The sequence below is a fragment of the Barnesiella propionica genome (genome assembly GCF_025567045.1).
In the GTDB taxonomy this organism is placed as follows: domain Bacteria; phylum Bacteroidota; class Bacteroidia; order Bacteroidales; family Barnesiellaceae; genus Barnesiella_B; species Barnesiella_B propionica.
Genome location: NZ_JAOQJK010000004.1, coordinates 288,357 through 346,027 on the forward strand (window position 1 = coordinate 288,357; position 57,671 = coordinate 346,027).

At 40.6% G+C, this 57,671-nt stretch carries 51 protein-coding genes (2 of these 51 cut by a window edge); 21 read left to right on the plus strand and 30 right to left on the minus strand.

Annotated features, from left to right (window positions below; all coding sequences use genetic code 11):
* Nucleotides 1–1,205, minus strand: partial view of a DUF3078 domain-containing protein gene (locus OCV73_RS07625; RefSeq protein ID WP_147550952.1) — the 5' portion only. 208 nt of this gene lie to the left of the window's left edge; 1,205 of the gene's 1,413 nt are visible here — the first part of the coding sequence; its start codon is at nt 1,203–1,205; its stop codon lies beyond the left edge, outside the window.
* Nucleotides 1,206–1,449: 244 nt separating this feature from the next.
* Here OCV73_RS07625 and OCV73_RS07630 point away from each other — a divergent pair, with 244 nt between their 5' ends.
* From OCV73_RS07630 to OCV73_RS07640, 3 genes are all read left to right on the plus strand, one after another.
* The gene (locus OCV73_RS07630) at nt 1,450–3,060 is read left to right on the plus strand and encodes a CTP synthase (RefSeq protein ID WP_147550954.1); all 1,611 of its coding nucleotides are present in this window, start codon (nt 1,450–1,452) and stop codon (nt 3,058–3,060) included.
* Between the two features lie 37 nt (nt 3,061–3,097).
* On the plus strand, nt 3,098–4,999 hold the full coding sequence (gene yidC / locus OCV73_RS07635; RefSeq protein ID WP_147550956.1) for a membrane protein insertase YidC: 1,902 nt from the start codon (nt 3,098–3,100) through the stop codon (nt 4,997–4,999).
* A 280-nt stretch (nt 5,000–5,279) separates the two neighbouring features.
* A complete protein-coding gene (locus OCV73_RS07640; RefSeq protein ID WP_147550958.1) occupies nt 5,280–5,579 on the plus strand; it encodes a leucine-rich repeat protein in 300 nt (99 codons plus the stop codon).
* A gap of 384 nt (nt 5,580–5,963) precedes the next feature.
* Here the strand turns inward: OCV73_RS07640 and OCV73_RS07645 are convergent, their stop codons facing one another.
* From OCV73_RS07645 to OCV73_RS07660, 4 genes are all read right to left on the minus strand, one after another.
* The gene (locus tag OCV73_RS07645) at nt 5,964–6,209 is read right to left on the minus strand and encodes an RNA recognition motif domain-containing protein (RefSeq protein ID WP_147550960.1); all 246 of its coding nucleotides are present in this window, start codon (nt 6,207–6,209) and stop codon (nt 5,964–5,966) included.
* A 277-nt stretch (nt 6,210–6,486) separates the two neighbouring features.
* On the minus strand, nt 6,487–7,668 hold the full coding sequence (locus tag OCV73_RS07650; protein ID WP_147550962.1) for a D-alanine--D-alanine ligase family protein: 1,182 nt from the start codon (nt 7,666–7,668) through the stop codon (nt 6,487–6,489).
* 26 nt (nt 7,669–7,694) lie between these two features.
* The gene (locus OCV73_RS07655; protein WP_147550965.1) at nt 7,695–9,257 is read right to left on the minus strand and encodes a Mur ligase family protein; all 1,563 of its coding nucleotides are present in this window, start codon (nt 9,255–9,257) and stop codon (nt 7,695–7,697) included.
* A gap of 3 nt (nt 9,258–9,260) precedes the next feature.
* Nucleotides 9,261–10,037, minus strand: a complete 777-nt coding sequence (locus OCV73_RS07660) for an alpha/beta fold hydrolase (RefSeq protein ID WP_147550967.1) — start codon at nt 10,035–10,037, stop codon at nt 9,261–9,263.
* Between the two features lie 232 nt (nt 10,038–10,269).
* Between OCV73_RS07660 and ligA the strand changes: the two genes are divergently transcribed.
* From ligA to dapA, 3 genes are read left to right on the plus strand one after another with little or no spacing between them, the layout of a single operon-like run.
* A complete protein-coding gene (gene ligA, locus OCV73_RS07665; RefSeq protein WP_147551074.1) occupies nt 10,270–12,288 on the plus strand; it encodes an NAD-dependent DNA ligase LigA in 2,019 nt (672 codons plus the stop codon).
* 14 nt (nt 12,289–12,302) lie between these two features.
* Complete coding sequence (locus tag OCV73_RS07670; protein ID WP_147550969.1) at nt 12,303–12,845, plus strand: hypothetical protein; 543 nt, start codon at nt 12,303–12,305, stop codon at nt 12,843–12,845.
* Nucleotides 12,846–12,878: 33 nt separating this feature from the next.
* Complete coding sequence (gene dapA / locus OCV73_RS07675; RefSeq protein WP_147550971.1) at nt 12,879–13,772, plus strand: 4-hydroxy-tetrahydrodipicolinate synthase; 894 nt, start codon at nt 12,879–12,881, stop codon at nt 13,770–13,772.
* Nucleotides 13,773–13,833: 61 nt separating this feature from the next.
* Here the strand turns inward: dapA and queF are convergent, their stop codons facing one another.
* The 3 genes from queF to OCV73_RS07690 form a co-directional block, all read right to left on the minus strand.
* Nucleotides 13,834–14,280 carry a preQ(1) synthase gene (gene queF / locus OCV73_RS07680; RefSeq protein WP_147550973.1) on the minus strand — a complete coding sequence of 149 codons (447 nt, stop codon included), beginning with the start codon at nt 14,278–14,280 and terminating at the stop codon, nt 13,834–13,836.
* Between the two features lie 21 nt (nt 14,281–14,301).
* Entirely contained in the window at nt 14,302–14,982 is a 681-nt protein-coding gene (locus tag OCV73_RS07685; protein WP_147550975.1) for a queuosine precursor transporter, read from the minus strand.
* A 140-nt stretch (nt 14,983–15,122) separates the two neighbouring features.
* Nucleotides 15,123–16,391 (minus strand): hemolysin family protein, encoded by a 1,269-nt coding sequence (locus OCV73_RS07690; RefSeq protein WP_147550977.1) that lies wholly within the window; start codon nt 16,389–16,391, stop codon nt 15,123–15,125.
* Nucleotides 16,392–16,677: 286 nt separating this feature from the next.
* Here OCV73_RS07690 and OCV73_RS07695 point away from each other — a divergent pair, with 286 nt between their 5' ends.
* From OCV73_RS07695 to OCV73_RS07715, 5 genes are all read left to right on the plus strand, one after another.
* Nucleotides 16,678–17,100: a cupin domain-containing protein gene (locus OCV73_RS07695; RefSeq protein ID WP_147550979.1), complete on the plus strand. Its 423-nt coding sequence runs from the start codon at nt 16,678–16,680 to the stop codon at nt 17,098–17,100.
* A gap of 325 nt (nt 17,101–17,425) precedes the next feature.
* Nucleotides 17,426–17,698, plus strand: coding sequence for an HU family DNA-binding protein (locus tag OCV73_RS07700; RefSeq protein WP_147550981.1), 273 nt, complete (start codon nt 17,426–17,428; stop codon nt 17,696–17,698).
* Between the two features lie 373 nt (nt 17,699–18,071).
* Nucleotides 18,072–19,643, plus strand: coding sequence for an Rne/Rng family ribonuclease (locus OCV73_RS07705; RefSeq protein ID WP_147550983.1), 1,572 nt, complete (start codon nt 18,072–18,074; stop codon nt 19,641–19,643).
* A gap of 108 nt (nt 19,644–19,751) precedes the next feature.
* Nucleotides 19,752–20,315, plus strand: coding sequence for a Crp/Fnr family transcriptional regulator (locus OCV73_RS07710; protein WP_147550985.1), 564 nt, complete (start codon nt 19,752–19,754; stop codon nt 20,313–20,315).
* Nucleotides 20,316–20,388: 73 nt separating this feature from the next.
* Nucleotides 20,389–20,721, plus strand: coding sequence for a DMT family transporter (locus tag OCV73_RS07715; RefSeq protein ID WP_147550987.1), 333 nt, complete (start codon nt 20,389–20,391; stop codon nt 20,719–20,721).
* Between the two features lie 13 nt (nt 20,722–20,734).
* On the opposite strand, the gene OCV73_RS07720 is transcribed toward OCV73_RS07715, so the two are convergent.
* Genes OCV73_RS07720 through aroC form a run of 3 tightly spaced genes read right to left on the minus strand, consistent with a single transcriptional unit; the run spans nt 20,735 to nt 24,113 of the window.
* Nucleotides 20,735–21,667, minus strand: a complete 933-nt coding sequence (locus OCV73_RS07720) for a TIGR01212 family radical SAM protein (RefSeq protein ID WP_147550989.1) — start codon at nt 21,665–21,667, stop codon at nt 20,735–20,737.
* Complete coding sequence (locus OCV73_RS07725; RefSeq protein ID WP_147550991.1) at nt 21,664–23,028, minus strand: dipeptidase; 1,365 nt, start codon at nt 23,026–23,028, stop codon at nt 21,664–21,666. Before OCV73_RS07725 ends, OCV73_RS07720 begins: the two co-directional genes overlap by 4 nt.
* An 11-nt stretch (nt 23,029–23,039) precedes the next feature.
* Nucleotides 23,040–24,113 (minus strand): chorismate synthase, encoded by a 1,074-nt coding sequence (aroC, locus tag OCV73_RS07730; RefSeq protein ID WP_147550993.1) that lies wholly within the window; start codon nt 24,111–24,113, stop codon nt 23,040–23,042.
* 278 nt (nt 24,114–24,391) lie between these two features.
* On the opposite strand from aroC, the gene OCV73_RS07735 reads away from it, so the two are divergent.
* On the plus strand, nt 24,392–25,081 hold the full coding sequence (locus tag OCV73_RS07735; RefSeq protein ID WP_147550995.1) for an OmpA family protein: 690 nt from the start codon (nt 24,392–24,394) through the stop codon (nt 25,079–25,081).
* A 61-nt stretch (nt 25,082–25,142) separates the two neighbouring features.
* Here OCV73_RS07735 and OCV73_RS07740 read toward each other — a convergent pair whose 3' ends face one another.
* Entirely contained in the window at nt 25,143–25,697 is a 555-nt protein-coding gene (locus tag OCV73_RS07740) for a DJ-1 family glyoxalase III (RefSeq protein ID WP_147550997.1), read from the minus strand.
* Between the two features lie 189 nt (nt 25,698–25,886).
* On the opposite strand from OCV73_RS07740, the gene OCV73_RS07745 reads away from it, so the two are divergent.
* On the plus strand, nt 25,887–30,149 hold the full coding sequence (locus tag OCV73_RS07745) for an AAA family ATPase (protein WP_147550999.1): 4,263 nt from the start codon (nt 25,887–25,889) through the stop codon (nt 30,147–30,149).
* A gap of 88 nt (nt 30,150–30,237) precedes the next feature.
* Here the strand turns inward: OCV73_RS07745 and OCV73_RS07750 are convergent, their stop codons facing one another.
* The 4 genes from OCV73_RS07750 to typA form a co-directional block, all read right to left on the minus strand.
* Entirely contained in the window at nt 30,238–30,654 is a 417-nt protein-coding gene (locus OCV73_RS07750; protein WP_147551001.1) for a DUF5024 domain-containing protein, read from the minus strand.
* 19 nt (nt 30,655–30,673) lie between these two features.
* The gene (locus OCV73_RS07755) at nt 30,674–31,237 is read right to left on the minus strand and encodes a hypothetical protein (protein ID WP_147551003.1); all 564 of its coding nucleotides are present in this window, start codon (nt 31,235–31,237) and stop codon (nt 30,674–30,676) included.
* A complete protein-coding gene (locus OCV73_RS07760) occupies nt 31,230–31,745 on the minus strand; it encodes an RNA polymerase sigma factor (RefSeq protein WP_147551005.1) in 516 nt (171 codons plus the stop codon). Before OCV73_RS07760 ends, OCV73_RS07755 begins: the two co-directional genes overlap by 8 nt.
* Before the next feature lie 136 nt (nt 31,746–31,881).
* Entirely contained in the window at nt 31,882–33,678 is a 1,797-nt protein-coding gene (typA, locus tag OCV73_RS07765) for a translational GTPase TypA (RefSeq protein ID WP_147551007.1), read from the minus strand.
* Between the two features lie 481 nt (nt 33,679–34,159).
* Between typA and rpsO the strand changes: the two genes are divergently transcribed.
* Nucleotides 34,160–34,435 carry a 30S ribosomal protein S15 gene (gene rpsO / locus OCV73_RS07770; RefSeq protein WP_147551009.1) on the plus strand — a complete coding sequence of 92 codons (276 nt, stop codon included), beginning with the start codon at nt 34,160–34,162 and terminating at the stop codon, nt 34,433–34,435.
* A gap of 218 nt (nt 34,436–34,653) precedes the next feature.
* On the opposite strand, the gene OCV73_RS07775 is transcribed toward rpsO, so the two are convergent.
* Nucleotides 34,654–37,689 carry a glycerophosphodiester phosphodiesterase family protein gene (locus OCV73_RS07775; protein ID WP_147551011.1) on the minus strand — a complete coding sequence of 1,012 codons (3,036 nt, stop codon included), beginning with the start codon at nt 37,687–37,689 and terminating at the stop codon, nt 34,654–34,656.
* A gap of 181 nt (nt 37,690–37,870) precedes the next feature.
* On the minus strand, nt 37,871–38,941 hold the full coding sequence (locus OCV73_RS07780) for a DUF2027 domain-containing protein (protein ID WP_147551013.1): 1,071 nt from the start codon (nt 38,939–38,941) through the stop codon (nt 37,871–37,873).
* Nucleotides 38,942–39,056: 115 nt separating this feature from the next.
* Between OCV73_RS07780 and OCV73_RS07785 the strand changes: the two genes are divergently transcribed.
* The 3 genes from OCV73_RS07785 to OCV73_RS07795 all read left to right on the plus strand — a co-directional run bounded on the left by OCV73_RS07785 (nt 39,057) and on the right by OCV73_RS07795 (nt 43,637).
* Entirely contained in the window at nt 39,057–40,277 is a 1,221-nt protein-coding gene (locus OCV73_RS07785) for an S-adenosylmethionine:tRNA ribosyltransferase-isomerase (protein WP_394802953.1), read from the plus strand.
* Nucleotides 40,278–40,365: 88 nt separating this feature from the next.
* On the plus strand, nt 40,366–42,333 hold the full coding sequence (gene porE, locus OCV73_RS07790; protein WP_147551017.1) for a PorE family type IX secretion system protein: 1,968 nt from the start codon (nt 40,366–40,368) through the stop codon (nt 42,331–42,333).
* A gap of 110 nt (nt 42,334–42,443) precedes the next feature.
* Nucleotides 42,444–43,637, plus strand: coding sequence for a pyridoxal phosphate-dependent aminotransferase (locus tag OCV73_RS07795; RefSeq protein WP_147551019.1), 1,194 nt, complete (start codon nt 42,444–42,446; stop codon nt 43,635–43,637).
* A gap of 75 nt (nt 43,638–43,712) precedes the next feature.
* On the opposite strand, the gene OCV73_RS07800 is transcribed toward OCV73_RS07795, so the two are convergent.
* Nucleotides 43,713–44,477, minus strand: coding sequence for an EFR1 family ferrodoxin (locus OCV73_RS07800; protein WP_147551021.1), 765 nt, complete (start codon nt 44,475–44,477; stop codon nt 43,713–43,715).
* Between the two features lie 183 nt (nt 44,478–44,660).
* Between OCV73_RS07800 and araJ the strand changes: the two genes are divergently transcribed.
* The gene (gene araJ, locus OCV73_RS07805; protein WP_147551023.1) at nt 44,661–45,815 is read left to right on the plus strand and encodes an MFS transporter AraJ; all 1,155 of its coding nucleotides are present in this window, start codon (nt 44,661–44,663) and stop codon (nt 45,813–45,815) included.
* A 71-nt stretch (nt 45,816–45,886) separates the two neighbouring features.
* On the opposite strand, the gene OCV73_RS07810 is transcribed toward araJ, so the two are convergent.
* The 11 genes from OCV73_RS07810 to OCV73_RS07860 form a co-directional block, all read right to left on the minus strand.
* Entirely contained in the window at nt 45,887–46,468 is a 582-nt protein-coding gene (locus tag OCV73_RS07810) for a PepSY-associated TM helix domain-containing protein (RefSeq protein ID WP_147551025.1), read from the minus strand.
* Nucleotides 46,469–46,471: 3 nt separating this feature from the next.
* The gene (locus OCV73_RS07815) at nt 46,472–47,062 is read right to left on the minus strand and encodes an OB-fold nucleic acid binding domain-containing protein (RefSeq protein WP_147551027.1); all 591 of its coding nucleotides are present in this window, start codon (nt 47,060–47,062) and stop codon (nt 46,472–46,474) included.
* A 72-nt stretch (nt 47,063–47,134) separates the two neighbouring features.
* On the minus strand, nt 47,135–48,349 hold the full coding sequence (locus OCV73_RS07820; protein ID WP_147551029.1) for a DUF4857 domain-containing protein: 1,215 nt from the start codon (nt 48,347–48,349) through the stop codon (nt 47,135–47,137).
* A 24-nt stretch (nt 48,350–48,373) separates the two neighbouring features.
* The gene (locus tag OCV73_RS07825) at nt 48,374–49,045 is read right to left on the minus strand and encodes a hypothetical protein (RefSeq protein ID WP_147551031.1); all 672 of its coding nucleotides are present in this window, start codon (nt 49,043–49,045) and stop codon (nt 48,374–48,376) included.
* A gap of 18 nt (nt 49,046–49,063) precedes the next feature.
* Nucleotides 49,064–49,948: an ABC transporter ATP-binding protein gene (locus OCV73_RS07830; protein WP_147551033.1), complete on the minus strand. Its 885-nt coding sequence runs from the start codon at nt 49,946–49,948 to the stop codon at nt 49,064–49,066.
* Nucleotides 49,949–49,972: 24 nt separating this feature from the next.
* Nucleotides 49,973–51,505, minus strand: coding sequence for a DUF6850 family outer membrane beta-barrel protein (locus tag OCV73_RS07835; protein WP_147551035.1), 1,533 nt, complete (start codon nt 51,503–51,505; stop codon nt 49,973–49,975).
* A 13-nt stretch (nt 51,506–51,518) separates the two neighbouring features.
* A complete protein-coding gene (locus OCV73_RS07840) occupies nt 51,519–52,718 on the minus strand; it encodes a DUF4876 domain-containing protein (protein ID WP_147551037.1) in 1,200 nt (399 codons plus the stop codon).
* A gap of 18 nt (nt 52,719–52,736) precedes the next feature.
* Complete coding sequence (locus OCV73_RS07845; RefSeq protein ID WP_147551039.1) at nt 52,737–55,502, minus strand: TonB-dependent receptor; 2,766 nt, start codon at nt 55,500–55,502, stop codon at nt 52,737–52,739.
* A gap of 200 nt (nt 55,503–55,702) precedes the next feature.
* Nucleotides 55,703–56,194 (minus strand): thioredoxin, encoded by a 492-nt coding sequence (gene trxA / locus OCV73_RS07850; RefSeq protein ID WP_262512914.1) that lies wholly within the window; start codon nt 56,192–56,194, stop codon nt 55,703–55,705.
* A complete protein-coding gene (locus tag OCV73_RS07855) occupies nt 56,191–56,400 on the minus strand; it encodes a DUF6132 family protein (protein WP_147551041.1) in 210 nt (69 codons plus the stop codon). The genes trxA and OCV73_RS07855 overlap by 4 nt, the downstream gene beginning before the upstream one ends.
* Complete coding sequence (locus OCV73_RS07860; protein WP_147551043.1) at nt 56,397–56,765, minus strand: MarR family winged helix-turn-helix transcriptional regulator; 369 nt, start codon at nt 56,763–56,765, stop codon at nt 56,397–56,399. Before OCV73_RS07860 ends, OCV73_RS07855 begins: the two co-directional genes overlap by 4 nt.
* Before the next feature lie 227 nt (nt 56,766–56,992).
* Here OCV73_RS07860 and OCV73_RS07865 point away from each other — a divergent pair, with 227 nt between their 5' ends.
* The 3 genes in view from OCV73_RS07865 to OCV73_RS07875 are tightly spaced (at most 26 nt apart) and all read left to right on the plus strand, a layout consistent with a single transcriptional unit that may run on beyond the window.
* Nucleotides 56,993–57,274: a hypothetical protein gene (locus tag OCV73_RS07865; RefSeq protein WP_147551045.1), complete on the plus strand. Its 282-nt coding sequence runs from the start codon at nt 56,993–56,995 to the stop codon at nt 57,272–57,274.
* 26 nt (nt 57,275–57,300) lie between these two features.
* Nucleotides 57,301–57,645 (plus strand): hypothetical protein, encoded by a 345-nt coding sequence (locus tag OCV73_RS07870; protein ID WP_147551047.1) that lies wholly within the window; start codon nt 57,301–57,303, stop codon nt 57,643–57,645.
* 4 nt (nt 57,646–57,649) lie between these two features.
* Nucleotides 57,650–57,671 carry the 5' portion of a hypothetical protein gene (locus OCV73_RS07875; RefSeq protein WP_147551049.1) on the plus strand. The gene runs 671 nt beyond the window's last position, so the window shows 22 of its 693 coding nt (coding positions 1–22); the start codon lies at nt 57,650–57,652; its stop codon lies beyond the right edge, outside the window.

A 57,671-nucleotide genomic window follows, 5' to 3' on the forward strand; every position in this document is an offset into this window, starting at 1 on the left:
ATATTATAGGTGAATGCCCAGCTTAGTTTTGCTTCCATAGAAGAACCGTACTGGTTTATAGCGTGTGCTCCGTTCTTAAATCCTATTCGTTCCAGTTCGGCCGGAACGATTTTGGTATGTTTTTTGACGAAAAGCAGGTTATACGAAAAAGGTGACAGCGATACCGAAGTTTCCAGCTTTTTCGATTCGTCTTTATGCTGGTAGGTCATACCTACACCCATGTTAAACTCGCTGGGTGAGAATGGTTCGGTTATCCGTTCATCTGTATTCACTTTGAAATTGTTGAATATTTGAGTTTTGTAATAAAGAGACGTTGTATAATACCATTTATTGAATGCTTTAACACCAAATGTGGAATTGATTTGGAACAGATCTTCATTAATACGTATGGAGCGGCTGTCTTCGTCCGGTGCATTATTGATGTTGAGACGCCATTGTACACTGTTCTCAAATAATAATTTTTTACTCAGATCATTCAAGTTGATCGAGTATTGCTGGTCACTTACGAGGTTCAGGTTACTGTTTCCTCCTTTGTACCAGTTCTCCGAGACGTAGACTTGGGAGAATTGTACGGATGATTGGAAATGATGAATCCACCGGGGAATCTTCAATTTTACCTTACCTACATCGCTTTTAACTTCGAGCGGTTTTTCTGTGATTTGGAGAATATTTTTTGTGGGAGATACTTCTATGATGTATTGTTTTGGAACTTCAGGAAGCATATCCACATTGTATTTTATCTTTTCGGGTTCATCTATTATCATTTTATAAACAGCCATATCTCCCCAGTAACTCGAACGGTTGATGCGGTCCAGCCACATAGTATCGTTTTTTAATACATAAGGGCTGAGACCTTTTGGCTTTTTTACTGTCAGCTTTTCCGGATAAAATTCGCGCATCCCTTTAAATATAATAGGCATGAATATGGGATTGACAGGCATATGAGGTCTGAGTTCCCGGGCATGGCGTGCGCTATCCGCCATTTCAAGCATGTCGATTATCTTTTCGATCCGGTTTGAATAGCCAGTGGTATCGGTTTCGATTAATGATAATAAAGCAGCATTTTCTTTGATCTCCGGAAAATCGTGGGCAGGTTGGGATATTGAATCGGCAGGAATGGTGTTTGTAATGTGATTATCCTGTGCGTTGATAGTAGGAAATATAAATGCTAACAAAATAATTATCAGAGTAGAATGTAATTTCATATTATATGTTTTGTGAGTTTATGCAAAGATAAAAAAATAAATACATAAAAAAGATGCAAAGGACAATGTAATGTTCGAACGTAAAAGTAAATCGGTGATATACGGATTGTTTTATGTCGGTTTCGGCAAGTGTTATTATTGGTAATTTAATTATTCTTAATTCTGCATTATGGATTATTTTTCCTAATTTTGCAACTTGTAAAAATATTGTACACACAAAAAGTAAATAAAAAACATATCTTTCATCGTGGATACTAAGTATATTTTTGTTACGGGAGGAGTGGTTTCCTCTTTGGGTAAAGGGATAATTGCTGCTTCACTTGCCCGTTTGTTACAGGCGAGAGGTTATAAGGTTACCAACCAGAAGTTCGATCCTTATATCAATATAGACCCGGGCACCCTGAATCCTTACGAACATGGCGAATGTTATGTTACTGTGGACGGTCATGAGGCCGATCTCGATCTGGGGCATTATGAACGTTTTACCAATACACCGACTACCCGTGCCAATAATATTACGACAGGACGTATTTATCAAAATGTGATTGACAAAGAGCGCAGAGGTGATTATTTGGGTAAAACAGTTCAAATTATTCCTCATATCACCGATGAAATAAAACGTAATGTAAAGCTTCTCGGTTCTAAGAATGAATTTGATTTTGTAATAACCGAAATTGGAGGAACGGTCGGTGATATAGAGTCGCTTCCTTTTATCGAAAGTGTGCGTCAGCTCCGCTGGGAAATGGGTAAAAATTGTGTTTGCATCCATCTTACTTATGTGCCTTATATCGCTGCGGCAAAAGAGTTGAAAACAAAACCTACCCAGCATTCTGTAAAACAGTTACAAGAAGTGGGTATACAGCCAGATATATTGGTATTGCGTACCGAACATGAGATATCATCCGAGGTACGTAAGAAAGTCGCATTATTCTGTAATGTGAACCCGTCCGCTGTTATTCAGTCGATAGACGTTCCTTCGATATATGAAGTACCTATTAAAATGCATCAGCAAAAGCTTGACGAGATCGTTCTGGCCAAAACGGGTATGCCTATTGAAGGAGAACCGAATCTTGCCCCTTGGGAAAAGTTCCTGCATCGTATGAAGAGTGCGACTAAGACCGTTAGTATCGGTTTGGTAGGTAAATATGTAGAACTTCCCGATGCATATAAATCTATCAATGAATCTCTTTTTCAGGCTGCTACATATAATGATTATAAACTGGACCTGCAATATATACATTCCGAAAAGCTCAATGAGTCTAATTCCGATAAACTGTTAGGAAAACTTGACGGTATACTTATTGCTCCGGGGTTTGGCCAACGGGGTATTGAAGGAAAATTTGTTGCGTTGAAGTATGCGCGGGAACACGATATTCCCACATTTGGAGTTTGTTTGGGAATGCAGTGCATGGTTATAGAATATGCCCGCGATGTTTTGGGATATGCCGATGCCAATTCTACCGAAATGGATGTAACTACCAAACATAATGTTATTGACTTGATGGAAAGCCAGAAAAGTATTTCCAATATGGGAGGAACAATGCGTTTAGGAGCCTATGATTGTATCTTATCTCCCGATTCGATTCCCGCAAAAGCTTATGGAACTACACATATACGTGAACGCCATCGTCACCGTTTCGAGTTTAACAGCGACTATCGCCAGGAATTTGAAGACGCCGGCATGAAATGTGTGGGAGAAAATCCCGATACCCATTTGGTAGAAGTCGTGGAAGTTCCGTCTTTACGCTGGTATGTAGGCGTGCAGTATCATCCGGAATATAATAGTACCGTTTTAAATCCGAATCCTTTATTCGTAGATTTTGTCCGGGCCGCTATTGAATATAAAAATAAGTAATGTAAAAATATAAACAAGACGACTATTATTAAGAAGTATGGATAAAAACACGATTCTTGGTTTTGTCTTAATGGGTATTATTGTTGTCGCATTCACGTGGTTGGCACAACCTACCCCGGAACAGCTCGAAGCGCAAAAACGCTATACCGATTCTATTGCGACAGTAGATAGTATCCGTCTGGCACAAGACCAGATTATCAAACAAAATGAACAGGTGGAGCAAATGCTCATTACCGATACGATTGCTGTCGCTACCGATTCGGTACGTAATGTAATTCTTGATCAGACGTACGGAGAATTCTCTCAAAATGCTATTGGAGAAGAAAAATTTATTACGCTTTCTAACGAATTACTTACTCTTAAGTTCTCTAATAAAGGAGGTAAATTATATGAAGCCGTTCTTAATAATTATGAAGCTTATGATTCTACGAAAGTGACTTTGTTCACCGCTCAGGAGAATAATTACGGTTTTATGTTTAAGACGAATGCCCGGGTAATTGATTCCAAATCGCTTTATTTCGAACCTATTGCTACCGACAGTACAGTGACTATGCGTCTGGCATTCAAGAACGGAAGTATTTTTGATGTCCGGTATACGTTACCGAAAAACAGCTATATGCTGAAAATGGATATCGTACAAAACGGCATGGATAAAATATTACCTTCGAGCGTAGTATATCTGGACTTTTATTGGGATCAGACGATGCGCCGACAGGAAAAAGGACGTATGTTCGAGGAACGTAACAGTGCATTGTATTATAAATTTTACGGGGATGATGTGGAAAACCTGAGCCAGGGAAGTGACGATAATGAAAGAGTGACTACCAGCCTTAAATGGATAGGTTTTAAAAATCAGTTTTTCTCTTCGGTTTTCATTGCAGATGAACGTTTCAATGAAGGCTCGTTTACTTCGCAGATGATGAAAGATGATTTTTATTTAAAGAAATTCCATGCAGAAACGACATTTAATTATGATCCTTCTTCTGCCAATCCCGCTGGTTTTTCTTTCTTCCTCGGACCAAACTCCTATCCGTTATTGAAATCTTATGACAAAGGACGTTCTGGGGATGAGGAACTGGACCTCGATCAATTGGTTCCGTTGGGTTATCAGTTCTTTCGTTGGATAAATACCTGGATTATCATACCTATTTTTACTTTATTGGGTAAGTTCTTCTCCAATTACGGGATAATAATCCTGATAATGACAATATTTATTAAATTGGTGCTTTTCCCGTTCACATACAAGTCTTATATGTCAACGGCAAAAATGCAGGTTTTGAAACCTCAGATTGAGGAAATAAATGCGAAATATCCCAAAAAAGAAGAAGCTCTGGAACGGCAGCGCGCAACGATGGATCTATATAGTAAGGCAGGTGTAAATCCCATGGGCGGATGTATCCCTATGCTGTTGCAGATGCCTATTTTATTGGCTATGTTCGCCTTTTTCCCTTCTTCGATAGAGTTGCGTGGAGAATCATTCCTTTGGGCCCATGATTTGTCAAGCTATGATTCTATTTTTAGCTGGGACACATATATTCCTATTATAACTCCGTATTTCGGTAATCATATCAGCCTTTTCTGTTTGTTGATGACGGTCACCAATTTGTTATATACCAAGTTGAATATGGAGAGTCAGGCAGGTTCACAACAGATGCCCGGAATGAAGGTAATGATGTATATGATGCCGTTGATGTTTTTGGTATTCTTTAATAATTATGCTTCGGGTCTCAGTTACTACTATTTTGTTTCCACTTTGATAACCATCTTACAGACTTATGCATTCAAAAAATTTATCAATAAAGATAAAGTGTTGGCTAAGTTGAAAGAAAATCAGAAAAAGCCCCGTAAGAAAAGTGGCTTTATGGCACGCCTTGAAGAAGCGCAGCGTCAGCAACAAGCTGCTTTAAGAGAGCAACAAAAAAAGAATAAACGCCGCTAACTAAAGATATTTTTAAAATATAAAAAGGAGCTGTTTAACAATTAAAGGTTATTCAGTTCCTTTTTTATTAATGCAGATATGTATTTATTTAGTTGTAAATAAATAATTATTTGTTTTCAGATATCTTGAGATATTGTCTCAGGATATATTATGCAAGCCCTTTTGGGGTTAAATCGTATATATAAAATGTGTACCGGATTGGAATCGGCCGATATTTTAGGAGGGACTATCGGATATGCGGCATTTGAAGAATGTGAGAGTATAAAATCAGTGATGATAGGTGACATCCATAGGAGAATTTGCTTTTGCAGATTGCAGTAATTTAAAATCGGTAACAATAGGAGCTGGTGTCGAAACGATTGGGAACAGTGCTTTCCAGAATTGTCCGTTGACCGAATTTCATTGTAGAATGGAAATTCCCCTTGATATAAATGAATCAGTTTTTACTTTAGATGAAGAGTATTATAGTTTGGAAAACAAGTCACCTATCCGCACAATATCAAATACATGTATCCTGTATGTCCCCACAGGGTGTGCCGACGCCTACAGGAGTGCCCCTGTATGGGGGGCAAAAATATAGTAGAAGAAAACGATGCCGGTATTAAAATGCTGATAAAGTATATATTAAAATTACGGCTGATAATGGAAAAATATTTGTTTCAGGGGTAAATGGTGATACTGTAATTTCTGTTTATGATTTGAATGGCAGGCGGATTTACTGTGGAGTGGATAATATAATAGAAATCCTGTTTAAGGGATTATATATTGTATACGTAGAAGGAAATCCATATAAAGTCTTATTATAATAAAAATTAGCAACACCCTTTGAAAGGCAGAAAAAGATAAGTACGAAATAGGTTGAAAAGCCGTAACAAGGCTCATATTCTTTTAGATACAAAAAGCTGTTATCTTATGATAACAGCTTTTTTCTCTATTGTCTGAGTAATAAGATTTTTCTTCTTACTTAGGCTCTGGGGCGAGCTTCTTTGATCACCAAAGTGCGACCGGCGAATTCTTTACCGGCTAATTCATCAATGGCGCGTTTAGCAGCTTCGTCATCAGGCATTTCGGCAAATGCGAATCCTTTCGAGCGACCGGTTTCACGATCAGTGATAATTTTTACTGATTCAACAGCACCGAATGCTTCTAAAGCATCGTGAAGCTCATTTTCTTTAACCCCATAGCTGAGGTTACCAATGTAAATGTTCATAAGAAAAAAGTAAGTTAGTAAAACAATTTGTGAAAACAAATAGGTTTCCTATGAACTTAGAGAGAGGAAAATTTCTCCCGAATGCTCGGGATAGAAGTGCATCTTTTGTATAAGTGCAGTATAAACCTATATGTAAGCGTTGCAAATAAACGCATAAAATTTGGATATGCAACAATTTTTTTCTTGTTTTTTTATCTATAGGTTTAAAAAAAAGAAGGAGAGGACTTAAGTCTCTCTCCTGTAATTCTCTATGTATATTGTTTATGAGGTCCTGGAGTTATTTTATACCAGTTTTTCCTCCTTTTATTCCTTTTCCCATATTAAATATATTCTGGTCGTAACTTACTGTTTTGAGTGCCGATTCCCGTTTCCGTTTTAGAGCAAGGTTTACCAGCTTGTCCATGAGTTCGTCAAATCTTATTCCGCTGGCTTCCCACAGATAAAATGAAAGAGAACCGGGTATTGTATTTATTTCATTTACGTATATTGTGTTGGTGTTCCGGTCTACGATAAAATCTATTCTGGATACTCCGTGACATGATAGTACCCGGAATGTTTCACCTGCAAGGAACTGAATACGTTGCGTATCTTCGGCACTGAGGTCGGCAGGTATTCTTTTTTGTGAAGCCTGCATTCCTTTAGAAGATTTAGTTCCTCCCATATATTTATCTTCATAAGAAAGAATGTCTCCGCTTTTTATAGGTTCTTCGCATACCGAGGAAATATAATCGTCACAATCCCCAAGTACCGAGCAATTGATCTCTTTTAAGTCTTCCACCATATCCTCTACGATAATTCGGGTGGAATATTTTTCGGCTGTCTCTATTTTCTCTATCAGTTCTTCCCGGTTGTCTGCATGTGAAATCCCGACGCTTGAACCAAGATTTGCCGGTTTTACGATAACAGGATAACCTATTTTTTTCTCTATCTCACGGATTAACATATCCCTTTGAGTAAACCATTGTTTGTCGGTGAACCATACATAGTCAACGATCGGGATACTACATTTTTCCATAATCATTTTCATCGTAATCTTGTCCATACCATTCGCCGAAGAGAGAGTATTGCAGCCGGCATAAGGTATGCCTATGGTTTCCAGTACGCCTTCAAAAATGCCGTCCTCTCCGTTAGAACCATGTAATACGGGAATGACGACATCTAAAGTTGTCAGTATTCCGTTTCCGAATAAAGTTTTCCGTTTTTTATATATATTGTAATCTCCGAATGCAGGTATCATATATACCTCTTCGCACATTTTTTGCAGAGCATTCATATCCTTATAGTTCTTCACATCGAGCAACGCCGATCCGCTAAACCATTTTCCTTGTTTGGTAATGTATATGGGCGTGATGTCGTATTTGTCCTTGTTGAATGCGTTTATGGCTTGTAAGGCCGATATGACGGATATTTCATGTTCTGTGGAACGTCCGCCGAAAAAAACGCCGATTCTAGTCTTCATTTCGTATCTTTTGTTTTATTGAGGTTTTATTTAAATGTATCGGGGAGATCGTTTTCGTATAAAACTACGTCCCCTCTTTCAGCTATTTGTTGCAAATGTGATTGGGCGTCGTTGAATGTGTGCGCCAAAAATATTTTATTTTCTTGCATACCGGCTTCTTGCATACCGGCCAGTATCGCTCCCTGATTATAGGTCCCGACGATTATAGCATAATCGCAGGATTCTGCTATTTGTTTACCGAACCGGTGATTATAGAATTCTTGTTTTTCTCCTAATTCTATCATTCCCGGCGTAATGATGATTCGTTTGCCGGTCGTTATTCGTTTCAATACATCCAGGGCCATCTTAGAACCGTCGGGGTTGGAGTTGAATGCATCGTCGATAATAGATATACCTCCGGGCGTACGTTTCATATTCAATCTGTGCTCAACTTGTTCTATACGGCTGACACCGTATTTTATGGCATTTTCAGGAACATCCAGATAACGGGCAGTAATAACGGCTGCCATTAAATTCGATATATTACAATCTCCTATGAGTTTTGTGGACAAATTCAGTCGTTCTCCTCCTCCCACTATCGTAAAATGAGTTTCGTCAGTACCATATTCGATATTTTCCACATAGTAATCCGTTTCTTTGTCGTTGAGAGAGTATCGTTTTATTTGTACGTTCTTGACCGGGCGGTTCGCAATATGTTCGAAATCGTTATTGATAATCCCCAACCCGTGAGCCGGTAAAGAGTCTATCAATTCAAATTTTGTCCGTTGCACGTTCTGTATGTTTTTGAACGATTCCAGATGTTGTTCTCCTACAGCAGTCACTATCCCTATCGAAGGCTGTACCAAATCGCATATTTCTTTGATATCCCCGATCTGTTTTGCTCCCATCTCTACAATAAAAACATTGTGGAAAGGTTTTAATTGTTCCCTTATAGTCCTTATAACCCCTAATGTCGTATTATAACTGCCGGGGGTCATAAGTACATTGAATTGTTCCGCCAATATCCTGTATAAATAATGTTTGGTACTGGTCTTTCCGTAGCTCCCGGTTATTCCTATGATCATCAGACCGGGCATTTCCTGTAAGATACGTTTGGCGTCGTTATAATAACGTCGGTTAATCGCTTTTTCCATCGGAGCTGTGACAATAGTTGCAAGGATTATAATAGCATAAGAAATAACTATCATGAGCATCAGGCAATTGAGGCTCATATATAAGTTGAATGTTGATATATATACAATTGTCGGCAGGGTATAAGCAAGGATAAGCGATGTAATATATAGCCTGGTGGCACGTTTGGTAAATACCAGAGGTTTTTTATACTTCTTCCTGTATTCCGTGTATATACGGATAAGAGCGTACAAGATCACTACCGATACCATTACCCAATGGGTGAAAGGTGTATTTAGTAAAAATAATACGAGGATGTCGACCAAACGTCGTTCCGTATTGAACGAATTTAATACCCATTTCCAATAACGTTCTATGCGGTAGGAATTTTGTTGCAACATTTGCAATTCGTACTTTAACGCAAAAGCACAATAAATAGCCAGCAGTACAATGGCGGGAATTAAAAGGAATTGTTCCATGTTTTATTTTTTAATTCGGTCTTTCTCCAAAAAGTTATTAAGAATGATATTAAAATCGCGAGGAGCATCTAAAAAACTATAATGTCCGGCGTTATCGAAAATCACCAGACCTGCATCCGGAATAAGCTTTTCCATGAGCTTGGCGTCTTTTAGGGGTGTTGCCGTATCGTTTTTTCCCCACATAAGCAGAACCGGGCATTTGATAGAAGACAACACCGGAGTGAGATCTTCATTTACTATTTTAGTAAATATATTGCGCATCATACCAGATAAGGCATTATAATCGGATGAACCTGCCTTACGCCGGTACATCTCTATTTTTTCTTCTGCTTTCTTTTTTCCGATGAGGAACGGTAACAGGTGTTTGTATGTTTTAAACGAATAAATTTTGATATAATATTTAAGAGGCCGTTTAGGTTTAATTCCTGCCGCATCTACCAGGATCGCTTTACGTACCCGCTTCCTCGAAGAATATAATATCGTAACGCGTCCTCCGAAAGAATGGCCTAATAAGATAGGATCGGTTATGTTTTGATAATCAATAAACTCTTCCAATAATCGTGTATATTCTTCAATGCCCCATATCTCTTTCGGTATACTGCTGCCTCCGAAACCTGGAAAATCTATATTATATACTTTAAAGTAGGGGGCAAGACTCGTTTCTATGGATTGCAGTGTGTTCATATTACAACCCCATCCATGCAGGAGAATGACCGGCTGTCCTTCACCTGTTACCCGGTATTGTAAATCTACATTGTGAATATGGATTTTTTCAATCATTTCCTCATCTTATAATCAACTTACAAACTTACATAAAAATCATGAAATATAGACCTGTCCGGTGAAAATTAAGATAAAAGAAAAATTATGAGTACCGGGATATGTTTTCATTAACTTTTAATCTGAGTCTTTAATCTTTTTCACGCATTAAAATGTATAAGTCTCGTTATGATTTAAGGATGAAAAATGTATCTTTGCATTATTACTATTATAGATTAGGTGATGCATGTTTATGGATGATGCGAAAGAAAAAATAGATCGGCTTCGTAAGTTGCTCAATGAGCATAATTATAATTATTATGTATTAAATGCACCTGTGATAAGCGATCGTGAATTTGATGAAATGATGCGCGAGTTACAGGAGCTGGAAGAAAAGTATCCGGAATACACCGATCCTGATTCTCCTACCCAGCGGGTGGGAAATGATATAAACAGAGCATTTACTCAGGTAGAGCATCGTTATCCTATGCTATCATTGAGCAATACCTATTCAATGGACGAAGTGGAAGCTTTCTATGAAAGGGCAGATTCCGGACTTATGGGAGAGCCGTTTGATATGGTGGGAGAACTTAAATATGACGGAACCTCCATTTCATTGACTTATGAGAACGGACGACTTGTCAGGGCTGTTACAAGAGGGGATGGCGTGAAAGGGGATGATGTAACCGAAAATATACGTACAATCAAAAGTATCCCTTTGCAGTTAAGAGGGAATGACTATCCCCAGAACTTTGAGATTAGAGGAGAGATCCTTATGCCGTGGACCGTATTCGAGGCATTGAACGAGGAGAGGGAGAGGCAGGAAGAGCCTTTGTTTGCCAATCCCAGAAATGCCGCTGCCGGTACGCTGAAATCCCAGAACTCTGCTGTTGTCGCTTCCCGTTCTCTGGATGCTTATTTTTATTATCTGCTGGGTGAAAATCTTCCTTGTGACGACCATTATGAAAATTTGCAGCGAGCTAAATCCTGGGGATTTAAAATATCGGATGCCATGCGTAAACTCAAATCCATACAAGAAGTGGAAGAGTTTATCGGCTACTGGGATAAAAACCGAAAGAACCTTCCGGTCGCAACAGATGGAATAGTATTTAAGGTTTCGTCATTACGCCAGCAGCGGAATCTGGGCTATACGGCGAAATCGCCCCGGTGGGCTATTGCGTATAAATTTCAGGCGGAGCAGGCTGTGACACGCTTAAATTTTGTTTCTTATCAGGTAGGACGTACAGGTACGGTAACTCCGGTGGCCAATCTTGATCCGGTACAGTTATCCGGCACGGTCGTAAAAAGAGCCTCGTTGCATAACGATGATATCATTCAGTCTTTGGACCTGCATATCGGAGATATGGTATATGTGGAAAAAGGGGGAGAGATCATTCCTAAAATAACGGGGGTGGATATGGCCGCCCGCGAAAGTAACATATTATTGGGAGAAAAAGTAAAGTTCATAAAAAACTGTCCTGAATGCGGAACTTTATTGTGTCGGTTGGAGGGCGAAGCTGCTTGGTTCTGTCCTAATGAACGGGGATGCCCTCCGCAGATCAAAGGACGCATCGAGCATTACATCAGCCGCAGAGCTATGAATATTGACGGTTTAGGTCCCGAAACTATCAATCTTTTTTATTCTTTAGGGTTGGTTCGTGACGTTTCCGATCTTTATACTTTAAAAATGGACCAGATTTCTTCGCTGGAACGGCTGGGGGATAAATCGGCACAGAATATCATTACAGCCATAGAACGATCGCGTGATGTACCTTTCGAACGATTCTTATTCGCTCTCGGTATACGTTATGTAGGAGAGACGGTAGCAAAGAAACTGGCTTTGGCTTTTCATTCCCTGGAAGCTCTCATGAATGCTTCTCTGGAAGAGCTGGTGCAAGTGGATGAAATAGGCGAGCGCATAGGGCGGAGCATTATTTCATATTTCTCCGATACAGAGAACAGGGCGCTGGTGGAGCGTTTAAAAGCTTTCGGAGTACAAACTTCTGTTTCGGAAGAAAGATTATCGGGACGTTCGGATAAACTGTCAGGAAAAATTATCGTTATAAGCGGTACTTTCAGTCACCATTCGAGAGATGAATATAAAGCACTTATTGAGCAGAACGGAGGGAAAAATTCCGGTTCCATATCCGGCAAAACTACTTATGTACTGGCGGGAGAAAATATGGGGCCTGCTAAATTGGAAAAGGCCCGGAAGCTTGGGATTGAAATCCTGTCGGAAGATGATTTTCTTAAAATGATAGGAAAGTATTAAATATATAAGTTGTTATGTGGGAAAGTTTGGCTAAACGTAAAATCAGAAAAGAATGGAACCGGATGGTTCCGTGTGGTCATCGGTTTGTGTCTTATGATGAGGCTTCCAGCCTGCTTGTGCTGGTTCATGGAAATGCGACAGCCGAACTTATGCCGCTATTGAATGAATTGTACGAGGATGGTAAGCGAATCACCCTTGTAGTGTATCATCCCCGGCCTGATTTTGTGACCGGTCATTTGCCTGTAATGCGTTCTTTGATGATGACTTCAAAGGAATTGAACAGGTTGCGTAATTGTCCGGCTCCTGCTTTTTTGAAAAAATTTGAAGAAATAGATACCTCTCCAGTCCTTTTGGACCTTACGGTCAGTATCGTATGTCCTCTTTTATATCTTGTTATAAATTCTTCGGCATGTTGCAAGATGGGATTAAGGAAACCGGATTATATTGAGCCCTATGATTTTATGATTCAGGAGAATAAAAACATCACATCGTTAGAACTTTTTCAGAATTTACTTTTTTATTGGAGGAAAATTGGCGTCAAAAATAATAATTTATAACTTTGTAAACCTATAGTTAGGCAAAAAAGATTTATGGCACGAATAAATTTAAGCGGTATGGGGGTCGCCTTGATCACTCCTTTTAGAAGTGATGAATCGGTGGATTTTTCGGCCTTATCACGGCTTATTGAATATCAGATACAGAACGGAACCGACTATTTTGTAGTGTTGGGCACTACGGCCGAAACACCTACGCTTAGCGAAGAGGAGAAGACGGCAATAAAGTCTTTTGTGGTTGAACGCGTGAACGGACGTGTTCCTCTCGTTTTGGGTTTAGGGGGCAATAATACAAGAGGAATAGTAAGTCATCTTGAACATGATGATTTTACCGGTATCGATGCGATCTTGTCTGTAGTCCCTTATTACAATAAGCCTTCTCAGGAGGGGATGTATCAGCATTATAAAGCTATTGCAGGAAGTACTCGCCTGCCGGTCATATTGTATAATGTGCCGGGACGTACGGGGGTGAATATGACGGCTGAAACTACCTTGAGGCTCGCACGCGATTTCGACAATATCATTGCCATAAAAGAAGCATCGGGCAATATTACCCAGATGGATGAGATTATAAAGAATAAACCGTCCGATTTTGATGTGATTTCCGGCGACGACGGAATAACTTTTCCTTTGATAACTTTAGGGGCTGTAGGTGTTATTTCGGTGATAGGAAATGCTTTCCCTAAAGAATTCAGCAAAATGGTACGTTTGGCATTGAATGGTGATTTTGCCAATTCACTGCTTATTCATCATAAATTTACCGAGTTATTCAGCCTTTTGTTCGTGGACGGTAACCCTGCCGGAGTGAAATGTTTGCTGAATGCTATGGGGTATATTGAGAATCAGCTTCGTTTGCCTTTGGTTCCTACCCGAATTACTACGTATGAAAAGATCAGAACTGTTCTGCAGAGTTTACATTATATCCCTTGATGAGCTTGATATAAAAAGAACGTAGGCGGGGAGTCATTCATTGCTCGTTCCGCCTGTCTTATTAATGACGGTTGATCAATCTTTGTTTTGCCATTTCGGCAAAAGGAGTATCTGGTCGTCCGTAGTTGCAGTATGGATAAATACTGATTCCTCCTCTTGGAGTGAAAAATCCTGTGACCTCGATATATTTCGGATCCATGAGTTTGATAAGGTCTTTCATAATAAGATTTACGCAGTCCTCATGAAAGCCGCCATGGTTACGAAAGCTGAACAAATATAATTTAAGACTTTTACTTTCCACCATCCGTATGCCAGGTATATAATCTATTTGTATGGTTGCGAAATCAGGCTGACCGGTAATAGGACATAGGCTGGTAAATTCGGGACAATTGAAGCGTACCCAGTAATCCATTTCGGGATGTTTATTGGTGAAGGTCTCCAATACTTCCGGGGCGTAATCTTGTTTATACTCTGTTTTCTTTCCCAGCAGTGACAATTCTTTTTCCATTTTTTTATTTTGAGTTATTAATCAGACGTCTTTTATTTTTAATATGTTGTAAGAAATTCGGTTGTCATATACATCGCTCTTGTCGATACGTTTTACATAACGTACAATCCGTATGGTAACAGGCAGGATAATGATTTCGTAAACGGTTTTCAGGCAGGCTTGTGTAACGATAAGAATAAGCAGGTCGTTTATTGGAATTACTCCGGCGAATGCTACCGGAAAGAAAATCATGGAATCTGCGCTTTCTCCGATTATGGTGGAGACTATTGCCCTCAGGGAAAATCTTTTTCCTTTGCTGGCGACTTTCATTTTACTCATAACCCAGGCGTTTAGGAAAGAGCCCGCCAGAAATGCAATGAAACTGGCAAAAAGAATACGGGGGGTAGAACCGAAAATGGTACGGAATGCATCCTGGTGTTCCCAGAAACCCGCCGGAGGGAGGATAATCGCCAGTTGAATGAAAATGACGGCGAGCAGGTTCATTAAGAATCCGGTCCATATAATAAAACGAGCTTTGCGGAATCCCCATACTTCGGCAATGCAGTCGTTAATAATATAAGAAACAGGGAAAACAATGAGGCCGGCGGTAGCCGTAATGCTGCCTAACTGAATCATTTTTACTTCCAGTATATTGGAAATAATTAGGCAAACACAGAAAAGAACGCCCATCATTACGAAGGGCAGGCTGAAGGTTTGTTTCATGTCGTCTTGTTTTTTACGTGGTACTCAAGCACACGGAAAGTTGCTGTGAAAGCAACTTTCGGGTTAAACAATTATATTATTTCACATGGCAAAGATACGACTATTTTGCTGATTTGCAACTGTGTTCTTGAGGAAGAGCCTCAAACCGTTTTTTTGCTTACCAAAACCTTGTCAATTCTGGCTCCGTCCATATCAACGATTTCGAAGGTAAAATCTTTCCAGATAAGTTTTTCTCCTGCATGGGGAATATGTTCCAGAATATCCAGAATTAAACCGCTTAGCGTGTTGTATTCATATTCGGGGTAACAGTCGGTTATATCGAAATGATCGAGAAAGTCATAAAAAGGATACTGGCCGTCTATGAGACATGAGCCGTCTTCCCTTATGACTATGTCCGACTCGTCTCCTGCCGGTAGCATTCCCATAAGGGCATCCATTATATTTCCTAATGTCACGATACCTTCTATTCCTCCGAATTCGTTGGTAACGAGCCCGTAACGAAAGTTTCCCGTACGTAAACGTTCCATAGCGGCATATACGCTCATGTTTTCGGGAAGGAAATGAGGCGGAGTGATTATTGTGCGGATATTGAAATTTTTATCATCCAGTTTCCCGAATAATTCTTTTAAAGAAACCACTCCTATCAGATGGTCCAGGCTTTCCCCGTCACAGACGGGATATACGGCGTGAAGTTCCTGGATAATCTTTTCTTTAATGGTTGCGTTATCCTCACGTATATTTAATCTTATCAATTCGCTGCGATGTGTCATAACCGACGATATATCCCTGTCGCCCAAGTTAAATACGCGTTCTACAATGTCTTGTTCTACTTCCTGCACCGCACCCCCTTCTGTTCCTTCCCGTACGATGGCTTTAATTTCGTCTTCCGTAACCGGTTCTTTCTTATCCGCAATTCCCAGCAAGCGTGATACGAGAGATGTGCTCCGGCTTAACAGCCAGACAAATGGAGCAGCGATATGCGATATCCAGGTCATGGGACGGGAAACCAATAGGGCAACCGATTCCGATGCCACCATTCCTATTCGTTTAGGAACCAGTTCTCCGATAATGAGGGTAAGATATGTCACGATTATAACGATGATCGTTTTGGAGGCCGTAAGGGCATAAGGTTCCAATAAGGGTATTTCTTTTAAAACGGCGGCAAGGTCGCCCGCCAATGATTCACCGGAATACAAACCCGTTAGAATACCGATAAGAGTGATTCCTATTTGCACGGTAGAGAGGAAACGGTCAGGTTCCTGAGATAGTTTCAATGCAGAGCGGGCTGCTTTGTTTCCTTTTCGTGCACTATTTTCGAGTTTGACTTTTCGCGCCGAAACTAACGCAATTTCGGACATAGAGAGTAGTCCGTTGCATAAAATGAGAAGAACAATAATTAGAATTTCCATAAATTCCGGTTATCCATTGATATAAAAACGAAAATACGATAAATAATGCAAATTGACCTCATCATATCTTATAATTTAACATGGTTTCAGTAAAAGTTTGTGATTCGGCAGGGATGAAAAAATGATTTGGTTCCGTCTAAAAAAAGAATATTTGAAATATATGTTGAAGAACAGAAAAAAATATATTCATAATTTTTTGAGTTCTTCATCTATTTTTTTTATTTTTGAACAAGTGAAGAATGTTTGTGTTGCTCAATTATCTGTGGAGTTATAAAATGTGACGTTTATGAAAGTGAATGCTATGAAGAACAATTTTTTGATTCCCATACTTTGTATCGTTGCGGCTATGGCTTGTGCGGGATGCCGGAGTGTGGAAGATCCCGGTTTTTCAGTATATTATAATAAGGATATAATGAATAATCCAGCCAAAGCGGAACTTTGGCTGGTACAATATATACAAGGTAACCTGACAGAATGTAAAAGCCGTGTCGACTTATATGAGTGGAATGGAGAGGAATATTATTACGTTTATCATGAATCTGGTGAAAATAGTTTTTCATATCCTACCGCTATTTACCGGAAAGACGGTAGTATTTATGTTTATGCCGGAGATTCTTTAACAGTAGAATCCGGAGATGAGGCTACCTGTTTCATGAGGGAGGCGGTGAAAAAGGCCACTTTATTTGAGAATAAACCTTGTGAAAGGTAAAGGCTTGAAAAAGCCATATTTTTTTAATATTAGGTGTGACGGCGGATAATATAAGATTGTTCGCCGTTTTTTATTATTGTTTTACTAACTTTGAATATATATAAAAAAACGGTTTTGCCTGTTCCGAGGCTGTTAATTAAATAGACCGAAGTTGTGGCGGAATGAAAAAAAAGTACGATATTTGCATGCCTTTTCTGGAAGACTCCCTGAAAAAACCTTTTTCTCAAAAATATCGGAATTAGTTTTTTTAGAAGAAGAAAAAGCTATATATTTGCAAACCAAAAATATAACACAATAAATATTATAAACGTAAATAATTACAAAAATGACTAAGGCAGACATTGTAAATGAGATCTCAAAAAGTACGGGTGTGGAAAAAGCTATTATCCTGCAGACAGTTGAGAAATTCATGGAAACAGTTAAAGACTCTTTGGGTAAAGGTGAAAATGTTTACTTGAGAGGTTTTGGAAGCTTTATCGTGAAGAAAAGAGCTCAGAAAACAGCAAGAAACATTTCTAAAAACACGACAATCATTATACCCGAACATAATATTCCGGCATTTAAGCCTGCCAAAACTTTCATGGGAGAGGTTAAATAAGAAACATCATTACTAATTATTAAAGTATAAAAAGCTATGCCAAGCGGAAAAAAAAGAAAAGGACACAAAATGTCCACGCACAAGCGTAAAAAAAGACTGAGGAAAAACAGACATAAGAAGAAATAATTGTTTGTCTTCTCAAAATGACAGAGACCTAAAGAACAAACTTAATAATTCTGTTTTTTATTAAGTTTGTTCTTTCTGCTTTATGACAAAAGAAATATATCCGGTTTGGAGTAAAAAAGAATATTTTACCGAAACTTTGTGTGTTTCTGATAGTTGTATAAGCAGTAACCTGACCGGTAAGTGCCGGGTAATATAAATTCCCGACATTCTATCTATAAAAAAATAAAAGTAACCTAAAAAACGAAAGATGTCCAGCGAACTTGTAGTTGACGTACAAGCCAAGGAGGTATCGATAGCACTACTTGAAGATAAACGATTGGTCGAGCTTCAGAAAGAAGCCCGGAATATATCGTTTGCCGTAGGCGATATTTATTTGGGGCGTATAAAGAAGCTAATGCCGGGACTAAATGCTGCATTCGTAGATGTGGGTTACGAAAAGGATGCATTCCTTCATTATTTAGATTTAGGTTCGCAGTTCAATTCCTGTGAAAAATTTATCCGCCAGTCTCTTTCGGACCGCAAACGGGTTTTGTCCATTTCAAAATTTAAATTACTTCCAGAAATAGAGAAAGAAGGAACCGTTAGCGATACTCTCAAAGTGGGCCAGGAAGTACTGGTGCAGATTGCTAAAGAGCCAATTTCATCAAAGGGTCCCCGGCTGACGGCCGAGATATCTTTTGCAGGGCGTTTTCTGGTACTGATACCTTTCTCTGATAAGGTGTCGATCTCGCAAAAGATAAAATCCAATGAGGAAAAGGCGCGTCTCAAGCAATTAATACAGAGCATAAAACCCAAGAATTTCGGCGTTATAGTACGTACCGTTGCAGAAAATAAGAGGGTTGCAGAACTGAACAACGAATTAAAAACATTGGTGAAATGCTGGGAAGATGCATTGGTAAAGTTACAAAAGGCTACTACGCCCTCTCTTATATATGAGGAAACGGGACGTACGGTAGGGGTACTACGGGATATTTTCAGCCCATCTTTCGAAAATATTCATGTAAACGATCCGGATGTATATCAGCAGATATATAATTATGTGAGCCTTATAGCACCCGAACGTAAAGAAATAGTGAAACTATATTCGGGAGGATTACCTATCTTCGACAATTTTGCCATAACTAAACAGATTAAGTCTTCGTTCGGTAAGACTGTTTCTTTTAAAAGCGGGGCCTACCTGATCATTGAACATACCGAAGCGCTTCACGTAATAGATGTAAATAGCGGGAATCGTTCTAAGGCGTCGAATAATCAGGAGGCGAATGCACTCGATGTCAATATGTATGCTGCAGAGGAAATTGCCAGGCAATTACGGTTGCGCGATATGGGCGGTATCATAGTTATTGATTACATAGACATGCAGGAGGCAGAGAATAGACAGAAACTTTACGACCGTATGAGGGAATTGATGGCAAATGACCGTGCCAAACACAACATCTTGCCTTTAAGTAAGTTCGGGCTTATGCAGATTACTCGTCAGAGAGTGCGTCCGGCATTGGATATTATGACGTCCGAAAAATGCCCAACTTGTTACGGTAAAGGTATTATTCCCCCATCTTTATTGTTTACCGACAGACTGGAAGACAAGATTGCGTACCTGATCTTTAAACTGAAGATTAAAAATTTTACTTTACACGTACATCCTTTTATTGCAGCTTATGTCAATAAGGGATTTTTTTCCCTTAAATGGCGGTGGAAATGTAAATATTCATTTCGCTTCAAATTGATACCGGATCAGTCTTTAGCTTTTCTCGAATATAAGTTTTTTGATTCTGAGAAAAATGAGATCGATCTGAAGGAAGAAATTGAGATAAAATAATTTTATCTTGCTATGATTTAAATAAGGCGCTTCTAAAAGCGCCTTATTTAGCTTTTGTACTTCGATTATTTATTGTAGTATTCTGTTTTGCCTCTAATAAATTACAATATGGATTTTACCGGTAGAATAAAAGATGTATATCATTTGCCCGAAGACGGGATACAACTTTTATGGGAAAACGTAGAAGTTGTTTCTTTTCGGAAAAAAGAAGTGGTTGTAGAAGAGGGAGGTCGCGATGATTTTATTTATTTTGTAAGTAGCGGCTCTGTACGGGGATATGTTTGTCGGGAAGGCAAAGAGAGGACATTCATGTTTGCCTTTGAAGGTGATGTGGCGGGTACTGTATTCGGTATGACCGGACGGGCGACTGCCCGGATGAATATTGAGACTATGGAAGATACCACTCTTTTAAAAATATCACGGAAAATATTAGAAGAAATTTTTTCGTCATCGGTCGAAATGGCAAATTGGGGACGCAGGCTGATGGAAAAAAGCCTGCTCGAATACGAGCATTATTTCATTGATTATTTTTGGGCCAATAAAAGTATTCAGTATAGAATGATAATGAAAGAATATCCCGAATTATTACAGCGTGTTTCATTGAAAGAACTGGCATCGTACCTGAATGTGACACCTCAAACTTTAAGCCGTATCCGTGCCGGCCTTAGATGATTTATTATCATAAGACAACTTTATATTCATATACTGATTTTAATTTTGTACCGGAAAATTAAAATCAGTATTTATGAAACCATTTATATTTTTATTTATCGCTATTATCTTTGAGACGGTAGCAACATCTGCGTTAAAAGCCAGTGAGCAGTTTACACGGATATTTCCGAGCGCATTGACCATCATAGGGTATTTAGTCGCTTTTTATTGCCTGAGTATTACCTTGAAGACTATTCCGGTAGGGATTGCTTATGCTATTTGGTCGGGAGTCGGAATCATATTGATCTCTCTGGTTGGAATTTTCTTTTTTAAGCAGGCGCTGGATTTGCCTTCTATTATCGGTCTCGTGTTGATTGTTCTGGGTGTGTTGATTATAAATGTATTTTCCAAATTACTTCCGCATTAATACAGATAGATCGTTAAAGTTTTTCGGGTGTATAGTATTTTCCCTGATAGGTGTCTCTTTCCTGCATCCGGTGCAATAAACGTGCTGTAAATTCGTAGTTTTTCAGTCCCCATTGGGGGGCAATGAGTAGCTCTTTGGGTGATTGGGATACAAAGCGTTCTATTACAATTCCCGGATTAAGGCGTTCGGCGAAATCAATGGCCAGATCGATATATTCGTCGATTTCGTATAAATGGAATTTTTCAGGTGTCTCCATATATTGTCTGGCCATGTGGGTATGCCGGATTAGTTGTAATTGATGCAGCTTGAGGGTGGTGAGAGGAAGACAGGAAATTTTTTCTGCATGACTCAAGATCGTATTGCGGTCTTCTCCCGGTAATCCCAGTATCAGATGGGCTCCCGTTAATATACCTGCAGCGGCAGTTTTGCAGATAGTCTCCTTAGCCGTTTCAAAGTCATGTCCCCGGTTGATATATTGTAATGTGGAATTATATGTGCTTTCTACCCCGTATTCAATCAATACGAATGTTTTTTGTGCCAGTCGGGTAAGGTAATCCAGCAGTTTATCGGGCATACAATCGGGACGGGTACCTATTATAAGACCTACAACTCCGGGAATAGCAAGAGCCTCCTCGTATTTTTCCGTCAATTCGGTTAATTTACCGTATGTATTCGTATAGGACTGAAAATATGCCAGATATTTCATTTCGGGATATTTTCGGCTGAAAAACTCGATACCTTCGGAAATTTGCCGGGAAATACTTTTGTTTGTTTGGCAGTATTCAGGGCTGAAGGTCTGGTTATTGCAATAAGTGCATCCTCCTGTCCCAACAGTACCGTCACGGTTGGGACAAGTGAATCCGGCATTTACCGATATCTTTTGTACTTTAAAATCGAATCGGGATTTTAGAAAATCTCCCAATTCAAAATATCGTTTCCGGTTCATTCTTTATCTCCATAACGATTATAGAATTCAACGACGGCTACAATACCGTTCTCGAACATCTGAACGGGGAAGTTCTCGTTCGGGGAGTGAGTTGCATCCGATTCCAGTCCGAATCCCATTAATATGGATTTTATTCCCAGCACTTTTTCAAAAGAAGCGATGATAGGTATACTACCTCCACGTCTTACAGCCAAAGGCTGTTTCCCGAAAGCCAGTGCATATCCGGCTTCGGCGGCTTTGTATGCAGGTAAATCAATAGGACATACATAACTTTCCCCTCCATGCATGGGTGTGATTTTTACCTTTACACTGCGGGGAGCTGTTTTTTTGATATAATCTATGAAGAGCCGGGAAATTTTGTCATGGTTTTGATGAGGAACCAGGCGGCAAGAGACTTTTGCATAGGCTTTAGAGGGTAGTACTGTTTTAGACCCTTCTCCCGTATATCCGCCCCAGATCCCGCAGATATCGAATGTAGGCCGGATCGCTGTATGTTCCAGAGTAGAGTAACCTTTTTCACCTGCCAGCTCTTCTACATCTAACGCTTTTTTATATTTGTTTTCGTCATAAGGTACGGCAGTCAGCATGGCACGTTCTTTTGCAGATACTTCTTCCACCTCGTCGTAGAATCCAGGAACTGTGATCCGCCCGTCATTATCGAGTATTTCTCCCAGCATTTTGCATAAGACGTTTATGGGGTTAGCCACAGCTCCGCCGAAAATACCCGAATGCAGGTCCCTGTTGGGACCGGTAACTTCTATTTCCCAGTAAGCCAGTCCGCGAAGACCCGTGGTAATGGACGGAGTATCCGGCCCGACCATACTGGTATCTGAAACCAGGATGACATCCGCTTTCAGCAACTCCTTATGTTTCTCGCAGAATTCTTCAATGCCGGGAGAACCTATTTCTTCTCCGCCTTCGAAAAGGAATTTCACATTGCATTTTAATAAGTTATGCTTTAATGCTATTTCGAAGGCTTTCACCTGTATGAAGGATTGTCCTTTATCATCGTCGGCACCGCGTCCCCATAAATGTCCGTCGCGTATAACTGGTTCGAACGGATCGCTTTTCCATAAATCCAGAGGTTCTATGGGCATGACGTCATAATGACCATATACCAGTACGGTCGGTGCATCAGGACTAATCGTTTTTTGTGCGAATACGACCGGATTAGCGGTAGTAGGCATAATTTCGGCGTTATCTGCTCCTGCAGCCAACAGCAATTCTTTCCATCGTTCGGCACAGGCTACCATATCTTGTTTGTGCCCGGGTAATGCACTGATAGAAGGTATGCGTATTAAAGAAAACAGTTCTTCCTTAAACCGTTCGTTATTGTCTTTTATATATTGTCTGGTATTCATTGCAGTTTGGTTTAAATATGTTTGGTTTTGTTTAATAAGTAATGGTCGAGAATAACCATGGCAGCCATAGCTTCTACAATGGGTACGGCTCTGGGAAGTACGCACGGATCGTGCCGTCCTTTTGCTTTAAGAACCATGGGATTACCGTTTACATCTACAGTGTCTATGTCACGGAGGATTGTTGCAACCGGTTTGAAAGCTACTTTGAAGTAGATGTCTTCTCCGTTCGAAATGCCTCCCTGTATACCTCCGGAGTGGTTGGTTCGGGTCGATATTTTCCCTTTCCGGTTCATAAATACGTCGTTCATTTGTGAGCCCCGGTATTGTACTCCATCGAATCCCATCCCATATTCAAATCCTTTAACGGCATTAATGCTTAGCATCGCACTACCCAGATCCGCATGCAGTTTATTGAATACAGGATCTCCCAATCCTGCGGGAACATTCCGGATTACCCCTGTTATGACACCGCCTACCGTATCTCCTTCACCTTTGATATATGAAATATATTCTACCATTTTTTTTGCGATTTCCGTATCGGGGCAGCGTACCGGATTTTGTTCGGCTATATTCAAATCATAGTGTGTATAATCTTCCGGTAGTTTTATTTCGCCGACCTGTGAGGTATAAGCTCTTACATCTACTCCTATTTGTAATAGCGCCAGTTTTGCAAACGCTCCGGCGACACACCGGGCTATCGTTTCCCTGGCCGAGGATCGTCCTCCTCCTCTGTGATCCCGGAAAGCATATTTTTGACGATATGTAAAGTCGGCATGAGAGGGGCGAAAGCAATCTTTCATATTATTGTAATCTGCAGATATCTGGTTTTCGTTATATACGACAAAACCTATAGGGGTTCCGGTCGTTACACCTTCGAATGTACCGGATAATATCTCTACACGGTCGCCCTCTCTGCGTTGTGTCACTATTGGGGATTGTCCCGGCTTGCGACGGTCCAGTTCCGATTGTATAAAATCCATATCTACCGGAATTCCGGCAGGCATGCCGTCAATGACTCCGCCTATTCCTTTACCATGAGATTCACCGAACGAGGTGAGTCTGAATAATGTCCCGAATGTATTCATACGTTCCGATTATCATTAAATTTATTGAAGTCTAAAGATACATTTTTTCTTGTAAAAGCGGTAATTTAATAGCATACTTTTTAGATTTTCCGGTATATATACCGATGTTGAGACCATTTTTTCTTTCTTTAATTGCAAAAGAACTATTGCTTTATAAACCGGGAATATAAAGACGAATCATGTTTATAATAAATTAAGTAAAATGTTTATATTTGCACGTATTTATGTGGATACGACGAGAAGTTATGATTTGTGGATTAATTTAAGAACAAGAAAAGATGAAAAAAATGAAATTTGTTTCTGTTTTACTGGCTATGTGTTTAGTGTTTGGCAGTTGCAATATGTCAAATACAGGTAAAGGTGCTTTGATAGGCGGTGGTAGCGGTGCTGCTGTAGGAGCCGGTTTGGGAGCTATTTTCGGGAAAGGTAAAGGTGCTGCTATAGGAGCTGCTGTGGGAGCTGCTGTAGGTACTACGGCAGGTGTTCTTATCGGTAAGAAGATGGATAAAGCCCGTGCCGAAGCTGCGGCATTGGAAGGTGCCAAAGCGGAGGACGTTACTGATGCCAACGGATTACAGGCTGTAAAAGTGACATTCGACAGCGGTATTTTATTTGCATTTAATTCCAGTACATTGAGCCAGACGTCGAAGAACTCCCTGAGAGATTTTTCTAAAATACTTATAAAGAATCCGACGATGGATGTGGCTATTTACGGTCATACCGACAACATTGGTACAGAAGCTGCTAATATGAAAGTTTCTACAGCCCGGGCTAATGCTGTGGAATCTTATCTGATGAGTTGCGGCGTCCCCGTTTCACAGATAAAGATTACGGAGGGCAAAGGTTATAGTGAGCCTGTTGCCAGTAATGAGACGAAAGCCGGACAGGCGCAGAACCGGCGCGTAGAGGTTTATCTTTATGCTAGCGAAGCTATGATTAAAGAAGCCGAAGCAGGTACGCTAAAGTAATATTTCTTTCATTTTAAAAAGGAGCTTTTATGATGAAGCTCCTTTTTTATATAGGTAATTTTTATTTCATCAACATGCCTGAAGCTACTTCCGCTGCTTTGGCCGCGTTTATTCCTTTCTCAACAATGGCTAAAGCAAATAACATGGCAGAAGCCGGTCCGTTTCCTGTTATTATATTCTCGTCTGTTTCTACGCGGTTCCCGGTAACTTCGGCCCCGGTGAGCATATCCTCGAAACCGGGATAACATGTCGCTTTCCGGCCTTTTAGTATACCTATTTTTCCTAATACGGAAGGCGCTGCGCAAATAGCAGCTATGTGCCCTTTTTCTTCTGCTTGTTTTTGCAACAGATCAAGTAAAGGTTTACATTCTCCCAAATGTTTGGTCCCGGGCATTCCTCCGGGAAGGATCAGCCAGTCACGTAACGAAAAGTCGTTGTTTTCCATAATTTCGTCAGCTTCTACGGTTATGCCGTGCGCTCCTTTCACTTCTTTGTGTTTTGTAACGGATATGGTCTTTATATCCATATTTGCGCGACGCATGACGTCAACGATGGTTAGGGCTTCGACTTCTTCGAAACCTTCGGCCAAAAATAAGAATGAAACTTTTTTATCCATATATATCGTTTTTATGCAGAACAAATATAATCAAATTCTCCAGAAAAGAAAAAATATGATTATGGAATACTACAGGAAAATAACAGTCTGTTCATGTTTTCGTTTTTGAGAAGATTCAATTATTTATTATAAAATAAGTTTTGCCACTATATTTTTTATATTTTTGTGTAATACCAAGAAACACTATATATGCTATTTTTTAATGCTAAAGAAAAACAAACGCTGATAGAAGTTCCCAAGAAAGAGATTCAATCGGTTTTACAATATTATATCGACCGTAAGCAGTGGATTACGGAAGTTATCCTTCTCGAAGAAACATTTCTGGTTTTGTTGCAATCGGGTGGAGAAATAGAAGAACAGCGTGTATTGCTCTCGGAACATATCGTAGAGGATTATGTTTTAAAATTAACCTCCCTGGTTTATTATGGCACTGGTTACTTGCAGGTGCATACCCGAACTTCTATTCTGGATAGAGTGGATATAAGGGCTTTTTCTAAGAATGACGATAGTTTGACGGAGAGTCTGAACAATTGGATCGTACCGTTGTACATAGGAGGGACACCGGGAGAGATAGTTTGTTGTAACGGAATTTTCACCGATTATACAGTATATACCCGTACAGAACAGATTAGGGACTTGTCTGTATTACAGGGAGAATGGAAAGGTCCGGAGCTTGTAACAGGTGTCATTCCTTATGAAGATGGATGGCTCGTATGTTTATCCCGCATCAGAGAATACGATTTTGCGAATGATGATACTTTCTTGCAGCTTATTATCAGTAAAGATACCTATGATGAAAGTGATTTCGAAACATTTACCCGTACAACCGGATTATGGCTGACATTTCTTTCATATGTAAATGGAGAATTGCTTATGGGCTTTTCCGTTTCCGAGAAGAAATGGCTGGCGGCTCCGCCCGAGGATATGAATGAGATATATGAAATGTTCAAGGAAAGTATAGGTTCTGTTATGCTTAAGGAAGGCAAAGAAGAGAAAGATGAAGAACCGGAAGAAGTTCTGGATGATGAAGAGTTTGAAAAGTTATTGGATGAATTTTGTGAAAAGGAATTAAATGCAGAAAACACAGAGAATGATTATGAACTTGATATCGATCTGGGTGTGAAATATACGCCATATATTAATTTGTTCATAGATGATTCTTCTGAGATAATTCCGGTAGCTGGTTCACGCAAAGCCTTTGTGAAAGGAGAGGGCTATAAATTCATTCACATTACCTTTTCATTCTGTCCGAAAAAAAGCTGTAAAAAAAGAGTCCGGGTCGTTATATATAATGATATGGATGAGTTTGTTGCCAGTTATGATACCGGAGTTTTTCGTTTTGACGGGAATCCAGCCGGAGATGAGATTAGTATAACTGTGCCTTGTCCTGAAAAGGTCGGTAAATACAGACTATGTGTGTGGGTAGACGACGAGAAGGCTAATTCGAAAACTTTCTTTTTATGGGGAATACCTGCCGGATATGCGAATTGTATAGAGGTAAAAGAAGTATCTGTTACACGTCAGTCCGGAGGCGGGGAGAATCTGGTCGCGTTAGACAAAAAATCTGACTGTAATCTATATATATGTTTGGAGGCGGAGAGCCGTTTATTAGGGAGTTGGATACCTGATTTTATATTTGTATTGAAAGATGATAAAGAACATCTTCTGGATTCTGATATTGTATCGGTTGATGTTTGGGGAGGAGAATCCCGACTTATGGTAAAAGCCTGTGTGAGACAATCTTGTAAGATTCGCTCCCTGAAAAATTATTCGCTGGAAATATATTTGATGGACGAAAGAGTGGCCCGTATTCCGCTGCAGGCTTCCGATAAAGATATCGCTGGAGAATTGGATATCCGGAAGGTGCTGGAACCATGTTCTTTGTATAATAGTGAAAAGGCGGAAGAACAATTGTTCGCGCCTTGGGAAAGGCTGAAGGAAATGCACGGAATGGAGTTGCTGAAGGAAGATACTTTGAATAATATAAAGTACCTCAGGTATAATCGTTTCAGGAAACGTTCGAATGAAGAATGTTTGCCGTTGCCATTACATTCTGTTTTTGTAGGGAACAAAGGAACGGGAAAATCGAGTGCTGCACGTTTGCTGGGGAAATTATACCATGAATTGGGGCTGCTGAGTACGGGGCAATTTCATTGTTGTAATGCCCGGGAACTTCAGGAGATACCGTTCAACTATCAGGATAAGACGGGAGAAGCCATCAATAATGCTTCAGGAGGTGTTTTATATATCGAAAATGCGGAATTGTTATGTGTACGTGCTGACAATCGGGATACTTCGCCTTTGGGGATAGAAACTCTTTCCGTAAGATTGAGGGATAAAGATGATGTATTGGTTATCCTTTCCGGTAATTACGGCCCGGTGATGGAAATGCTGAATGCATATGAAACTGCCGGGTCTGTGTTTAGGCATGTATACAGATTTGAAGATCTGGATGCTAATGTGCTGACGGATATTGCCCGTAAGTATCTTGCTTCTCATCTATATGGTATTACGCCGGAAGCAGAAAATATCCTGTATAATCATTTATGCCAGCGCTATTCTTTAAGAGGTCCGGGCTTTAATAACGGTCACTATATCGGGAATTTGTTCGAATCGGAAATACTGCCCCGGTTGGCCCGGAGAATAGTCGATGAAAATAAATGTGACGATGAAAAAGCGCGGAATATTATAGAAGCCTGCGATATACCGTGTGTTGAAATTAAAAATCCGGAAAGAATGTTTGAAAAATTATCCGGGTTGATAGGATTAAAAAAAATAAAGGAAAGTGTAAGAGATCATCTGAATCAGGTGAGAATGAATAAGATGCGTGCCGACAGGGGTTTATTCAATCGCATGCCGGCATTGCATATGGTATTTACGGGTAATCCCGGAACAGGAAAAACCACCGTAGCCAAATTGATAGGCGAGATATATCATGCAATGGGGGTGTTATCTTCGGGGCATGTCGTACAGGTAGACAGGAGCAAACTGGTAGGGCAATATATAGGAGATACTGAGGCCAATACCCGCCAGGCTCTGGAGAGGGCTAAAGGCGGAGTCTTGTTTATAGATGAGGCCTATAGCTTATCTGTGTCGGGCAATGATAAGAAAGATTTCGGAAACCGGGTTATAGAGACTTTACTGACGACCCTGGATCAGGAGAATTGCGATATGATAGCCATTCTTGCAGGATATCCTAAAGAGATGGAGCTGATGATTGCTTCGAATCCCGGACTTAAATCGCGTTTTCCCAATGTCTTTTATTTTGAGGATTATGATCCGGATGAATTAATGCAAATAGCCGATTATGTGCTGAAAAAAGAACAATACGTTTTTTCTTCTGCCGCCAGGGGAAAATTTCAAGAATTGGTGTATAACGAATATCGGGAGAAAGATGAACATTTTGGTAATGCCAGGTATGTAACCCGTCTTATAACGACGTATGTACTCAAAAATATGAGCCGTCGTTTGGCGTCGGTATCTTCGGACGAACTTACCGATGAAATGCTGAGGACTATAGAAGAGGCAGATATACCGGATGCAATAGAGAAAGAAAAAACCAGAAGTTATCATTTTGATGAGAAATTGTTGTCCGAATCGTTACAACGTCTGGATAAAATGGTGGGACTTGAAAAGGTCAAGTCTGCTATACATTCTTATGTAAAAGTTTCCAGAATGTTGAATGACGGTAATAAAGCGTTTGTGGGAAGTCGGGTTCTTACGTGGAGTTTCGCAGGTAATACGGGAACCGGTAAAAGCACTGTTGCTGCAATACTTTCCCAGATATTGAAAGGTATGGACGTACTGGAAAAGGGACATATTGTGGAAGTTCATTTAGAAGAGCTGTGTAATTTGCCGACCTACCAGATTACGGAAATGCTCCGGAAAGATTTAAAGCTGGCAAAAGGCGGATTATTGTTTATAGACGGAGACGCTCCATTGCTTAAAGACACCAAGATGACATTGGACAACGAGCAGTTACGTTTGCTGATACTTCGCCTGGCGAAAGAACAGTCGGGCAATATAGCCGTAGTCATTGCCGAAACGGAATCGTTGAGGCAGAAACTGGTGCAGACTCTGGCGGATAGCGGGGTAACCGGTTTTGACCATACTTTTATATTTGATGATTATAGCGAAAAAGAGTTGGTAGAGATACTTATGCAGGCATTGAGAGAGAGGGCATTGGAACCGGATGAAGCAGCTTTTGAAATTTTGAGCAGATATATCCGGGGTATCTGTGAGAGCCGGGAATTAGGCTATGCGAATGCCCGTATTATGAAACTTCTGGCACGTACGATAGTCCAGCGTACCCGTCTTCGCCTGTGTGACTCTCAGCGTATGGAAGGAAATATGCTTATAATCCGGGAAGATGTAGAGTGTTTTGTCTGGAAACATATAGCTGGTCAGAGGAAAAAGGTGGGATTCGAAAAAAAAGCCCGGAGTGTTGACTGAAAAATTAAATATTATAAGCTCAGGTATTTATGGTATCTGAGCTTATTATTGTCATTTTAATATTTTTTGTCTCGGGGGAAAAAGAGGGCTACTTCTTTCCTTTTTTGTCTGCGGTTTTTCCGATCAAAGAAAAAACTCTGCCCGATAAAGAATACATATATGCCATGCCGTCTTTTTGGTATTTTTGTAAAATTGAATCGTATTTTTTCCCTTTCTTGTTATTTATAACTTCAATCGCATTTTCTTTTTCTTTCTCGAATGCCTGGAAAATCTTTTCCAGCATTTTATCTCCTTCTTTTCCAGCGGGAATTGTAACTGTTTTTATTATTTTTATCACTTTCCGGGTATCGGGATCTCGTTTGCAAATAACGGAAACGTCTACCAATTCTGATTGCTCTAATTGGGTGAGTATTTTGTTCAAGGCTTCCTGTGCCCGGACTTGAGAAGAGAAAAGGCTGCCTGTTACCAAAAGAATAAGGCAGAGGCTGAGATGTCGTATTTTCATATCGGATAATTTTTAGCAATTATATATTAATAAAATCGGTTATTATTTCTTCGACCATATTTCGTTGCCATCCTTGAGGTGTATCTTCTATCAACCGTTGCATTTGCAACTTCAACTCGTCATTCATTTTATAGTTGACTTGTGGTGCGGCAGCGTTATTTTTTATTTGTTTTACCTGTTTGAGTACAAAGGATTCTGTTTTTTGTAATTCGGGTCGTATTTCTTTCAGGTCGGTTATACGGACTCCGTTTCTCACGATATAGCTACCTTCATAAAGGTCGGGTGTTTGACGCAGGAAATAAAATGATGTTCCCAGTATAAGAATAATGAGGGCGGCAATACCTGATATTATTTTCCAGGATATATGTTTTATCCTGACGATGGGTAGCTCTGTGTGTATGGTTGTTAATTCTTCGGGCAACTCGTTTTCGAACCATGAAAACAACGAACGGTAAGGTTTCATATTTTCGGGTATGTCCTTGTTCGAGAAATAACGGTATAATTCTTTTTCTTCTTCATTAGTGGTGCTTCCGTTCCAGAAACGTTCCAGTAAAATTTTTATATGCTCTTTCTCTTTATTCATAATGCGCCGTTTCTTTATTTAATTTGAGAAATTCTTTTTTTATCCATTTTCTGGCCCGTGACAGATTCATTCTTACAGCATCGGGCGATGTTCCTGTTATTTCAGATATTTCTTCGACTTCGAGGCCGTCCAGATGTTTCATCCGTAGTACGGCTTGTTGCAATCCCGGCAGCCGGTCGATAAGTTTCATTACATTCTCAGCGTTATCATGCATCTCGGTTCCTTCATACGGAGTGGGAGCATCGCTAACTGTAGTTAAAAGGCCGTTCCCGTGTTCCTTTTTTTGTTTGCTTCGTAACAGGTTAATAGACAAGTTTCGTACAATATGCAGGGACAAAGCTTCTATGCTTCGGTATTGTTCCAGTTTATCCCGAATGAACCATAATTTCATATAACACTCCTGTACGATATCTTCGGCATCCTGCGTGTCTCCCGTCAGTTTCCGTGCATACTCCAGTAATTTACGTCGTAAAGGTACAACTTGTATGATGAATTGTTCATATTGCATAACATATATAAGACGGATGAAGAGTGAAAATATAACATGTAAAAGAGCTTTTTTTCGATTAGGAAATAAAAAAACGGCCAAACCGCCGTGCAGCGATCTGTCCGTTCTTTACTATATTAATCAAAAATTTTGCAGGTTATTTGTTTGCCCGTTTGCGTTCTGTCTCATCTAATATGATTTTGCGTAAACGCAGGTGATGCGGGGTAACTTCCACATATTCGTCTTCTTTAATATATTCGAGAGCTTCTTCCAGGCTAAATACGACTGGAGGAATAATGCGCGCTTTGTCATCGGCTCCCGATGCGCGCATATTAGTAAGTTTTTTCGATTTGGTAACGTTCACAACGATATCGTTGTCCTTAGCGTTTTCTCCTACTACTTGTCCTGCGTACACCTCTTCCTGGGGGAATATGAAGAAGCGCCCGCGATCCTGCAGTTTATCGATAGCGTAAGCATAGGCTGTGCCCGATTCCATAGCGATAAGAGAACCGTTGGTTCTGCGGTCTATTTCACCTTTCCAGGGTTGGTATTCCAGAAAACGGTGTGCCATTATAGCTTCTCCGGCCGAAGCCGTAAGAACATTATTTCTCAGTCCTATAATACCACGTGAGGGAATATGGAATTCCATATGTATCCGGTCGTTTTGTGTTGTCATGGAAATCAGGTCTCCTTTGCGACGGGTAACCATATCGATGATTTTGCTGGAATATTCTTCGGGTAGATTTACGGTTAATAATTCTACCGGTTCACATTTTTGTCCGTCTATTTCCCGTACGATTACCTGAGGCTGTCCCACCTGTAGTTCGTACCCTTCCCGGCGCATGGTCTCTATCAGTACCGAAAGATGCAATACTCCCCGGCCGAATACGCGCCATACATCCTCATCGTCTCCTTTTTCCACCCTTAGAGCCAGATTTCTGTCCAGTTCCTTACGAAGGCGGTCGGCTATGTGACGGGAGGTGACAAATTTTCCGTCTTTTCCGAAGAAAGGAGAATTGTTTATAGTAAAGGTCATGGACATGGTCGGTTCGTCTATTGCTATACGGGGAAGAGGTTCGGGATTAAGGACATCGGCAATCGTATCTCCTATTTCGAAATTGTCCAGTCCGACTATGGCGCAAATATCACCCGAGCCTACTGAAGATACTTTACTGCGCCCCATTCCTTCGAAAACATCCAGTTCTTTGATGCGTTGTTTTACGAATGATCCGTCTTTTTTGCATAAGGCGACATCCATTCCTTCCCGGAGTTCTCCTCGGTGTACACGGCCTATAGCAATACGGCCTACATAAGAAGAAAAGTCCAGTGAAGTTATAAGCATCTGAGGAGTTCCTTCGAGATAAGCCGGTTCCGGTATGTATTCGATAATAGCATCCAGCAGCGGAGTTATGCTATCGGTTGGCGTATGCCAGTCGGTAGACATCCAGTTCTGTTTAGCCGAGCCGTATATAGTCGGGAAATCGAGTTGTTCCTCTGTCGCGTCCAGGCTGAACATCAGGTCGAGTACCATTTCCTGAACTTCATCGGGGCGGCAGTTCGGTTTATCTACTTTGTTGATAACCACCAAAGGCTTAAGTCCCATTTCTATTGCTTTTTGTAATACGAAACGGGTTTGGGGCATAGGTCCTTCAAACGCATCCACGAGCAGTAAACAACCGTCTGCCATGTTCAACACACGCTCTACTTCCCCGCCGAAATCGGCGTGGCCCGGAGTATCGATAATATTTATTTTGTAATCTTTATAACGGATGGAAACATTCTTCGACAGGATCGTTATACCTCGTTCTCTTTCCAAATCATTGTTATCCAGTATTAACTCTCCGGAGTTCTGGTTCTCACGAAACAGATTACCGGCTAAAAGCATTTTGTCAACCAAGGTAGTTTTTCCGTGGTCAACGTGTGCAATAATTGCAATGTTTCTTATCTTTTGCATATAATTCCTATTGAGACGTGCAAAGTTACAATATTTTTTTATTCTATCATGATAAGACAGAGCTCTTTTCGGTAAATGTATCATTTTTTAATCTCTGCCCGGAAGAATAATATGAATGAATTGTTCGCGGGAATGAAATACCGCCGGATAAAAAACGGGTATAATATAAAGTTACTGTTTCTTATTATCGTAAACGGGATGTTTTATATATATGGTTATTTTCTGATTTACGATTGGAATATATATTTAAATTTAATCTTATATTGTATAATAAAGTGTTTTTTGTTTTTATTGTCTGTAATACTTAAAATATCGCCTGATATAGCTTTTTAAATATAAAAAATCTGGTGCTGTCCTATATGAAGAAGATATTTGTTTTTTGACATTTTGAAAAGAAAATCAGAGAAAAGCTTTTGTGTATCAAAAACAAATGTTTACCTTTGTGCGCTCAAGTATTTATTAACTATATAAACTCAAAGAAATGTATTTGAATTCTGAGAAAAAAACTGAAATCTTTGAGAAATACGGAAAGTCCAATACTGATACTGGCTCACCTGAAGCGCAGATAGCATTATTCTCATACCGTATCTCTCATTTGACTGAACATTTAAAGTCAAATCATAAAGATCATAGTACTGAGAGAGCTCTTAAAATGTTGGTAGGTAAACGTCGTCGTTTGTTGGATTACCTGATGAAGGTAGACATCAACCGTTATCGTGCTATCATCGCTCAAAAAGAACTCGGAATCAGAAAGTAAGAAATTGCTTGTCGAGCGAAAAGCATCCCTGAACAGGGATGCTTTTTGTTTTTATGAAGCTGGATAAAAAAGTCAAATGAATATTGAATATATCTGGTTTGATAATATAATTAAACTGATATATGAGAAAAATCTCCCCTTGAATAATATCCGATTTTCAAGGGGAGATTTAATAATGATAGGAATGTTCTCTTTTTATAAAGAGAACATTTATGTTCTTATTTTTTGATGAATCTTTCTCCTTTTTCGTTTTTATTTATTTTTACTATATATATTCCGGATGCAAGATTTTCTATGTTGATGCTTTTATTTCCGGTATTTTCGAGATTGACCGTCTTTACCAGAGAGCCCGACAGATTGTAAATATCCGCACAACGAACGGTTTCGTTTGATTCTATGAATATTTCATACTCGGCCGGATTTGGATAAATTTTGATTTTTCCGTCTTTAGGTTGATCTGTGATTTTTTCTTCTCCTGAAGTATAATTTGCATCATAAAAGCGATATACGGCCATTCCGTTTGCCGGGCAATATTGATAGAGGTAATAAGAACCCGCGTCTATCTTTTCGGCGAACATCCAGTTGGAAACAGAATAATTTCCTCCTTCGGTATATCCTTTGTTTCCGATCGGGGCGACCGATGTTATAACTTGATCGGCTGTTATGTCTTTAATAGTGAAACCTCCTGTATAATTGGCTCCGCTGTTGTATATCATGATGTCATGGCTGCTGAGTGTGAAATATTCACCTCCGCAAGTGCTGTTACGGTTCGGAGCCGTGGTAGATGAGGAACCGGCGATAAATGCGGCCTTATCTCCTCCGTTATACAGATAATAACCGTTGCCACGTACCTGATACAACCAATTTTCCGGATTGTTCTTAATAGGAATTACATACCCTGCGGTAGAACCTGTGATAGAGAGATTCTCGGAAGTTTTGACCGATTCAACTTCTCCGTTTACGATTTTCAGTATATTCACTACGGTTTGTTTGTTCGGGAAGAAATAAACATATCCCCCTTCTCCTAATACGTCTCCACTGGCCGAAATGAAATTTGTCTGTCCGGCTTCGTTCAGGTCGAATGTAAGTTCTTTTGCTTCTGCCGTGCTGCTCGATGTGCCGCTGGGATATATGAGCAGGGAATGGGAGGTTGTTGTGGATTTGTCATTACGTATAATAATATTACCGGCATCGTCACAGGCTGTGCCCCAGCCGGTACCACCCGGAAGCGTTCCTATGAGACCGTTTTCGTTGAACATATATACCAGTTTGTCGACACAATCGTTGACGTAGAATATACCGTTATGCGCACCGCCTTGCTGGGCGTTGGTGCCGTCTATATGGTCGGGTGCATTGTTCTCATTCACGGTTTTACTCCATACTTTTTCCAGTTTGAAATCTACTTCGCCGGTGTTTCCGTCCGGAACTTCCCCTTCAATCACATATTTGACCATGCCTTCATTTTGTGCGAACAAATATAAATATATACAACCGTCTTTTACCTCACCGGCCCCCATTAAATATCCTATTTTTTCTTCTCCCATGCTGGATGGAAAGTTATCGGTCAAAGAGACTATTTTGTTGATTCCTTTAGTAACGTCGTACATACGGGCCGAAGCCGATTTGAGATCGGATGTGCAGTTCGGAGCTACACAATAAATTTTTCCGGCAAATCTGAAATAGTTGATTCCGGTAGCTTCGGTATTGACGATCCCGCTTGCCATAGATTTATATTCGTCCATGGGAGTTGCATTAGCGTCCCAGAGGAATGTATATTCGATGGGTTGGGTTGAAGGACTATCAATAATAATATTGTCCCTGCAGTTAGGGGAGATCGTAAATTGCACATCTCTGCCCCAACCTTCCAGTGTGTAGGTGGAATTTTGGTTTCTGACGAATGTTCCTATTGTACCGCCGGTAACCTGCAAGCCTGCGACGCGATATTGGGCCGGTCTCGACTCGGAATATGCGGTAACATAAATTTTGCAATCGTTCAGTTGTCCGCTTACGCAAAAAGTCGTTCCGGCTACCGATGAAGTGAAGTTTCCCAGATAGTCGGCAGTTCCTACGTTTAGAAGAACGGACGGTTCGGCTGTATCGTCAGCCCAGGAATATACTCTCCAGTAGTTGGTGTTATCGCCGGCGAATGCTATGGTATTGAGATTACACCCCATAAGAAACCCATCGGAGGAAAAAGCTATATCGTTCAGGGGCACAGTACCGTGGTCGATACCGTTGGTGCTCATTTGCGTTACGTCTCCGGTTTCCGGGTTTATGACATATAAATTCGGAGTATTGCCTGTACCCAATGCCAGAACGTAGTATTTGCTGTTGTGGAGAAGTACTCTTTTTACGGTGAGGCCGTCCAGAACATCCGGGGTGGATATATTAGATATCAGTTCCGGGGTATAGGAAGGTTGCACGATGCCCCGGTTTTCGGGATAATCTACCGTATTAGGAACAAGAGGGTTTACTTCGTCGAGATCGGGAACTGTGGCCGGATCGAGAGAATTTACCGTTATAAAATCGCAACCGTAATTTCCGTAGGTGCGGTATGCTCCGTTATCGTCTACTGTCCATACGCCGACTTTAAGTCCTTCTTCATGATATTTGGTTACGGTAGATTTATCGAAATATCCGGCTTGTATGTCGGCATCGATCTTCCATTGTACGCACCAGTCGAAATGGCTGGCCCAGTATTGACCGGTCAGGAATTGCAGTTCCACTTCTGGATAGTTCGTACGGATGTATTCCAGGCATGGTTTCATGGAAGTAAGTATGATAGCTTCTTGCTTAAAACCGTAATTGTCTATAAGGCTGATGAGCCCGGGGATTTTACTGCAATCGTTGTTGTTTATTCCTGTGGCCCATTTCAATTCTATGAGAGGTTTGACATTATGGTCTTTACATATTTGAAGATATTCGGCCACTGTGCATATCTGGCCTGTGTACTTTACTCCTCCCCGTGTTTGTGTATAAGTCTCGGCTTTTAGTTGGGCCAGTGTTGCACTGGCGATAGTGAGATTTCCTCCCAGCCTTGACGTATTGTCATCGTGGCTGATGATATATTCTCCGTCACCTGTGACTTTTACATCGCATTCAAGGTATTTATAACCTTTTTTAGCACCATTAATAAAGGCCTCACTAGTGTTTTCAACTCCCCATAAACTTCCTCTGTGTCCACACAAAATAGGCTGTGCATTTATCGACAATGTTAACATTGTCAATAAAAGCAATGTGTAAATTCTTTTCATGTTGAATGGTTGATTAGATTTAATAAATAAATATCTTTTTCCTACTATTTAGAAAATAGCAGAACAAACATAATAAAAAGATATTTATAATCCAAAAAAACATTCAAAAAAGAAACAAAAAATATAATATGTAGTAATTAAAAGAAAAAAACGAAATTGTGTTTTGCTGTTTTATTAATTGTCACCGGATGGTTACCAAAGTCGCACCAAAGCCGTATTCACGGAAAGATGCATCTTGGTAAGAACAATTTTTATATTTCGATTTTATTTCGTTAATAATTGCGTTTCGTAATACACCTTCTCCTTTTCCGTGTATAAAAACAATCTTTTGTCCTTTCGTATTCTTGTTTTTGTCCATTACTTCCCTGAACTTTTGTAATTGGAGATTGAGCATATCGGTGTGGCTTAATCCGGCTGTATTATCGAGAAGCTCGTTAATATGCAGGTCTACTTCTATTATTCCGTTGTTTACGGTTTTTTTTACTATTTCCTGACGCAAAGGTTTATCTACCGCTTTTTTAGCTTTCATGGCCCTTTCCAAATCCTCTGCATTTATGACTACGGGTCGTACCGGAGTATCGTTCTTTACTATATCGAGTACCAGAGCAGGTTCGTCGAAATACACGTTTTCGCGGAACGTATGTAATTTGTAAAATTTGACCGTATCTAAGCGATGCTCAACGGTGACGGGACTTTTGAGAGTGAAATGCTTGTCTTTTTTGAATGCAACGTATTGTATGCATATCCTTTCCAGTTCGTTCAAATTTTCTTGCCCGAATTCTTCGAGATGGAGTTTGATATTGGGTTCAACCATTCCGGCATATCTTGTACGCCATCCCTGTTCTTCCCTGCACAAGTATGTGAAATAAATGTAATAGTTGCTGTCATTGACGAGATAACTATCAAATCGGGTGGTATTCAGGTGTTTGTATTCTTCAGGAACGAACCCCAGTACGATATTGAGGATATCTCCTTCCTGCGTCTCTATGATTCGGATGTCATCTTCTTTTGTGTTTGCCGGGCTGTCTTTTTCCACTTCATCCGTGGGTAATATGCTGGGACCCGATACGACGGTCTTGGGAACATCGGATTTAAGAGCCGAATGGCTTTCCACAATTACACATTCTTTTACGAGGACCGGGATTTCAAAACCGTCTTCATCCTCTATATAGGCTATATCTTTTACTACTTTAATCACTTTTCCTCCGCCTACTGCGTTGAGGAAACGAACTTTGTCTCCTGTCTGTACCATAGTAACTATTATTTAGATTGATATTGCATGAGGTGAAAGTTCGTTTACAGATTTACTTCCTCATGCTTCGGTATATTCAGCAAAGTTGCTTATTTTTGTACACATATTCAAACAGATTATGCAAAAAACGCAAGATATACGCATGGACGCGTACAATTATCCGCTCCCTGACGAGCGGATAGCTAAATTTCCGTTACCAAAAAGAGATATGTCGAAACTGCTTTTTTATAACGGGGGAACAATTACAGAACGAAATTTTAATGAATTACCGGACTTGTTGCCCGATGATGCTTTGTTGGTGTTTAATAATACCCGTGTCATACAGGCCCGGTTGCACTTTAGGAAAGAAACGGGTGCACTGATAGAAGTTTTTTGTCTCGAACCGTTTTTTCCACACGATTATTTATTATCTTTTCAAACGACAGGAGAATGCCGCTGGCTGTGTCTGGTAGGTAATCTGAAAAAATGGAAGGAAGGAGCATTGTCACGTACGTTGGAGATAGACGGAGTTCCGGTTACTTTAAATGCGGTGCGTGGTGCGGCACATGGAAACTCTCATGAAATAATTTTCACCTGGGATAATCCCCGGATAACTTTTGCAGCATTGCTGGATGCAATAGGAGAATTGCCTATTCCTCCGTATTTGAACCGGAAAACGGAAGAAAGTGATAAAGAGACTTATCAGACAGTTTACTCTAAGATAGAAGGCTCTGTGGCAGCTCCTACAGCCGGACTGCATTTTACGCCGGAAGTGTTCAATGCTTTGAAATCTAACGGTGTCCCTTGCTTGGAACTGACCTTACATGTGGGAGCGGGTACATTCAAGCCGGTCAAAAGCGAAACGATAGAAGGACATGAGATGCATACCGAATTTATTTCCGTGGAACGTTCGCTGATCGAACGGTTAGCCCGTACCGAGAAACGGGTGATAGCCGTGGGAACTACTTCGGTCAGAACATTGGAAAGCCTCTATTATATCGGTTTGACTTTAGAGCATCGTCCGGATGCTTTGCCGGAAGAATTGCCGGTAGAACAGTGGCAGCCTTATTTGCAGGTGGCTTCTGTATCTACTTCCAAAGCTCTTGAAAATATCCTCAGGTGGCTGGATAAAAGAGGTTCCGAACGTCTGGTTACCGCTACTCGGATAATTATTGCTCCGGGATATGAATTCCATGTCGTGAAAGGTATGGTAACTAATTTTCATCAACCTCAAAGTACATTATTGCTTCTTGTTTCGGCATTCGTGAACGGCAACTGGCGTGAAATCTACGATTATGCTTTGGAGCATGATTTTCGTTTTTTGAGTTACGGAGATAGTTCCTTATTGCTTCCGTAAGGGAATTTAATTTTTCAGGAGGCAATAAAAAGTAAAAAAAAACGTATAAATAGAGACAGTGGAGCTATGTAGCTCCGTGGTTTACGATATGAAGATAAAAAACATCCTTTATATATCTCTGATGCTGGTATTTTTGGCCTCGTGCCGCGGTGCCAAGTTAAGTGTCGCAAATGAACAATTTGCCAGAGGAGAGTATTTCGATGCGGCGAATACTTATCGTAAAGTCTATAATAAGTTGCGTTCAAAAGAAAAACGAGCCTTGAGGGGCGAGGTAGCCTATCAGATAGGAACTTGTTACCGCCTCATCAATGTCGCTCCCCGGAGTTCGGCTGCTTATCGCAATGCTATCCGTTATAACTATCCCGACAGCATGGCTATATTTTATCTGGCGCGAGAACTTCAATATGAAGGGAAATATAAAGAAGCTGAAAAATATTACCGTATGTTTCTGGAGAAAGCTCCGGGTGATGTTTTGGCTGAGAATGGGTTAAAAGGTTGCCAGCTGGCTCAGGAATGGAAAAATAATCCTACCCGATATATTGTAAAAAGAGATAAACTGTTCAATTCGAGACGGAGCGATTGCGCTCCGATGTATCTGGGAAAAGAGTTCGATCAGATTTATTTTACCTCGTCTACCGAAAAATCTCTGGGAAAAGATAAAAGTAGTATTACCGGTACGAAGAATAATGATATCTATTTTTCTAAAAAGAACGAAAAAGGAGCTTGGCAAAGGCCCGAACCTATCGAAGGAGATGTTAATACTGAATTGGACGAAGGTATCGTGAGTTTTAGTCCGGACGGAAATACCATGTATCTGACGAAAGCCCGGAGGGAACCGAACGCCGATACATCGGTAGAGATATTTACCTCGTCTCGTTCAGGTGCTAAGTGGAGTACGCCGGTAAAATATGAAATTACAGCCGATACACTTTCGGCATACGGACATCCTGCCGTTTCACCCGACGGGGAATATCTCTATTTTTCTTCCGATATGCCGGGTGGTTACGGAGGAAAGGATATCTGGCGTATTTCTTTGACCGACAAGGGCGGGTCGTTGGAAAATATGGGCGTACAGATAAATACGCCGGGGAATGAGATGTTTCCTTACGTACGTTCCGACGGTGATTTATATTTTTCATCGGACGGTCATCCCGGGATGGGGGGACTGGATATTTTTAAAGCCAGGTTGAATGAATATGGTGTATGGAAAATAGAGAATATGCAATATCCTGTTAATTCTCAAGGGGACGATTTCGGGATTACTTTCGGTCCGGAGGAAACCGGTTTTTTCAGTTCCAACAGGAATGATGCACGAGGATATGACCACATATATAGTTTCGAACTACCTTCTATCAAGGTATGGATAAGCGGTATGGTTATTGATAAAGACGAGGAGCCGGTACCGGATGCCGTTATACGTATAGTGGGAGAGGACGGCTCCAACCAGAAAGAGATGGGACGAAAAGACGGTTCTTTCCGTTTTAAACTGGACAGGGGAGTGCGTTATGTGATGATGGCCGGATGCAGGGGATATTTGAATCAAAAGCAGGAATTTACCTCAGGATCCGAAGAAGAAGATGCGGAATACGAAGTAAACTTTATACTTTCTTCTATTACCAAGCCGGTCTTAATAGAGAATATTTTTTATGATTTCGATAAAGCAACTTTACGGCCCGAATCGAAAGAAGCGCTGGATAATCTGGTAAAATTATTAGAGGATAATCCTAATGTTTCTATCGAGCTGGCTTCTCATACCGATATGAAGGGTTCCGATGAATATAATATGAAACTTTCGGACCGCAGGGCAAAATCTGTTGTCGATTATCTTATTGCCGCGGGCATAGAGACGGGCCGTATTTCTCCTAAAGGATATGGAGAAAGTGTTCCTAAGGTCATAAATAAAAAGATGGCAGAGAAATATCCGCAGTTTAAAGAAGGAGACATTCTTACGGAGGAATATATCCTTCAGCTTTCTCCCGAAGACCAAGAAGTTGCCAACCAGATAAACCGGCGTACGGAATTCCAGGTTCTTTCTATTACCTACAATTTGTATTAGAAGCCGTAATAAATGCTGTCAGTTTGTTTGTGATATTACTGGTTTTACCATAATTTTGTTTATCTTTGTGGTCGAAATTCTTTAATCCAACTAATAATACACATAATCTTATGAACCAGGTTTCGGATCGTTTGGCTGCACTTGCTCCTTCGCAAACGTTGGCCATGTCGCAAAAAAGCAACGAGCTAAAAGCTCAGGGTGTAGACGTTATCAATCTTAGTGTAGGTGAACCCGATTTCAATACTCCCGGCCATATAAAAGAAGCTGCAAAGAAGGCGATAGACGATAATTTCTCCTTTTATTCTCCCGTTCCGGGATATATGGACCTGAGAAAAGCTATTTGTGCCAAATTGAAAAAGGAAAACGATCTCGATTTTACTCCTGAACAGATCGTCGTATCGGGAGGAGCTAAACAGTCTATATGTAATGCGGTGCTTTGTCTGGTGAATGCCGGAGATGAAGTGATAATCCCGGCTCCGGCGTGGGTAAGTTATGTAGAGATGGTAAAACTGGCCGAAGGAAAGAATGTGATTGTTTCTGCCGGTATAGAACAAGACTTTAAAATGACCCCCGGCCAGCTTGAGGCGGCCATTACGCCAAAGACTAAGTTACTGATACTTTGTTCTCCTTCCAATCCTACAGGCAGCGTATATTCCCGTGAAGAATTGAAGGGCCTGGCCGATGTGCTGGCAAAACATCCTCAAGTATTGGTGATATCGGATGAAATATATGAGCATATCAATTATATAGGAAAACATGAAAGTATAGCACAGTTCGAAACCGTGCGCGACCGCGTCATTATTGTGAACGGCGTTTCCAAAGCGTATGCGATGACCGGATGGCGGATAGGTTTTATTGCGGCTCCTTTATGGGTGGCGAAAGCATGTAACAAGTTGCAGGGACAATATACGTCGGGGCCTTCATCGATTGCTCAGAAAGCATCGGTTGCCGCTTTTGCCGGAGATCAGACTTGTGTCGAAGATATGCGTAAAGCGTTTGAACGCCGTCGTGACTTGGTGGAAAAGTTATCGCAGGATGTTCCGGGTTTCCGTATCAATCACCCTCAAGGAGCTTTTTATCTGTTTCCTGAAGTAAGTTATTATTTCGGTAAGAGCGATGGGGAACGAACGATCGCCAATGATTCCGATCTGGCTATGTATTTGTTGGAGAAAGGACATGTGGCTACGGTTTCGGGCGACGCTTTCTGTGCTCCCGGTTACCTTCGTTTGTCCTATGCTACTTCGGATGAAAATTTGGTAGAAGCTTTTCGCCGGATCAAAGAAGCTTTGGCTAAATTGAAATAAGGTCGATTTATATATGAAAAAGGGATGGCTTGCATAAGTTATCCCTTTTTTTATTTAATTTAAAGGAGAGTTTATTCATTTTCCGAAACCGGGATGCAGATAACGTCCCTTATGTTGTGTCTGCTTACCGTATTGAATAGTCTTGACGGGACAAACGTGTATGCAGGCCAGGCAAGAAGTGCATTTCTTCCCCCAGACCGGTTTGTCGGTGACGGTAATATTGTGTACCGGACATGTATGTTCGCACCGTTTGCAGGCGATGCAACGACCGTCGGTATGGAATGGCTTGGCTGTGATTCCTCGGTTAAAAACAGGACTGATCAGGTAAGTTTTGATAAAAGGAAAAGAGCCTTTTTTACAACGGAATACATGTTCTTTTTCCCGGACAGCCCGGTTTATCTCCTGCAGATATGGAACCGATTCGGATAACTTTTGTTTTTCTATTCGTGGGCTATCTGTATCAAAACCTTTCATGAGAATATAATTATTCGGCATGGTAAGTGAAAATCCGGCTTGGCATTTCCAGTTTTTTCTGCGTATATGCTTACAAAAAATATTACGGGTGAGACCTGTATCGTCTCCGCATACGCTGATAAAAAAGAGATATTGTCTGGTGTAGCCGTTCAGTTCCAGTTTTTCTATGAATTCCCGTACGATGCCAGGAGGAGCCCAGGAATAAACCGGAAAAACGAATCCTATCTTTTCCTCTTCCCCGAGAGTATAAGTATATTGTTCTTTATCGATGGCATCGGGTATGAAGATAAGTTTTTCATTTTGTAATCTGGCGGTTTCCGTTGCCGCCCATCGGGAGTTTCCGGTACCAGTGAAATAAAATATCATATTCTTTCGATTTATAACAAAGTTAAGAAATAATGTTGGAAAATAAAAATAAGGAATAATGAAACAGGAATGTTCGAATATTGTTGAAAGACCAACATCGGTTGTTCTGTAAAAATGTGGCGGGAGGAAGGCTGTTTTATGGTAAGATATACTAACTTTGCCGACCGAAAAATAAAAAGTTATATGAAAAAGAGTCTTATAGCGTTGGCATTCGGTACCTTGGGACTGGGTATTGCCGAGTTTGTGATGATGGGTATTCTACCCGACGTAGCAAAGGCTTTACATGTCAGCGTACCTAAAGCCGGAAATTTTATTTCGGCTTATGCATTGGGTGTCTGCGTAGGAGCCCCGGCTCTTATTCTGGCTCGCAGGTATTCTCTGAAAAAGATATTGCTCGTGCTCATTGCTATTGTGATGGCCGGGAATTTATGTGCAGCCCTGTCTCCTAATTACGGAATGATGTTGTTTGCCCGTTTTATTTCGGGATTGCCTCATGGAGCATATTTTGGAGTGGGTTCCATTGTTGCAGAAAAGTTGGCCGATAATGGTAAAGGTTCGGAAGCTGTTTCCATTATGGTGGCGGGAATGACTATAGCTAATTTGTTCGGGGTTCCTCTGGGAACTTCTTTAAGTGCGGCTATTTCCTGGCGTGTTACGTTCCTACTGGTCGGATGTTGGGGGATAGTGATTCTGTATTATATCTGGCGCTGGGTTCCTCAGGTCGAGAATCTGCCCGATACGGGATTTAAGGGTCAGTTTCGTTTTTTAAAATCCCCGGCTCCCTGGCTGCTGATCGTTGCCACTATGTTGGGGAACGGAGGTGTATTTTGCTGGTACAGTTATATAAATCCTTTGTTAACACATGTTTCTGGTTTTCCTTCTCATAGTATTACTCTACTGATGGTTCTGGCAGGTTTTGGTATGGTCGTAGGTAATTTGGTAAGCGGACGGCTTTCCGACCGTTATGCGCCGGGACGTGTGGCCGCGTATGTACAGGGATGTATTTGTGTGATTTTGCTCCTTATTTTCCTCTTTGCATCGATATCATGGCTGTCTGTTTTGCTTATGTGCCTCTGTACGGCTTGCCTGTTCGCTTTATCGAGTCCCCAGCAGGTTTTGCTCATACGTTATTCCAAAGGAGGAGAAATGCTGGGGGCGGCCAGTGTACAGGTCGGATTCAATTTAGGTAATGCTATAGGAGCTTTTTCCGGCGGTTTGGCTTTACAGGCAGGTCTGGGATATCAGTATCCGGCATTAATAGGAGTTCCTTTCGCCTTTACCGGATTTGTTTTGCTTATGATATTCCATCGCAAGTATGAGAGGCATTCGGTCACGTAAGCTTGAAGCGGAAAGTAAGGGATGTATAAAAAACGGGAATTTATAATTCCCGTTTTTTATAGATTATATTATTATCCCCATAGAATGAAAGCCAGCGGTATGAAAATGCCTAACAGCAATTCGATACCACCTCGGCCCCGTAATCCTTTTTTCCCTTTTACCATAAAGATACCTGTAAGAGTAATAATGATAAGGGAGAATGCGAATATGTCGGAAAAAATAGTCCAGTTACGGTTGGGATTGTAATGAAGCCGGTTAAGGCTGCTCAATACGGGCCGTTTTTTGACCGATTCGTAATAAGCTTCTCCGGTAGTGGTATTTACGAGAAGAGACGAACCTCCTTTTATAAATACTTTCATTTCTCCCGGGCGGGGAAAATAATGTTTGGTATAATTATTTTCTTCTCCCAGTTCGTATAGTAAAGAAATGACATATTCTTTGTCAAATCTTGCCTTATCTTTAGGAAAATCGCCCTGTATGGTGTAATGTTTTTGAGTAATGTCGTAGTCGGAATTGAAGTCTTTTTTATGATTGAGCATGAACCCCGATACGGCATACAGAATAATTACACCAGCAAAAAAGAACGACAAGTCGCGGTGCAGGATGCGAATCCATTTTCTGAATAAATGATATTTGTTTTCTTTTCCCGGCATGGTTTATTTTATTTCATAACTTTCGGTTTCCAGATGATAGAAAGAGAGGTAGTCTTTACCTTCTTTCGTTTTTCGGTCTGCTATGCGGTCGCGGTAATCTTTCATACGATCGGCAAATGTATTGACATTTTGCTGGCCCTGGGCTTTTTTTTCCGTTTCGCATCCCACTTCTTTATTATCGCCGTGCTGAGCCGCATTTTGTGTTTGATACTGTTCTTCCATTTTTTGGATTTCTGTTTCTCCAATTCTGTCTTCTACCAAAGTTCCGGTAACAGATACGATATTATTGACTACTTCGGCAGGGAAGCTTCCAACTTTCCCTCCTTCGGCCCGTAAAGTCTTGGTATCGTCGCTACCCATCAGGAACAGTTTTTTTCCTCCGTGTTTGCATATGTGTGTACAAACTCCTTCTACCGTAATTATCCGGCCGGCCAGACTGTCGGCAGCGGCGAATACGTCATCGACTTGTAATGCAGCCGAAATGACAGGTTCTGTGTTTTCCGGTTTCGTATCTTTTGTTTTAGAAGAACAACTTACTGCTGCAAATACCAGTGCAGCGGCTGTAGCTACTGCTAAAAAATTGATTTTTCTCATTGGATTATGTTTTAAATGTATATTGTAATTTATTTATATATAAGTCTGTATGCAAATATAATTAAATTCGGTTTATTGTCGTTTGCAAATAATCAAAGGAAGGAACAGAAATATTCCCAGAAACAGGATAAGGACCATCGGTATGGCATTTTCTTTCAGTGTCCTACGACGATATATAACCATGAAAAGGAGGACCAGTACCACATTGAGAATAAATGCCTGGCACGATATATCCGAGATCCTCGGACAGGCCAGTTTATCGTCGGAGGAAGTAAAGGATAACTGGAAGGGAAATATGTAATCCGCTAATTTTTCAAATTTATCGCTGGTATAGTTGCGTTCCAGCTTGTCTGCCAGAGAGTATGAGCCGGTGTCCAGCGCATATATGCGGTATCCTTTGTCGGTAGAAATTTTGACAGTCCAGTAGAACATATCCCCGATGATCGACATTCTGTCGGTTTCGGGATTAAATGTGCCTACAGGGAGTTGGTGCAGGTTATATTGAGAGTCAAGGACGTACAGACGGTCGTTCGCGTCGGTTAGGAATCCCAGTGATTTGCGGTTACTGAATTCCGTAATAAATGCATGCTTCATTTTAAGGCCGGGATCCACACCGGTTTCTTTTACATAAGGACGGCCTTTTATCTGTTTTATATGGTATACTCTATAAAAATGATCAATCATAAGATATCCTTCGTCATATTCTTTTTTGGGCGTAGGATTTCCGTTTATTTCCCGTACAGGGAATTCGAATCCTTTAGCCTTCATGATTTTATTAAAAAGTTCGCTTCGTTCCCGGTTTACCTGATTGGTACGCATGTTGAGAAAAGTGATTTTATCGTTCATGCGGAAAGCTTCTTCCGGATCTTTGAGGTCTACACGGTCCGGCATAGATTCCATGATCATCCATAATTCGGGGCTTATAACATTCATGTCGCGGGGAGATATGCGATAAGTAAAATTCTCATGACGGATCATTTTAGGAGATATTTCCCTCCCGTTTATAGAATCGGGTAGTTTTTCTTTCGAAGCTAACTGACGGTAAAAAAACATAGGCATGATGGAATCGAATTGTTCTGTGGAGTAGATGGTTCCATTCGCATCTTTATAGACGCTCCCGTTATCCTTATCTCTTTCGACCGATGCAAAGCGGTGGGTAATGCAACTATATAACGTAAATGGTTCGTTATACGGCTCGGCAGTTGTGAATTTATATAGCCAGGGCAGCAGCCATGCCAGTAATATCGTAGCGATAAAATAGAAAAATATTTTACTGAATAGTTTCATTGTTTTGTTTATTTTAAATTCGTATCAATCCTGGCATCCTTCTTTAAAGCGAATGACCGACCGCAATGACAATACTGTACACAAGAGCGTGAAGATGATCAATGAGAGAAGAAAACCGTTATAGGCTTCCGGCGTGTCCTGTAGAAATAAAATGCGTATGATTCCGGCAGTCAGCAATAGATTTATAATCCGTATTTTCCAGGTCGGTTCCAGGCATATCCATGCGGTGAGCAGGTAGAGGACTAATCCGCCGATATACCATATAGAAGCGGTCAGTAATATTCTTGAAACTAATTCGGCCGCTATTATTTGTTTCAGATATATCCATAAAACGATGTATTGAACTAAAAAGATAACTAAGAGCTGTATGACTCCTGCCAGAAGCATAAACAGGATCATCTGTTGCTGGGGATAAGGCAGATGTAACGTAAGTTTCAGTCTTTTCTGCTGCATTTCCGGTATGAATTGAGCAGCGGCGAGTGTGGCTCCTATGGCCAGGGGCAGGTATTTTAGTGTTTCGATAAATATCGTATCCCGTGTAAGCAAGAGAGCCCATATATGGTCTGCTCCCTTGAAAGAGACTACCCGGTTCATTCTTAACAGAGAATAACCGGTAAAGCAGAGTGAGACCAGCAGCATGATATAAAAATAGCCTTTAGTCTTTATCCATTCTTTGTGAAATATGGCTTTTGTCATGATTCTTTGTTTTATGAATTAATATTTGCCGGTAAGTCCTATGAAGGTATCTTCGAGATTCATTTTCTCGGCTTTCAGGCCACTATATTCTATTTTTTGTTCTTTTAGTATAGATATAATATATTCTTCCGGCATGAACGAATAAGTTTCGGCGGAATCCCGTATGGCGGCAGTGTTATATAAATCGGTATGGGAGGGTAGCTTTTGGGGATTACCCGTTTTAAATGAGTAGCGGGTAAATGTATCTAAAAGCTCTTTTACGGGTTTTTGGATCAGTATCCGGCCGTAATCCATGATGATGCAGTCGTCGATGAGCCGCTCCATATCCTGTATGATATGAGAAGTCAGAAAAATTGTTTTCTTTTCGGCCTTGGCATATTCTCTCAGGTATTCGGTGAACAACCGGCGGTATCCCGGGTCGAGGCCCAGGGAAAAATCGTCCAAAACGAGCAGATCTGCATTTTGAGCGAGGATAAGTCCTAATGCGACTTGTGAACGTTGTCCGCAGGACATACGGGAAATTTTTTGACGGGGGGCTACCTTCAGTTTCTTCATAAGTTCATAGTAAGCTTCTTTATTCCAGCGCGGATAAAAAGCGGAATAATATTTTTCAATTTCTTCAATGCTCATGAATGCGTATTGCACATGTCCTTCGATGAGGAGTGCTATACGTTCTCGGGTAACCGGGTGCATAGACTGGATATCTTCGCCGAATATGCGGCATACGCCCGAGCGGGGTTTCAGATATCCCATGAGGATATTGATAGTAGTTGTTTTGCCGGTTCCGTTCTTTCCCAATAGTCCCAGTATGTGGCCTTTCGGAACCTCAAAACCGAGATTCTCATATATTTTTCTGTCTCCGTAATAATGAGTCAGATTTTCACATTGGATGATTGTTTCCATCTTTATATTATTGTTATTCTTTCGTCAGAAACATACGCCGCATGTGATCTCGACGTGTTGGTAATTTCCTTCGTTCCTGTAATGGATATATTTATAATTAGTTTCTGCATAAATGCTCCAGTTTTCTTTTATTTCCGTTTCCCAGTGGATGCCTGTATGTGTCTGAATTTTATTTGCCTGTAACCAGTCATAATTATTTTGCATCATTTGTCCCATCGTACTTTGCATATCGAGCCCGGTGAGTGATAGCAGGCTGTTCCCGGTTTGTGTGTAAGAGGTTCCGAAAGATGCCTGAAAAAAGGATTTCCGGTACTGCTTGTCAATTTCAGCATTAACTCCGTAAGTTATGCGGTTTATTTTTATTTGCCGTTGATTTTCACTGTATGTCGTATTCATTTGATGGATTGCGGCATAAGGTTGCAGGAACCAGGAAAAGCGGTTACTGTATGATTGTCCGTATAAACCCTCGAACCGGAAATGTATATGTTTATCCAGGTAGGGTGAACGGTTTCCGATTTGGTCGTATATATTGCCGGTTCCGTTTCCGAACAGGTTTTCTATCCCTTTTCTGTGCATATATAGTCCTGTTGCTTTAACGGCGCTTCGGTGATATCCGTTATAGTACCGGTATCCTATGCTGCCTTTTATTCGCGAGTCGTTTAGCCTTGTAAGTGCGAGATTATTATGGCTTTTCAGATGACGGTCTATATCAAGACGATCGTATTGGGCCGTGAGCCGCCATCCGTTACCTTTTACAGGGAGCCATTGCAATCCGGCCTGATATCCGAAACCTTTATACAGAACATCTGTCTTATCTCCGGTAAAGCGTGAATAAGTGGTTCCGAGTCCGGTCATCGTGTGAATATATACATTACCGTTGGGAGAATAAAAATCGAGTACATTATCCTGATTGTAAATGCGTATTCCTCCCGCGACTCCTAATATGTATAACGGCCCCGTATGGACAGAGCCCCCGGCTTCAATATTAAAGTCCGATACTACGTTTTTAGGTCTTGGGTCTCTGTCTCTGTATTCTATTTTAGCCCGGTATGCGGCCTGTAGCCCCCATGTGAATAGTCTTCCTTTCCCTGAGTAACCTCCTGAGAACCGGTATTGTTCGGTTTGCAGATCACCTCCGATTGTGTCGGCCATGACGTATGGATATAATAATTCGAAATCAGAAGTCTCATTCCATTTTATTTGTCTCTTTTTTCCTGTTATATAACTTGCATTTCCCCATACTTTGGTTTTTCCCGATAAATTGAGCCATGAAGATACGCCCGCTCCGAATAGTTGACTTCCGTTTCCTTCCTGCAGCAAGTAGGTTCCGTTTTTTTTATTGTATGTGCTATATATGCTGAGTCTTGTTAATGACGATTCATGGGCAAAAAAATGTGTAGCCGGGTTATTATATACGGCCGTGAAGAATTTTTCCGGAGCGTACAAGTATTGTTCCGGCCGGCTGAGAACCTGTATGCTGTCTTTCCCTGCTCCCCACAATAGGACGGGGAACAAAGAAAGTCCACAAAGAAGCAGATTTAAATATAGCTTTTTCATACAGGTAATGAGATTATTGTTTGTATGAAACCGTTACTCCGCATTGGAAATCGTTTGCAGAATCATTGGTGTCTTGTAAAATTACACGTCCGTTTTCTTTCGTTTCGGCAACTTTGCGGATGATACTTTTACCAAAGCGGCTATTATCGGATATGGTAGTAGCTACATACGCATAACTTTTATCCACAGATACGGGTGTCGCCAGCATTTTGAAATTGCTTTTGGCACTCATATTTACAGCATCGAGTATCCATTCCGATGGAACGAGATATCCTTTTTTGCTCATGGTTTTGCCGTTGGCCGGGTGAATGTAGGTACATTCCAGATAATAATCGTTCAGAAAATCTTCTTTGCTTACAGGGATACGTGCAATACCGAAAGCCCGGTTACATTGATTTGTAGGGGTCCATATGGAGAGAGAATAACTGTACCATTTGTCTAAATTAGGAACTGACGGGTTGTCAGTATCGGCCCCGGTGCTGGTTTCATCATACCATTCGAAATCAGCATTTTGTAAATCGAGGCCATTATTGGAGGTATGATCATTTGCCTGATCGGCTATGACGATGGATTTACCCGGAAGGATAGGATATTGTGTTCCGTTACCCGGTATCACATATACTACTTGTGTATAGAACGAACTCTTGATAGGATCGGGTGTATATTCGTAATCGTCGGAAGTAAGGATAGGAGTTTCTAACAAGGCGATACCATCCGCATAAATAGTATGATCCGTATTGTTATACAGTTTGAAGAATTTATCTCCGGTAAGACCTCCGGTTCCGGTTGATTTCGGAGAACCTGTCGTATATATTTCCTGGAATACGATACCGGAAGATGTCGTATAGTAAGACAGGGTTATCTCGATCGTAGTAGAAGGGGCACTAATTAACAGATTCTCTTTGGAGCCTCTGACATTTGTAGTATTATCTCCATATTTGATTTTTCCTTCCACTGAGATGGAGTATAGACCTTCCGGTATATTTACCTGATCGTTGCTTGTCAGCTCCAGTGACGTTTTGGAATCTGTGTTGATCTCTGTGAATATGGCTGTTCCTTCAGTCCAGGAAAAAGATTCTCCTACCCATTCGGGTGCGCAAAAGTAAAGAATCGCATTTGCTTTTTTGACGTTGTTTTCATCGTCACTACATGCAGTCAGCAAGATCGCCAGAGCGGTGAACTGCATAAAAGAGAATAATTTTCTTAGTTTCATAATACCTAAATTTATTGTTTATAGTTTAAAATTGATTTCCATCCCGAAATAAGGACTGCTTTGTCTTCTTATTTTGTTTCCCATCATGATGTAATCGGGGTGGTAACTGATAAGTTTGTTTACGAATAAGGCTAAAGCTATTTTATCCTGCCATATTTTTTTTGTGGCTTTGAAATTGATATTTGCCTCTATAGGAATAGTCCTGCGTTTAAAATTGATTTCATCGTAAACATATACGAGATGTTGTAAATAGGTATCTTTATGCGATTCTTCGGTAAAATCGTATGCTGTACCGGATGCATCTATATATTTGGCAGGTATTCCGCTCTTATACATGGACTGGGTAGTATAGAACCACATGCATTGTATAGAGGTGGAGAATCCCATTTTCAAACGGGGAATATCGGTATCGAATGTAAAATTCGTATTAAAACTTTCTCTTAAATATCCGTCGTCATCGTGGTAGAGCCCTGCATATTGTAACTGTTTGCCGTTTAAAATGACGGACGGTTTTTTATATATGGGCTCACTGTTCCGGTAAGTAGTACGGAACCAGGCTCCGTTTATAGTAAGCCGCGTGAGTATGACGGGAAAACGTTTGGATAAATATTGGAATTCGATTCCTTCTTTAAGCATGCGGCTGCCATTCGTGGTGTATGCCGATACGTTCAGAAGTGTGTCTCTGGAAAATGGCAGGTCTTCTACGCAGGGAGGCGCCGTGATGTTGTTTGCGTCTATACTTCCGGTATCATACTTTTTATATGCGAAGGAAATCGGTATGGCAGCATTCCGGAATCCCGATTTCATATCTTCTCTGAACCAGGTGACGGAAAATCTGTTCCCATCGAATGAGAAATCGGCCCGTAATTCCCACTTTTTGTTCCGTGCGGCTTCCAGTGCGTAATTTGTCTTGTCGGTGATATATGTCATAATATTTAATCTTCTGTATTCCGGATTATTATGATAATAGTTCAGTTGTATCAGGTCATAATAATACGGATCGGGATAAAGATAGGACAGCACCGGCATTTTAGTATGCCAGCCGATTCCTCCGGATAACTCTATACCCAGTTTTTTCCCTGCTATATTGAAAGCAGGGAATGTCCATTTAAGATTTATACGGGGATCTATATACCATTTTCCCGATAGTTCATATCGTTTATTCAGGTTTAACAGAGTGGTGGTACGTAATCCTGTTACGATGTCGAACCGGTGCTTGCCTGTTTTTACTTTTGTGGCTTCTTCGGCAAAGGCCGAGAAGGTGTGTCCTGGAGGAATATCGTTAAAAGCTCTGGGGCGGCTGTTTGTGGAAGGAGAGACGGGGCGTGTAAGATCGTAAACCTGTCCTTTTCCGTAATTTTTGTTCATGTTCCAGTCTCCTCCCAGTTTTAAAATATTGGTGGTGCGTTCACTGTTCATGTTGAATAATGCGAGAGCTTTTACAAAAGCATTGAACGGATTACCATAAACATCAAGTTCGGCGTTGTAAGTACCCGGCAGATAACCGGCATTATGGGCTCCTTGCTCCGTGGCTGCTGGAATGGCATAAATACGGTCGGTCGTTACCGTTTTTTCCTGATGTATATGATCCCATTCTCCGCTTAATGAACTGAAAAGAGTCAAAGTCCGGAATACTCCTTTATTCCTGTTCGATAGTATAAGCGTATTACCTAAAGAGATTTTATTGTTACGTGATTTATACAGGTCTATAGCACCGTTTGTATTCAGGTCGGGATCTGTATCTTCCTGATCGAATGTTCCGAAATAATTCAGGTTTGAATTGAGAGTTATCCGAACGACGCCAGTTTTCCATTTCTTTTCGGTACGAATTGAACTTGTAACCCGTTTGAATTTTTGTAACCGGTCTCTTGGGTCTATTTTAGAATCCAGGTAATCCAGACCTATATTCAGCATGAAATCTTTGTCCGGCAATTCCACTCCCTTGCCGACATAAAAAAGTTTACTATACATGTCCGCTTTGAAACGGGCATCCAGCGAATTACCTCCCTTTTTTCTTTCTATATTTACTAAACCGCTGGTTAGGTCTCCATATTCTACGGATGGAATCCCCCTGATTACTTCTACCTTTTCTATGTCGTCTGTCGAAATGGATCGCATGTCAATTCCTTTTCCTGTGGTGTTACGACCGGTTTCCCAGGGATTACCCGTATATTGCATATTGGCATCGGTACTTTGAGGTATGCCGTCTATTACGAAAGCGGTACCCAGGGAGGTCATATTGTAATCTGTTATTCCTTTGCCGTTGGCTTCTCTTAATTTAATAAGATTAGCACTTCCCATAACAGGATCGGAAGATACATTTCCGGGCAGCAGTTCCATGATATCGGTAAAACTGGAGGGTTGTAAGTGCTCCATGGCTTTACGATCGATCCGGGAGGCGCTTGTTATACCTTTGGATTCAGAAGCTGTTACTACTACGTCTTGCATGGCGATAGTATTGCTTTTCAATGGAACCGTGATGATCGTGTCTCCGGTCAGATATATTTTTCTATTGTGTGGCTCATATCCTAAGTAAGTTACGGATAAGAGATAACTCCCTGGAGATAAATGTGTAAATGTTCGTTTGCCGGAAGAGTCCGCGATACCTGAGTATTGTTTGGATCCTCCTTTGAACAGTATTGAGGCGAATTCCAGGAGAGAACGGTTGTTTTGGTCTTTAACAATAATGGATACGCTTATTTCTTTACCGCCGGATTGTGAATGTGCCGGTGTAAAGCCCCCTGTTATTATTATCAGTAAGAATAATACAATCCGTATTTTCATTATTGCATGAGTCTCTTTATATACTTTTCGTATATATAATTTTCATTACCTGCAAAGAGACTAATTTATATTTTCATGGGAAATACCATATAATAGGTATAATTGCCGGGTGTTATCGCTAAAGTTAGGTATACCGTAGAAATAAAATCCCCTGATTGTAAAATGGAACAATCAGGGGATCTGTTATAGGGATTGTGACTCTATTTTTGGGGCAGCAATATTTCTTCTATTGCTTTTTTGAAATCGGCTTTACTCATAGCTCCCATGGCCATTTGAGGTTGTCCGTCCATGGGTACGAATAAAATGGAAGGAACGCTACGTATGCCGAATGCTCCGGCTAACTCTTGCTCCTGATCTACATCAACTTTATAAATATCGATTTTTCCTGCATATTCTTCGGCCAGTTCTTCAAGAACAGGGGCAACTGCTTTACAGGGTCCGCACCAGGTAGCATAAAAATCTATGATACACGGTTTGTTTCCTAGATATTTCCATTCCTTGGGGTTTGCTTCGAAGTTAGCAACCTTAGTAAGGAATTCTGCTTTTGTTAAATGTTTTGTTCCCATTTTCTTTTCAGTTTTAGTAGTTTCTTTTGTTGTTTTCTTGTTTTGTTGTGTGGCAGCTCCGGCAATAAAGAGAGCTCCGCATATGACAGTTATTAAAACTGCCATCATTCTTTTGCTTTTTTTCATTGTTTCTTTTTTATTTTTATTGAACTTAACAGGAGTGCGCCGATAAGTCCTCCGAATAATGAGGTACCTAACCAGGTGGATGAAATGGGACAGGTGCCGCTTGAGCATCCTATGTAGAACCAATATAACCATCCGAGAAATGCTCCTATAACGAATCCTGTAAAAGTGAGGAGATTATTTTTGATATAAGTTTTAATTTTATTCATAATAATTTGTTGCATTTTTTATTGAAAATAGGTTTTAATACTTCCGGGACTGCCACGCTTCCACATTTCATGTTTTCGAGGCTTTGCTTTCCTTTATCGGTCAGATGGAAATACATTTGCCGTTTATCTTTTTGCCCCAGTTTCCGTTCTACTAATTCTTTTTCTTCTACCGATCTCAGCATTTTGGAGGTGTGGGATGTAGTCATTCCAGTTTCTTCCACAATTGCTGTAGCCGATAATTCTCCTTTTGCCAGACAGCATAGGATAATAGCTTCGTTGAGACACAGGCCGTGTACTTTAATGAAATTATCTTCGAAGTGCTGAATGGCCCGGAAAATGTCTCGTATGACACATATAGTTTCCATAATAAATATTTTCCATTAGAAATATATTGCAAAGGTAACTATTGTTTGTTATAAAACAAATTCTCGGACAAGAAAGATTAAATAATAATGTTAAAAGATCCGGATAAGATGTATTCTGATAATTCTTATTCATAAAGAAGAAACAATCCGATTTCAAATCTATCACATAAAAAGAGCAGATCCCGATACTACTATTGTACCCGTAATGAATATTAAAAACTCAAAAAATGGAAAATAAAGAAAATTATGTCTCCATGGCGTATGACAACAGTGGTTATCCCATACCGTGCATAACTCTGGGACCTTCCAGGGATGTAAGTGATATTAGAGTAACTCCTTTGTCCAATGTAATACGTATATGCGCTATTACAGAATGCCGTGTGAAAGGTTCTGGTGATAAAGACAGTGTGGGAGTTCTTATTCCGAAGGGATGTGTGGAATATTTCTCAATGCGCGGATGTAAGGAGATTATTATTGAGGGGACTGCCAACCTGATGAATGTGAGATAATGTGTATGATGATAACAGGCCGGCTGATGCATAAGCCGCGATCGGGAAACAGTACAAAAGATACAGTCCTGATTAATGTGAGGAAAGATGATTTTCCAGCCGTTAATATAGGCTTTGCAACCGTTACTCTCAGACGAGGTACCGATGTTTTCCGTACAATAACTGACGATTGTGGGAATGCCATACTGGAAGGAGAGATAGGTTGCGAATATATACTTGATGTAGAGAAGCATGGTTATGAGACCTTGCATATTGAGAATTGGATATTGGGAGATATGGAAATCCGGTTGATAAATTCCTTGGAAAATATTGTTCAGATGGATGGTTACGATATCCTTACAATGGATGGAGGGTATATTACAATAATATAGATATATGGATAAGAATATAACACAAT

Coding starts and splice junctions, on each gene's coding strand:
- OCV73_RS07655 (WP_147550965.1), bottom strand. CDS start 9,257: ATGGAACAATTCCTTTTAATTCCCGCCATTGTACTGCTGGCTATTTAT.
- OCV73_RS07860 (WP_147551043.1), bottom strand. CDS start 56,765: ATGGAAACTATATGTGTCATACGAGACATTTTCCGGGCCATTCAGCAC.
- OCV73_RS07690 (WP_147550977.1), bottom strand. CDS start 16,391: ATGGAAATTCTAATTATTGTTCTTCTCATTTTATGCAACGGACTACTC.
- OCV73_RS07715 (WP_147550987.1), top strand. CDS start 20,389: ATGAAACCATTTATATTTTTATTTATCGCTATTATCTTTGAGACGGTA.
- rpsO (WP_147551009.1), top strand. CDS start 34,160: ATGTATTTGAATTCTGAGAAAAAAACTGAAATCTTTGAGAAATACGGA.
- typA (WP_147551007.1), bottom strand. CDS start 33,678: ATGCAAAAGATAAGAAACATTGCAATTATTGCACACGTTGACCACGGA.
- yidC (WP_147550956.1), top strand. CDS start 3,098: ATGGATAAAAACACGATTCTTGGTTTTGTCTTAATGGGTATTATTGTT.
- OCV73_RS07700 (WP_147550981.1), top strand. CDS start 17,426: ATGACTAAGGCAGACATTGTAAATGAGATCTCAAAAAGTACGGGTGTG.
- OCV73_RS07810 (WP_147551025.1), bottom strand. CDS start 46,468: ATGCCGGGAAAAGAAAACAAATATCATTTATTCAGAAAATGGATTCGC.
- OCV73_RS07745 (WP_147550999.1), top strand. CDS start 25,887: ATGCTATTTTTTAATGCTAAAGAAAAACAAACGCTGATAGAAGTTCCC.
- ligA (WP_147551074.1), top strand. CDS start 10,270: ATGGATGATGCGAAAGAAAAAATAGATCGGCTTCGTAAGTTGCTCAAT.
- aroC (WP_147550993.1), bottom strand. CDS start 24,113: ATGAATACATTCGGGACATTATTCAGACTCACCTCGTTCGGTGAATCT.
- OCV73_RS07845 (WP_147551039.1), bottom strand. CDS start 55,502: ATGAAAATACGGATTGTATTATTCTTACTGATAATAATAACAGGGGGC.
- OCV73_RS07815 (WP_147551027.1), bottom strand. CDS start 47,062: ATGAGAAAAATCAATTTTTTAGCAGTAGCTACAGCCGCTGCACTGGTA.
- OCV73_RS07695 (WP_147550979.1), top strand. CDS start 16,678: ATGAAAGTGAATGCTATGAAGAACAATTTTTTGATTCCCATACTTTGT.
- OCV73_RS07720 (WP_147550989.1), bottom strand. CDS start 21,667: ATGAACCGGAAACGATATTTTGAATTGGGAGATTTTCTAAAATCCCGA.
- OCV73_RS07795 (WP_147551019.1), top strand. CDS start 42,444: ATGAACCAGGTTTCGGATCGTTTGGCTGCACTTGCTCCTTCGCAAACG.
- OCV73_RS07835 (WP_147551035.1), bottom strand. CDS start 51,505: ATGAAAAAGCTATATTTAAATCTGCTTCTTTGTGGACTTTCTTTGTTC.
- OCV73_RS07725 (WP_147550991.1), bottom strand. CDS start 23,028: ATGAATACCAGACAATATATAAAAGACAATAACGAACGGTTTAAGGAA.
- OCV73_RS07685 (WP_147550975.1), bottom strand. CDS start 14,982: ATGAAACAAACCTTCAGCCTGCCCTTCGTAATGATGGGCGTTCTTTTC.
- OCV73_RS07670 (WP_147550969.1), top strand. CDS start 12,303: ATGTGGGAAAGTTTGGCTAAACGTAAAATCAGAAAAGAATGGAACCGG.
- OCV73_RS07735 (WP_147550995.1), top strand. CDS start 24,392: ATGAAAAAAATGAAATTTGTTTCTGTTTTACTGGCTATGTGTTTAGTG.
- trxA (WP_262512914.1), bottom strand. CDS start 56,194: ATGAAAAAAAGCAAAAGAATGATGGCAGTTTTAATAACTGTCATATGC.
- OCV73_RS07755 (WP_147551003.1), bottom strand. CDS start 31,237: ATGAATAAAGAGAAAGAGCATATAAAAATTTTACTGGAACGTTTCTGG.
- OCV73_RS07740 (WP_147550997.1), bottom strand. CDS start 25,697: ATGGATAAAAAAGTTTCATTCTTATTTTTGGCCGAAGGTTTCGAAGAA.
- OCV73_RS07705 (WP_147550983.1), top strand. CDS start 18,072: ATGTCCAGCGAACTTGTAGTTGACGTACAAGCCAAGGAGGTATCGATA.
- araJ (WP_147551023.1), top strand. CDS start 44,661: ATGAAAAAGAGTCTTATAGCGTTGGCATTCGGTACCTTGGGACTGGGT.
- OCV73_RS07825 (WP_147551031.1), bottom strand. CDS start 49,045: ATGACAAAAGCCATATTTCACAAAGAATGGATAAAGACTAAAGGCTAT.
- dapA (WP_147550971.1), top strand. CDS start 12,879: ATGGCACGAATAAATTTAAGCGGTATGGGGGTCGCCTTGATCACTCCT.
- OCV73_RS07750 (WP_147551001.1), bottom strand. CDS start 30,654: ATGAAAATACGACATCTCAGCCTCTGCCTTATTCTTTTGGTAACAGGC.
- OCV73_RS07780 (WP_147551013.1), bottom strand. CDS start 38,941: ATGGTACAGACAGGAGACAAAGTTCGTTTCCTCAACGCAGTAGGCGGA.
- OCV73_RS07865 (WP_147551045.1), top strand. CDS start 56,993: ATGGAAAATAAAGAAAATTATGTCTCCATGGCGTATGACAACAGTGGT.
- OCV73_RS07830 (WP_147551033.1), bottom strand. CDS start 49,948: ATGGAAACAATCATCCAATGTGAAAATCTGACTCATTATTACGGAGAC.
- porE (WP_147551017.1), top strand. CDS start 40,366: ATGAAGATAAAAAACATCCTTTATATATCTCTGATGCTGGTATTTTTG.
- OCV73_RS07840 (WP_147551037.1), bottom strand. CDS start 52,718: ATGAAACTAAGAAAATTATTCTCTTTTATGCAGTTCACCGCTCTGGCG.
- OCV73_RS07650 (WP_147550962.1), bottom strand. CDS start 7,668: ATGAAGACTAGAATCGGCGTTTTTTTCGGCGGACGTTCCACAGAACAT.
- OCV73_RS07870 (WP_147551047.1), top strand. CDS start 57,301: ATGCATAAGCCGCGATCGGGAAACAGTACAAAAGATACAGTCCTGATT.
- OCV73_RS07645 (WP_147550960.1), bottom strand. CDS start 6,209: ATGAACATTTACATTGGTAACCTCAGCTATGGGGTTAAAGAAAATGAG.
- OCV73_RS07820 (WP_147551029.1), bottom strand. CDS start 48,349: ATGAAACTATTCAGTAAAATATTTTTCTATTTTATCGCTACGATATTA.
- OCV73_RS07775 (WP_147551011.1), bottom strand. CDS start 37,689: ATGAAAAGAATTTACACATTGCTTTTATTGACAATGTTAACATTGTCG.
- OCV73_RS07800 (WP_147551021.1), bottom strand. CDS start 44,477: ATGATATTTTATTTCACTGGTACCGGAAACTCCCGATGGGCGGCAACG.
- OCV73_RS07760 (WP_147551005.1), bottom strand. CDS start 31,745: ATGCAATATGAACAATTCATCATACAAGTTGTACCTTTACGACGTAAA.
- OCV73_RS07710 (WP_147550985.1), top strand. CDS start 19,752: ATGGATTTTACCGGTAGAATAAAAGATGTATATCATTTGCCCGAAGAC.
- OCV73_RS07660 (WP_147550967.1), bottom strand. CDS start 10,037: ATGATTGAAAAAATCCATATTCACAATGTAGATTTACAATACCGGGTA.
- queF (WP_147550973.1), bottom strand. CDS start 14,280: ATGGAAAAAGAATTGTCACTGCTGGGAAAGAAAACAGAGTATAAACAA.
- OCV73_RS07855 (WP_147551041.1), bottom strand. CDS start 56,400: ATGAATAAAATTAAAACTTATATCAAAAATAATCTCCTCACTTTTACA.